Consider the following 57671-nt stretch of genomic DNA (forward strand, 5'->3'; position numbering starts at 1 on the left):
TCAATTGTTTATCACGCTCTAACTGTTGGCGTTTATTCTCTTCAACCGCCGCTTTTACTTCGCGTGCTTGAACGCGTGATTTTTTAGAGCCTTTCTTCGCTTTCTTTAGTTTCTTTTCATTAACTAAGCCAGCTTTCAGCATTTGTTCTTGAAGGGTAAGTTTTGCCATGTTTCATCCAGTTAGTGCGCAATTTTGTGCATTTTAGCGAGTCCTTATCAGCAAGGAAAGGGCGATGATGACACGTCGGAGAAATTATCGGACTCAAGCAAACGCAATGCGTCCCAAAGCATCACTTGGTTGGAGCTTAGTACAGGAATACCAAAGCGGCTTGAGAAATAAGGCAGTAGATGCATGACTCGCATGTTCGTGCATGAAATAAATACCGCGTCCACAGTGCAATCAATCGACTCAAGCAGCTGCGCTAAGGCATTTTCTACGTCTTGTCCTCCGATGGTTGGGATATGGGGATCGTAGTCGAGATTGAAATACCCAAAGGCCAGAACGTCAATGCCATGTTCGGTCATGGACTCATAAAGTGGGTGATTGACGTCATTGGTATACGGCGTCAGCATAACGATTCTTTGAGCTTGATGGTGTTCAAGCGCTCTCAGTGCGGCTTGCCAAGGGTTAGTTATTATGGCTTCGGGTCTCTCTTGACGAATTAAATCAGTGATTTGATCGGAGCCAATGAGCACACTAGCTGACGTACAGCCAAACGCCATGACGTTGATTGGCCACATTGGCACGATGGTGCGTACACACTCGCGGATACTGTTTTGCATGTCTGTTAAGTGCAGAGGATCGACAGTACCTGTGGTGAGAAAGCGTGAAGTGTATAAGCGAACATCTGCGGGTAAATGCTCGCGCCATTCGTTTTCTAGCACATAGTCGGTCGCGAGTTGAATGAGTCCGATTGAACGTTGATAAGCGGATACATCCGCCGAAAACTCAAACTGAGTGGTTAAAGATTGAAACGTACAGAGCTCTGGCATGTTACGGCCCTCAAAAAGTGCGGTGGTTGCCCACCGCCAAAGTCACAGGGAATAAGTTACATCGTGGATTGAATGCTGGTGAGTTGTTGAGCGGTATAGTCAGCGATTGCGGTGTCTTGAACGCCAGTCCCTGTTAAATCACATACCGAAACATCGTCAACACGCCTCGAGTAGGGGTGTTTGCCGCAAATGATGTCGCCAAGTTCGACTAGGCTACGGGTGAGCGGTTTGTCTACACTGCGTAATTCGCCAAGTGATTCTGACTGACTGATTCGATCAACCACCAGATGCTCAGCATTTAGGATGACTGAGGTGGCAAGCTCACGTTTATGAGGACTGTCTGAACCCATAGCGATCACGTGTGCTCCTGATGGGATATCTTCCCAATTCAGCAAAGGTTCTTTTGATGGCGTTGTCGTGACAATAATGTCGGCTTCTTGGCATGCTTGCTGGATAGAGGAGTGTACAGATACGGATAGATCGTATCGTTGCTCCATGCGTTGTTTGTAAGCCTGCGATTTTGTGTTGTCTCTTGCCCAGATGTTCACTTGGGAGATTGGCCTAACTAATTTTATCGCAGCGACTTGGAGTTCTGCTTGAAGCCCACTGCCAATAACCGTAATTTTGGATGCTTCTGAGTTCGACAGGTATTTCGCGGAGATAGCGCCGGCGAGAGCAGTACGAATGTCGGTTAGATACCCTTCGTCAAACAATACGCTATCAACCAGCCCTGTTTTCGCGCTAAAGAGCACCATCAAACCATTTAGGCTGGGTAGTCCCAGTTTTGGGTTATCAAAAAATCCTGGGCTGATTTTTATCGCGAAGCGCTCATTACCTTTGATATGCGCCGTTTTTACATCCACTTCGCCGTTATGCTCTTCGATTGCCATACTAAGAACCGGAGGCATGGTGACGTTGCCTTGCCCAAGCGCTTTGAAGCCATTTTCCACGGCCGCTAACGCATTAAGATCTAACTGAGTTACTTGCTCTATCTGAGATTTATTATAGATTTTCATTCGCACGACCTCGGTTATTTTTTGACTTGGCGGCCGATTTTTAATGCCGTCTCAAAAGTGTCTGAAGAGACGTTTTTTCCACTGAGCACCAAAACGACTTTCTTACCGCGTAAGTCCAGTTGATGCTGGTGAATGGCGGCAAGCCCCACTGCGGCCGCGCCTTCTACGGCAAATTTTTCTGCATCGAAAATATCTGCCATGCCTTTGGCGATGTTGTGTTCACTGACTAAAAACGCTTTATCCATGACTTCTTGCACGAGTTTGAAGGTATAGCGATTGTCTAAACCTATGCCGCCACCTAAGCTGTCAGCAAACGATTCGTGCTCTTCAACTTGTACTGGTTTTCCTGCTTTAATGCTTTCTACCATCGCTGCGCCTTTGTCCATGGAAACGCCATACACGTTCACTTTGCTGCTGTTTGATTTTGCGGCTAAGCCAATACCACCAATCAATCCGCCGCCAGATAGCCCGGCGAAAATGACGTCGACATCAGGAAGATCTTCAATGATTTCTAGTCCAATGGTCCCTTGTCCGGCGATGATGTCTGGGTGTTCGAATGGTGAGAGATAGGTCATCGACTCTTCTTCTGTTAGCCTCAATGCTTCTCGCTCCGCGTCGTCTTGAGCTTGCCCAACAATTCGAACTTCTGCGCCTAATGCTTTAATTGCGTCGACTTTGTTTTGTGGCACTAAATTGGACATACAAATCACGGTGCGGACTCCTAGTCGTTGCCCAGCATAAGCCACGGCACGGCCGTGATTACCAGTAGAGCAAGTGACGACGCCATGTTGTTTTTGTTCCTCACTCAGTTTGTTCATGGCATGAGTCGCTCCACGCAATTTAAAAGCACCAATAGGTTGTAGTGTTTCCAGTTTTAACCAAATTTCACATTTATATTGTTGCGATAACAGTGGTGAGTGAAGTAATGGTGTGCGACTGACTAATCCGTTAATCGCTTTCTTTGCGGCAAAGATTGCTTGTGTTTCCATGTAGTACGTCTCTTAGGACCGCCCCCTCTAATTTGGTCAGAGGGGGCGGTAATCATTGGTAGGTTTGTGAGTTGGTTAATTCGCGGCTATTTTGGCTGCCACTGTTTAGACGTGACGAGGTTATCCATCACTTTATTGACCGCTTGGTGCGCTTTGTCGACAATAGTGTCGATGTCATTACGGTTCGCGATAAGCGGTGGAGCAAAGCCGAGGATGTCACCATGTGGCATGGCACGAGCGATTAAGCCTTGCTCTAAACAGGCTGCCGCGATTTGCGGACCCACTTTCAAGTTTGGATCAAAGTGTGCTCGGCGGAGTTTGTCTGAAGAAAACTCCAACGCATGCAACAAGCCAACGCCACGAGTATCACCGACCAATGGATGATCGTTAAACGTCTCCGCCATACGTTGCTGCAAGTAAGCGCCGACTTCGGCTGCGTTTTGCACCAGGCCTTCACGTTCAATGATATCGAGGTTGCAGTTCGCGGCTGCCGCTCCCATTGGGTGACCGGAGTAGGTATAACCGTGTCCGATAGCACCCCATTGGTCGGTGCCGTTTTCTAGCACACTCCAAACTCGTTCACCGACGATCACGCCAGATAGCGGTTGATACGCAGAGGTTAACCCTTTCGCTACCGTGATGAGATCCGGTTTCATGTCGTAGTGCAGCGAACCAAAATCGGAGCCGAGGCGGCCAAAGCCACAGACCACTTCATCCGCAATCAAGAGTACATCGTATTTGTCGAGTACTTTGCGAATCGCCTGCCAGTATCCTTCTGGTGGTGGCACAATACCACCAGTACCGAGCACTGGTTCTGCAATCATCGCTGCCACCGTTTCAGGGCCTTCTTCCAAGATCATCGCTTCGAGTTGATCCGCACAATATTGAGAGAATTCAAGCTCAGACATGCTCTCGTCTTCACGGCGATAGTAATACGGCGCCATGGTGTGCTTGATGCGCTCAAGCGGTAAATCAAAATGTGCGTGGAACAGAGGCAACCCTGTCATTGAACCCGAAGCGATACTTGAACCATGGTAGCCGCGATCACGGGAGATAATTTTTTTCTTCTCTGGTAGACCACGAGCATTGTTGTAATACCAGACCAACTTAAGTTGAGTTTCGTTCGCATCACTGCCTGACATGCCGTAGTAGACTTTACTCATGCCTTCAGGCGCCATTTTGATGATGCGATCTGACAGTGTCACTAGTGCTTCGTTGGTATGACCGACGTAAGTATGGTAGTACGCCAGCTCTTTGGCTTGTTCATAAATGGCATCGGCCATTTCAGTCCTACCATAGCCAATGTTCACACAATACAACCCGGCAAAGCCGTCTATCAGCTCGATGCCTTCTGAATCGGTGATGCGTATTCCGCTTCCGCTCGAGATAATTCTTCCCGAAAGCTCCCCAGCCGCATACTGCTTCAGGTGGGTTGAGGCATGAAATACTCTCTGACGGTCGATCTCTAAAAGTTGTTGGGTTTTGTTGCTCATGATCCTTCTCCTCGAATAATTGGATATCCATATTTCGTGCCTTAACTGCCACTGACGGTTGGTAAAGCGCCTAAGCAGCAGTATTTGATTTCACTGTATTCTTCAAAGCCGTGGCGACTGCCTTCTCGTCCAAGCCCTGACTGTTTCACGCCGCCGAATGGGATAGGGTGGCCAGTCATCTTGACGGAGTTCACGCTCACCATGCCAAATTCCAAACCACGCATGCAGCGCCAAATTTGGTGAATATCGTGGCCATAAACATAGGCAGCTAAGCCGTACTCAGTGTCGTTGCTCATTTCAATCACGGTATCTAAGTCTTGGTAAGGCAACACGCCTGCCACAGGACAAAAATTCTCTTCGCGATACACCGCCATATCAGGGGTGACATCGGCTAGCAATGTCGGCGCGAAGAAGTTTTCGCCTGGTACGGGCTGGTGGTATCCCGCTACCAATCGCGCGCCTTTGTCGAGTGCGTCACGCACCAAATCATGCGCTTTATCCACCGCAGTGCGATTGATCAGCGGCCCCATGGTGGTTTTTTCATCTAAACCATTGCCTAAAACGATGTGGCTCATTTCTTTGGCAAACGCTTCCAAAAACGCTTCGTACTTATCTTCGGGGACGAAAATACGGTTTGCGGCCAAGCAGTCTTGTCCTGCAGTTTGAAACTTTGCATCCACGGCGGCTTTGGCTGCTTGCTCGACATCCATATCTGGCAGCACGATGAAAGGGGCATTACCGCCGAGCTCCATACTGCACTTCTTCACGGTTTGTGCCGCGTCGCGCAGCAGCAACTTACCCACTCGAGTTGAACCTGTGAACGAGAGTGCTTTGACTTTATCGGAGTGACACAAGGTTTGTGACACCATCACCGCATCGCCAGTGATCACGTTAAATACACCAGGTGGAAAGCCAGCTCGGTCTGCTAATTCTGCCAAGGCCAATGCGGAGAAAGGCGTTTCACTGGCAGGTTTGATGAGCACCGGACAGCCTATAGCTAATGCTGCGGCGGCTTTACGGGTGACCATTGCATTAGGAAAATTCCATGGTGTAATCAGAGCTGCGACACCAATCGGCTCGCGTACCGTCGATAGCTGCGCATTCGGAATATGACTTGGGATGGTTTCTCCATAACTGCGGCGTGCTTCCTCTGCAAACCAGCGAACAAAGGATGCGCCGTAGTCGATTTCACCCAAAGCATCACCTAATATTTTGCCTTGCTCCATAACCATCAAACGAGCAAGATCTTGTTTTGATTCTAAAATCAGATCGTGCCAACGCATGAGAATTTCAGCCCGTTCTTCTGCTTGCATTTTTCGCCATTGACGAAAGGCTTGGTCGGCTTCATCAATCGCTTGATAGAGTTGTTGCTGAGATAGCTTGGTGATGTAGCCGATGACCGTACCATCTGCTGGATTATCCACCGGATGAAATTGGTCACCACTTACCCATTTGCCATTTATGTACGCTAAACCTCTCACCAAACGTACGTCTTTCATTATCGCCATCATGTCGTGCGAGGCTTTTAATTCCTCAGCATGTAAGCTGTGCAGTGCTGTCATGAGTCCTTCTCCCAGCGTCGTTGTCCATAGTTAAACTGTAATGGAGAAGTGACCGAAATAATTTCTGATGCCGAGGTTTAAACCATCAAAACTTTCTTTTCCACACCGTTAGATATGGTGATTTTTCTGGTCGTCTTTTAAGCGTATTTTCCCTTTTAGAACAAGGCGTTTTGGTTCACTTCTAATGTGCCTGCATCACGTTTGATTGTTTTCGTCACGATGTAAGTAAAGTAGCGCTCAATGCCCACCTCTGACTCTAACCAGTTGTCGATAAGCCGCTGATATTGATCAATATCTTCCGACTGAATTTTGAGTATGTAATCGACACCGCCGCCTGTGGCATAACAATCAGTGACTTCTGGTGAGTGTTGAACCAGTTGCTCGAAACGTTTGAATGCTTGGGCGCTGTGCTCTTTGAGCGTAACTTCAACCATGACCGACGTTCGTTTGAACAAAACATCGGTATTTACTTTTGCCCCGTAGCCTTCAATGATGCCTGCTTCTTCCAGTTTTTTGACACGCTCCCAGCAAGGGCTCACGGATAGGTTAATGGCCTCGGCAAGGTGAGATTTGGTAATACGGCCATTGTCATGAAGTATTTGTAGAATTTTTACGTCGTAGCGATCGAGGCGCATAATTGGTCTCCCTGTAAAATACCAATCAGTTCAGAATAGTTGATGACTGGTCAACCGCTATAAGGTGGCCCGAAGGCCACTCCTTTTTCTGTTATTGATTGAACTCTTGTTCCAGTGAGCTCAGCACTGCTTTACCGCTGTCGCCTGTAAGCTCGATGTATTTGTCCCGCATTGGCATAGAGGCTTGTTTAAATGCTGCACGTTCGTCACTGTCGAGTTTGATCATCTGCATATCTGGTTTTGCTTGCTTAATTTGATCAAGACGTTTTTGGTTAAACTCATCCTGTTTTTCAAATATAAAGTCAGTCATACCAGCGATGACTTTATTGACCTGATCTTGGCGGTCTTGTGGGAGGGTTTCGAACCAGCTGTTGTTGGTAATGACAGTAGTAGTAAATTGTTGTTGTCCTGCCCAGATCATGTAGTCATTCACTTCGTAGAACTTCATTTCTTCGATAGCAAAAACGGGGTTTACTTGACCATCGATCATTTTAAGTTGCAGAGCGCCATAGACTTCTGAGTAGGGTAAAGGCGTAGGGTCGGCTCCAAACGATTTATAAGCCTCAACCAGCATTGGCGATGCCATCACGCGTATTTTGAAGTTATCAAAATCTTTTGGAGAACGAATCTCACGGTTGGTCGTCCACACCATTTCACCTTCTGGATACATAGTGAGAAGTTTGAGGTTTTTCTGTTCTAGCTTTCCGCCGAGTGTGTCATAGATAGTAGGGCTTGAACTCAGCACTTTTTTATTCACATCATTGTCTTGCGAAAGGAGGTAAGGGATGGAGAAAACCTGCATTTCGGGCACGAATGAACCAAAAATACCTGGCGATGCGTTGGTAAATTGGATAATACCGTTCGCAGTAAGCTCGGTAAGATCTTCTGACTGACCTAATGTGCCGTATGGATAGACTTCCACTGTGACGTCGCCATCGGTTGCATTTTCGATGCGCTTTTTAAACTCTTGCGCATAAGCATCTTGCACCGAGCCTTTGACTTCTTCTAGAGCGAATTTCCACGTCTCTGCATAAACATTGCTGGTGGCAAAGCTGGCAGCGATCAGTACGGCACTCGTTAGGTAGCTGTGTTTCATCGGATTCATCCATTTCTTCCTTAATCAGTTTGTGAGTCAATTCACCAACGGCAGGTGATACACCAGACCCGATGTTGTGTCGTGTTTAGGGCGTGTTGACCTTTCGAGCTGATTTTTGCAGCGATTTGTGGGTGGCCTGCATAAAAAGCCGATAACGCAGTAGAAATGAACCACAAAGGCTGCCCGAAGGGTTCGAGCTAGGCGCCCCCGCAAAAATCGTTTTATGCTTTGTTGAAGACCATTTGCTTAGAATGACTAGGCTGCATAGTCTTCGCCGCGCCTAAAACGATTTTACCTCGAACAAAATTTAACCGCGAAAGGTCAATACGCCCTAGTAAGAGTTAGTTTAATTCGCCACAGTCTTCGGCAATTACGGCGACCGTGTCACCAATGTTGACCATGGCAGGGAAACGACGTGCAGCAAAAATCCCACTGCGCTGCGCTTTGTATTCGATTGGGTCGCTCCCTGTACGCTCGGTTGAATAGATTCTTGCCAGTACATCGTCTTGTTTGATGGTATCGCCAAGCTCAAATAAGTATTCGGTGATACCGTTGTGCTGGCTTTGCACGTAGCAACTTGCATCGGGCATATCAAGCAACCTAGTTGGCAGGGTTGGTTTTTCGTAATCACCTGATAAGTTGCCCGAAAAACGCAAGAAGTTACGAATACCACGGTCGGCATAAGCGATGGTTTCTGGAGTGCTGGTTCCGCCACCTCTGAGCTCTGTGGTGACGAAGATTTTGCCTTGAGATTCCACTGCGGTGTCGTACAGGCTGGTGGCGTCCATTTCGAGCAAGATCATGGTGTAAGGTGCGCCAAACAGTTTCGCACCTAAGATGCATGCTTCTTCTTGATCGAGGTTGTCGAGACGATGGGCTGCGGCGAAAGGCACGATGTCTAACGTTTTTCCACCTGAATGAATGTCTAACGCAAAATCGCACATGGGTACTAAGTAACGAGTAAAGTAATCCGCGATTTTTTCGGTCACTGAGCCTACAGGGTTTCCGGGAAAGCTGCGATTTAAATTCCCTTTATCGATAGACGATGTGCGCGAGGCATTTTGTACCGCAGGTAAGTTCATCATTGGCACAATAATGACGCGACCTTGGATTTGCTCTGCTTGAAGCGAGTTTGCCAATTTAAGCAGGCTGGTAATACCTTCGTATTCATCACCATGATTACCGCCAGTAAGCAGCGCCGTTGGCCCGTGACTATTTTTGATCACGGTGATAGGTATCATGATGCTTCCCCAAGCGGAGTCATCATGGGAATAGGGCAGCGCTAAAAAGCCGTGCTGCACGCCTTCTCGGTCAAAGTCTACGGTGGCTGTGATCGAGCTCTTTTGCATATCGAGTCCTTTTTGTTCTTAAGCCTAGTTCAACAGAACTTACGGTTTGAAAAATTAGTGTTTAACAAATAAGTGGCGTGGAAAATCACACAGTGTTTTTGCACCATCACGGGTGATCACAATGCTTTCGGTGGTTTCTAACCCCCAATCTTCAAACCATAGCCCCGGCATAAAGTGGAATGTCATGCCTTCTTTTAATACGGTTTTATCGGTGTCTCGCAAGCTCATGGTTCGTTCGCCCCAGTCAGGAGGGTAGCTCAGACCAATTGGGTAACCACAGCGAGCGCCTTCACGTGAGAATCCTGCTTTATCGAGAACCTGGTTCAATGCGTTGGCGATGTCGGCGCAAGTATTGCCTGGTCTTGCGACTTCTAAGCCTGCTTCGAGACCTAAAGTTAATGCTTCATCTGCACGTTTGAATTTGTCGTCCGGTTCCCCAAGAAAAATAGTGCGAGAGAGTGGGCAATGGTAACGGCGATGCGCGCCAGCGATTTCGAAAAAAGTACCTTCGCCTTTTTTGAAAGGCCTATCATCCCACGTTAGGTGAGGTGCAGAAGCATCAGAACCAGATGGCAAAAGCGGTACGATCGCGGTGTAATCGCCAAAGTGATCTTCATGCCCAAGTACTGCCTGGCGGTTAATCTCGGCGACAAGGTGATGTTTCGGCAATCCTGGCTCGATCATATCGAACGCGACACGATGCATGTTTTCAACAATGCGAGCTGCGCGGTACATATAAGCCAGTTCTTGATCAGATTTAACGGCGCGACACCAATTGACTAGCCCGGTTGCATCGAGAAGTTGAGCATTCGGTAAGTGCGTGGTGAGTGACTCGTAAGCAGTGGCACTAAAGTAATAGTTATCTTTTTCCACCCCGATACGGCCGCGATCCCAAAGACGCGGGGCGAGTACCGCTTCTACCAGAAAATCCATTGGGTGTAATGGTGGGTTCATTACATAATGGTCTGGGTAGTAGGTGATATTTTCTGCCGACATATACGCAGTTCTGTATGCCCCATTGGCATCTTGGCAGCGCCCAAACCAAACAGGCTCGCCAGATGATCCTACAACGACACATTGTGGGACATAAAAAGACCAACCGTCATAACCTGTCAGCCATGCCATGTTAGAAGGATCGTGAATGATAAGGACATCCAACTCTCGTTCTTCCATCGACTGCCGAACTTTTGTTAATCGGTCCTGGAATTCATCCAGTGTAAAATGCAAAGCAACGCCTCTCATATTTTCTCCTTGTTAAAAATCCGACGCCTTATGGGCCTTCGGAGACGTTGAGGTATTTCTACCTTCCACCAGGTCAGCCAGACCTGCGTTTAAAAACTATTGCAACTCACCACTGCGGCTGGGTTTGGATTAAACGATGCCATTTAATATGTTTGTTGAATCTATATTTCTCATGTCAATCATTACAATTGTGGCTCATTTTTGTGCATTACACCGCATTTGATGGCTAAAAACTCGCCATTTGTTAAATTGAAGTTACAATGAGCATTAAAAATGAATCAATTAAAATATTGTGTCATGACAATTTCTTTGAACCCGATCATTCGCCCAGGCACCGCTAAGTACATCTCCATTGGCAATTATCTTGTCGAATGTGTCCGCAGTGGTTACCTAAAACCCGGTACTCGACTACCCACACATCGTGAGTTTGCGGAGCAAATTGGCGTGAGCGTACAAACAGTCAGTCATGCATATGGTTATGCAGAGAAAAAAGGTGCGCTCGAGTCTTGGGTGGGAAACGGTACGTTTGTAAAATCAGGCTTTGTGGATGAAAGCACGGACACGGAGTTCATGCTGACGCAAGAGATGAAAGAAACGCCGGATGAAATTGATATGTCGATCGCTCATCCGGTAGTAACTGATCGCCACATTACGCTTTTTAATCAGGCGTTAATGGAAATTGCTGGGCAAACAAACAATCGCAGTTTGATCAGTAAAGCAAAGCCAGTAACAGGTCAGCCTCATCATATTGAGTCCGGAGCGCGATTTCTCAGTAGCCAAGGGTTAGACGTTGGTACCGATCAAATATTACTCACAAATGGTGCATGCCATGGCTTGACCTTGGCTTTAAGCACTGTTGTTGAACACGGTGATTTAGTCGCTTGTGGTCACTTAGTCGATCATGGCTTGATCTCTCGCTCAAGAATGCTTGGATTTAAGTTGCAGCCGCTTGAGATGGATGAGTTTGGTATCACGCCGGATGCATTTGAATGGGCATGTAAACACAAACCAATCAAGGCGCTGTGTTGCACACCGAGCATGGCCAATCCGAATAGTGCGCATATGGACATTTCGCGCCGAGAGGCGATAGCAAATATTGCGAAGCAGTATGAGATCTACGTGATTGAAGATGACGTGTATGGGGCACTAGAGCCCAATCGTGTCCCACCTCTCGCCGCACTGTTACCCGAGCAGGCTTTTTATGTCACCAGTTTAACCAAAGTCGTAGCGCCAGGTATGCGTACGGGCTATTTAACGGTCCCACGTCATTTTTTGCAGCATGCGATTGGCCGTTTAGCTGCGACGAGTTGGTCTGCGACCCCGTTACCGTTTGAAGTCGCTCATTTGTGGATCGAAAACGGTACATTAAATCGACTTGTTCGATTTCAAGTCAATGAATTTGCCAAGCGCCAGCGAATAGCAAAAGCCACCTTAGAAGGGCATGTTTATAGCTCACACCCTAATGGTCAGCACATTTGGTTGAGGTTACCCGAGCAGTGGAGCAGTGATGATCTGGTCGCTTCGGCTAAGCGTTCTGGGGTGCAGATCACGGGGTATAAACCTTTTGTTCTCGATACTAATCAGCCAATGCCTTACGTGCGAATCAGTTTGGGAGCAGAGACTAATCGAGGTTACATTAAGCATGGGTTATCTGTGATTGCAGAAATTCTCGATACAAACCCTCCAACCTCTCACTTTTTGGTCTGAGCAGTATGCTCTGACCAATTTTTTCTGCGAAAGCGCCAAGTTCAGAAAATCTTTCTTATTCACCTGATTGACTTGATTGTCATGAAAAAGATAACGTTTCATTAACATTTTTGTTGATCAGGAGCAGCGCGGATGAAAGGGATTTTTCAGTGGCTAGATAAATATATACAGAAAGCGGAGGCGGCACTGCTCATTGGCTCGGTGCTTCTTATTGCGTTGAACTCAATTGCTAACGTGTTAGGGCGCTACCTCTTTAGCCAAAGCATCTACTTTTCAGAAGAACTCAATTATTTCCTCATTATTGCCGTCACGTTTATTGGTTGCAGTTATGCTGCCCGCCAATCTCGCCATATCCGTATGACGGCATTTACCGATATGCTTCCAAAGCGTATACAAACTTTAGCCAACGGCATTATTTATTTACTCACCGCCGCATTGGTGGCGGTGCTAACTTGGTATTCGTGGCAATACATTGGCAAGGTGAGCCAAATGGGGCGTCTTTCTCCTGCAATGCAAGTACCTTTGAGTTGGGTGTACTTAATCGCACCGATTGGCCTTTTCTTTAGCACGGTTCAGTTCGCGCGTGTGGGTAGTCGCCATATCAAACGTTTCATAATGCTGACAAAGCTTTCACGCTCATCTCGACCAGATGGCATCGGCTCTGCCACTAAGCAGGAGAAAGCGCTATGACGACCGCTCTTGTAGCAACGATGATCACGTTGTTGGCTTTTGGATTTCCGATGTTGGTACCGCTATTAGCGGCGACCATGTTGGGATTTATTGTTTTTCTTGGTCTGGGGCCAGATTTCATGATCCAGCAAATGCTTGCTGGCATCAAACCCGCTGCGTTGATCGCAGTACCGATGTTTATTCTCGCGGCAGAAATTATTACCCGAGGCGTGGCAGCAACGCGCTTGCTAGATGTCGCAATGGCGTTTGTTGGGCACGTTCGTGGCGGTCTGGCGATCACCTCATCGCTTAGCTGTGCGATGTTTGGTGCGGTATCTGGGTCTACACAAGCCACCGTTGTTTCTGTTGGCTCTATTATGCGACCGAAAATGTTGGAGTATGGTTACAAAGACAGCTTTGCTCTGGCTTTGATTATTAACGCCTCTGACTTAGCGCTCCTTATTCCACCGAGTATCGGTATGATCATCTATGGTGTGGTGTCTGGAACATCGGTTGCTGAGCTGTTTATTGCTGGTATTGGACCGGCGATCGTGATTTTATTGATGTTTTCTGCCTACTGTTATTTTTATGCAGGCAAAAGCTCTGTAGAAAATGCCCCGCGAGCAAGCTGGAAAGAACGTTGGACCACAATACGTAAAGCGGTTTTACCATTTGGTTTTCCGATCATTACTGTTGGCGGTATTTATGCTGGAGTATTTAGCCCTACCGAAGCGGCGTCGGTTTCGGTGTTGTACGCTGTGTTATTAGAAATGGTTATCTTCCGTAAAGTGAAATGGAAGGAGCTTGGCGAAATCGCGCTTTCTACGGGCATGGTTACCGCGGTGGTATTTATCTTAGTCGCAGCAGGGGCTGCTTTTTCTTGGGTAATTTCATTTGCCCAGATCCCGCAAGAATTGTTGGGTATGATCGGGATTAATGATCTTTCGCAGACCGAGTTACTGGTCGTTATTTCAATTGCGTTCTTTATTGGTTGTATGTTCGTTGATCCAATCGTAGTGATGCTGATTTTGATCCCTATCTTTGCACCTGTGATTAAGTCCTCTGGCATTGACCCGGTACTGGTCGGCACCATCGTGACCTTGCAAGCTGCGATAGGTTCTGCAACACCACCATTTGGCTGCGACATCTTTACCGCAATTGCCGTGTTTAAACGCCCTTATGTAGAAGTGATTCGCGGCACACCACCGTTTGTGTTCATCTTGCTTTTGGTCTCTGTGATGCTGATTTTCTTCCCTTCGATTTCACTTTTCTTACGTGATTTAGCGTTTCGATAGTATCGACGAAACGCTCAAAGCCGCTGAATATCGGCGGCTTTTTAATCTATGCTCTCAAACTGGTTCAACTTATTCTGTTCTCCAGTCTCCATTGGCTGGGCGACTTTCCTGTCCAACTGCGAAAGTGGCGGCTGAACACCGCAGTTTCTGCATAGCCCAGTTGCAAAGCGATATCGGTTATACTCTGAATATTTTCACTTAAACGCTGCTCGGCAAAATCCTGTCGTACTTGTTGTAACAGCTGTCGATAACTCGTGCTCTGCTGCTTTAGCTTGCTTTGCAGCATTCTCGGATGCAGGTCTAATGCTCTTGCAACGCGCTCCACGCAGCATTCTCCCGTCGACAACAAACGACCAATCATATTCGCTGCTTGATCACTCAGATTGTTAGGATAGCGGGTTTGTAAATACTTGAGGTGCTGTTGAAAGTGGCGATCCAGTGCGTCTTCGTCTTGGTGATTCTTAGCGTTGAGCAGGTTGGCTTTGAGCAATACTCCGTCAAACTTATCACCAAAACGCAGTTTGTTCTGCTGAGCAAACTTGCTTTGCTCTACTTCCAAGGTTGCGTGTTGAGTCAGATGTAGCGCGAAGTGGCTTGCTTCAATATCGAGCAAACTGGCGATAAACATGGCTAAGTGTGACACACTGAGCTGCATCAACTGCGCAATACCGCGGTCACTATTCACATCAATATTGAGCGACAATCGTACCCAATCATCTTGTGGCGTCATGTTGAGAGTAACGCCTGACGAATGCAAATAGAGATAATCATTCACCCGCGCCAATGCATCACCGACCGTTTCAGCACGAGAAACCAGCATCGGCAAATCGCCTAAACTTTGCAGGTTTTGGCGCTCGGCGAGTAACGCACCAAACAACGGTTGCTTACAACGAGCAGCCGCTTCCTCCAGCAATTCAGCCAATCTTGGATAAGCGAGATACGTATCGGGATCGCGAAACTGCGCGGCAGACAGGCCAACAGCGGCCATTATCTCTTGCGGATTCTGACCTAATTCTGAAACCAAGCTATCAAATTTATCGGCAGCGCCACTTCGTACGATATACATGTCTCGATTTTAAAATGTTAACAGGTTGTAAATCGTAATATATCAAATTTACTTCGTAAAAGGTCAAGTGAGTGCCAGTGAGTTGATCTAAGTTACATTTCGATAACAACAACGCATGGATGAGAAGCTGTATGGAACTTATCAATAAAACTGCCATCGTGACTGGCGCTGCGGGTGGAATTGGGCAAGCTATTATTGCAAAGCTAAGAGAGCAAGGAGCCAAAGTGCTTGCTGTCGATATTTCAGAGCAATCACTGCAAATGTACGCAAGTTTTGGCTCTAAGCAGTTGGAAACCTTTGTTGCGGACGTCACCGATTACCAACAAGTCGAAGCCATGGTGAAGTACGCGGTCGAACAATTTGGCTCACTTGACATCATGGTCAACAATGCAGGCATCGGCGCACCGAAACCTCTGCTTGAACATGATCCTATCGCCGACTTTGAGCCTATCTCTAAAGTCAACCAAAACGGCGTTTACTATGGAATTCTCGCCGCTGGACGACAATTCCAAGCGCAAGGGACACCGGGCGTGATCCTCAATACCTCTTCCGTTTACGCCCAAATGGCCTCCGAGATGACGTTTACCTACAACGTCAGCAAAGCCGCAGTCGATATGATGACCAAATGTGCCGCTCTAGAGTTGGCGCCTCTGGATATTCGTGTGTGCGCGGTCGCTCCGGGACGCGTTGATACTCCGATGTTAAGGCAATACGAAGAGATTGGCTTGTGGAACCACATCCGCAAAGAACAGATGCGCCAAAACTTCACGCAACCAGAAGAGATTGCCAACGTGGTAGCGTTTCTTGTCAGCGAAAAAGCAAACTGTATCAACGGCTGCACCATTAGCGCATCTGACGGTTTCGAGAATTTTAAGTACCCACTCATGGGATAGATGGAATAGGCGAGCACGCCAAATTACAGCAATAGTGAGGATGTAAGTTATGTCATTACCAGAAGTTATTCAGCATCAAGATTTCCTATTAACTCTTAATACGAATGAAGAGTCGATCATCAAAGACGCGCTACCGGGTGTTGATGTTTACCCGCTGTTTCTTGACCCAGAAAACGGTACGTGGGTGATTCGCGCCAAGTTCAAACCGGGCGTGACTCTACCTAAGCACTTCCACACTGGTGTGGTGCACTTCTATACCCTAAGCGGTGCTTGGCACTACATTGAATACCCAGACCAAGTTCAAACCGCAGGTAGCTATTTATATGAGCCAGGTGGTTCGATTCATACCTTCCATTGTCCAGAAGAGTCGGGGGGTGCAGATGGCTTTATGGTGATCCAAGGTGCGAACATTAACTTTGACGAAGAGGGTAACTTCCTCAACATCATGGACGCAGGTTGGATTGAGCAAGTGGTGGTTGCCGCCGCCAAAGCGCAAGGTTTTACTGCACGCTACATCAAGCCGGGTGCGATTGCTGGCCTGAGTGATGATCTTGCGGAGTAATCTCATGCAACAGATGAACAGTATCGTAATGCTAGATGGCCGTGTCCGCCTGCAGCAAGTCGAAATACCCCAGCCCGCAGCAGGACAAGTGTTGGTTCGCAGCCTTGCTTGTGGGATTTGTGGCTCCGACCTTCACATTACTCGACACGTGGATGAGGTGTTTGATGTATTCCACCAACTCGGGTTGATGCCTGATGAAGTAGGTGAGCACGCTCAAGTGATGTTGGGACATGAATTCTGTGCGGAAATTGCCGAATACGGTGCCGATACGCAGCAAACGTTGCCCGTTGGTAGCCGAGTCACGTCTGTGCCGATGTTGCTCAGCCAAAATGGCGCAGGCGTTGGTGTCACTCCGGGTACTTACGGCGCTTACTCTGAGTATTGCCTACTTGATGAAGCGCTCCTACTGCCAGTGCCCGACGAAATGCCGTCTGAAGCGGCAGCGTTAACCGAACCACTGGCGGTCGGTTTGCACGCGGTCAATCGCAGTGAAATCGAAACGGAAGAAACAGCGCTGGTTGTCGGTTGCGGTCCTATAGGGCTAGCTGTGATTGCTGCACTGAAACAACGTGGCGTCAGCAATATTCTTGCGGTCGATCTTCAGGAAGAGAAACTGCAACTTGCCAGCGAGTTTGGCGCAAATCGATTGATCAACCCGACCAAGGAAGACGAGATCGCCGTCGGGGCACAGTACGCAATGAATTCACGTTTGGTCATTTATGAGTGTGTTGGCAAACATACTTTAATTGATGATTTCATGCGCCGTGCTCCTGCTCGAGCACGAATCGTTGTATCAGGCATTCATACGACTCCAGCGACCATTAACTACGCTTACGCGACGGTAAAAGAGCTCGATTTAAGATTCTCTTACTACTACCAACCGCACGAGTTTGAGCAATGCCTACAAGCGATTGCCGAACACAAGTTGCCTTGGCAGAAAATGCTTACCGCCAAAGTAGGAATCGATGGTGTGGAAGATGCGTTTAGACAGCTAATGACGCCAAATGATCACATCAAAGTCGTTATCGAACCTTGGCGCAGCGGCGCGTTAGAAGTGATTTAACTCTTAGCCAGATTAAGCTAGCTAAAACCAAGTTTAGTTTGGTGACAGCCCCAACCGTAGCAGCTAGGTTGGGGCTTTTTTTTGTTAGGCCTGTTCTGTGCATTCCTGTTGCAGAGCAGGGTAATCGGTGTAGCCTCGTTCGTTTCCGCCAAACAACGTTGAGCCATCGAGTTCTGCCAACGGATGGTGATGCTGCAAGCGAGAGACTAAGTCTGGGTTTGCTACGAATGGCCGTCCGAATGCGACAAGATCCGCGTAGCCTTTCTCTAATACTTCGTTTGCTCGTTGAGGATCGTAGCGACCTGCGACAATGATAGCGTTGCGAAAGCGCTTTCTAAGTTCGATTCGAAACGTCTCGGGAATCGTTGGTGCATCGGCCCAATCGGCCTCGGACAAGTGCAAGTAGGCAATGTCGCGCTCCTGTAGTTGCTTTGATGCTTCCAAGATTGTTGGCACGATATCTGGGCAGTCCATATCTTTAAACGTAATGAACGGTGCCAATCTCACTCCAACTCTATGCGCACCAACAGCGGCGATAACTGCATCCACTACTTCGATAAGAAAACGGATACGATTTTCTCGTGAACCACCGTAGTTGTCTGTTCGATGGTTTGAGTTGGTTCTTAAGAACTGATCGATCAGATACCCATTCCCGCCGTGGATTTCTACACCATCAAAACCCGATTCAATGGCGCGTTTGGCTGCGTTCGCGAAATCACTGACAACTCGGTTGATATCCGCTTGTGTCATGGCGCGAGGCTCAACACAACCGACCATATTGCCGTTGCCCTGTTCATCTGCAATCCAAACTTGCGTCTCTACCGGAGCGAGCGCAGATGGCGCGATAGGCTGTTCACCATTTTGGAATGTTGGGTGAGACACTCTGCCCACATGCCATAGCTGACAAAACATCGCTGCACCTTGTGATTTGACCGCTTGGGTCACTCCTTGCCAGCCCGCCACTTGCGCATCGGTGTAAACGCCAGGGGTGAACGAGTAGCCTTGAGAATCGTCCGAAATTTGTGTGGCTTCGGAAATGATCAGCCCGGCAGAAGCGCGCTGTTGATAATACGTTGCCATCATCTCATTCGGGATGTTGCCCGGCTGAGTGGTGCGTGCGCGAGTCATTGGTGCCATGACAATACGGTTTTGTAGTGACAACGCTTTCAGTTGAGCTGGTTCAAACAGCTTATTTGTTCTTTGTTTCATGTTGCGCTCCTCAGATAAGTACTGGCACGTTGGTCGCTTTACGAGCGGTTGCCATCCAGTGAAGTACGGCTGGATCCCATTGCACTTCGGGTGCACTGAAAAAACCGCGTAGAATGGAGAACATAATGGCTTGATCAACTAGTGACGTTTGCTTTTCTGAACTTAGGTTGAGCAAGGGTTTGGTTTGTTCTATCAGAGTGGCAACTTCTTTCGCAATCGCAGGTGTATCGTTCATCAAGGCTTCAAAATTTAACGCTTCGGTTTCTTTTTTTGCACGCCATGCTTGTTTCGCGGTTTCTGTTGCAAATTCCGGTAACGTCATGTTTGACCAACGCGGATACCCGACTTTTTGTAGCGGTAAAAACGCTTGTTTTTGCCAGTCTAAAACCGGTGTTGAGGGTTGGCTGCTTTCATTGGAAGATGCCAATTCAAGGAAGTAGTTGATGATGTCTAAGCTTTCCGCCATGGCTTCACCATCGTCTTTGATCAAAAGAGGAACTTGTTTTGCGCCGATGATGTTTGTGGTGGTGCTCTCGTCGTCATACGTGATGTTGATGACGTCGAGCTGAATATTCAGCATGCCTGCAACAAAACGGACGCGGGCGCTGAAGGGGCAATGTTCATAAATGTACAGTTTCATTTTTTGTTTCCTATCTCTTGGCTGGGCAGGGCGTGTTGTTGTGCGTTGAACAGCGTTACGGCGTTTAACTTTTCCCTGTCACATAACGTTCTGGGTCTAAACAATGTCGATAGGGTCAGTATATGGATTCGACTTAATTTGATAATTGGGTAATATCTGAATTGATTATTCAGTTTTTCCAAATAATAAGGGTGCGAAGATGGATAAGTTTTCGGATATGACGTTGTTTGTCAGCATCGTTAAACATCAAGGTCTGGCGGCGGCGGGAAGGGAGTTAGGTTTATCTCCGGCGACGGTAACGGCAAGGTTGCAAGCGATAGAAGAACGCTATGGCGTAAAGCTGCTCAACCGAAGCACACGCCATGTATCACTCACGGACGCAGGGGCAATGTACCATCAAGCTTGTCTGAACATCATTGATAGCGTGAAAGAGACGGAAAACTTACTGCAAACGGGTATTTCGCAAGTGCGCGGAACGTTGAAAATTTCAGCTCCACGAGATATTGGCAAACAAATTATTTCGCCGATGGTGTCGGCTTTTTCTGAGCAATATCCGGATGTGACGCCTTATCTTTATCTTAATGACAATTTGTCGAACTTGGCTGAATCGGGGCTCGATTTGGTGATTCGTTACGGCGAGTTAGCGGACAGCAATCTCATTTCGCGCAAGCTGGCGTCGAGTCAACGCGTGCTGTGCGCGTCACCTGATTACTTGGCGAAGCAAGGTGTCCCAAACTGTCCACAAGATCTCGCGGATCATCGCTGCTTAGCCATGGTGCGCAGCAATGAAGAATTAAAAACGTGGCACTTTAAAGATGAAGAGTCTCACCAAACGATCACGGTCACGCCAAAGCGCTTTTCTGATGATGGTGAAGTGATTCGACAATGGGCGTTGGACGGTGCGGGGATTGCGTTGAAATCGATTTTAGATATTCAGCAAGACCTAAAACAACAACGTTTAGTAACGGTTTTGGATGGGTATATGAAAAACTTCAGCGCCTTTTCGCAAGGCGCTGAAGCGGATCTGCATGTCATTTATCAAAGCCGCCAATATCAACCGAAAAGAGTTCGCCTTTTTTTGGACTTTCTAGTTGAGCAATTTAGCGCGCTGAGTGATACCAGCAATCAGATCTAGATGCGATTCAGAAGTTTCTCGGCGGTGGCGATAAATCCCGACGGTGCCAGGGTTTGGTTCGTTTTCCATGGTTAAGCATCGTAAGCCAAAGGATTCCAAATACGGTTTCAGGTGGCCGGTATAAGACATCACCGCGACGCTTTCTTTCAGTACATCAATACTGGCGAGCAGAGAATCCACTTCGTAAGTCGGTCTATCATCCAGTTGCTGCCTTTCGCGTTCATTTTGTTTCGGGATTGGGTTATCGATGACGTGAGCGAATTTCTTAGCGTCATAAGTGACCGAAAGAGCAGGGTATTCGTGCAGCATCTCTTCGGTGACGGTTTTACCTAGCAGTGGATGGTTTGGGGAAACAAAATAGGCATCAACCGTTTGAAATAGCGGAATAAACGTAACATCGCATTTAGACGACAAGCCGACAATCTCGTGGCCGATGAAGAATTCAATCTGTTCGTTGATTAATGAATCCATCAAGCCTAAGTGGTTGCCAAATTCGACGTGCGTAGATGCCGATGGCTGCTTGGTCAGATGTTCATTGAGAGCTTGTTTGACGAACAGCGGCCACCACGCATCGCCAGTACCCATTTTAATTTTTCCGACTTGGTACTGTTTCCGTTCATCAATGCTTTGCATCATTTGGTTGTATTCATGCTGCATCGCGTTGCTATGGCGATAGAGGATGCGTCCGTATTCGGTCAACACCATGCCATTAGGATGACGTTCAAACAGCGTCACGCCGAGATTCTCTTCTAGCTTCTTTAAATTGCTTGTTACCGTTGGCTGGCTTAACCCTGCCATTCTTGCCGCAGCACTGATGCTTTGGCAGCGTGCAACCAGTAAAAATTGCTGCAGAGATTTGTCCATTTTCTTTCCCCTCTAATAACGAGGGGTATTTTGCACAATTTCATTTATAAATCACAAATCTGTAATCTCATTTGATTGAAATTATGCGCATTTCATAGATCTACATCACTGTTGGGGTTTGACGTATAGATGTTATCTATAGCTCGCTCCTGACTTCCTATTTTCCCCTCAAAAGGGTGTTCTTTAGACTGTCGCTAAAACAACAATCTAAGGGATGAACATGAAACCGAGTTTTATTGCGCTTGCTGTCGCGTCTTGTATTGGTCTTGCTGGGTGTGGGTCAGATTCCTCTGATGCGCCTGTGCAGGTCGACAAACCAATTATTTCAGCCGACTTATATTTACGTGGTTTAAATGGGGATTGGGGCACGGCAGAGCATGCCAAGCTAAACTATTTGGGTAATAACGAGTACGAAACCGTACTGCGCGTCGCTCGAGGTAGCAATCAGTTCAAGATTGCTGATCCGGGTTGGCAGATCCAATACACCTATTTTGAGGAGCCCGCGGCGTTCGATAAAGCTCAGGAGTACCTGCCAAAACCAGACACAAATGAAGCGTGTATGAACGATGATTGCAACTCTGAGATCACGTTTGAAGACAAAGGGTATTACAAGTTTTCTGTGAGCTTTGCCGATGAAAGTCGCGCGACAATGACTGTGACAAAAGCAACGCAAGAAGAAGCGGAAAAATACTACTCTGATGCGATTCTCGACCCTGCAATGGTGCATGAAGGGCATCAGAGTAAAGAAGTGAAACTGTTCGCCAATTACGATGACTCGAGTGATACCGTGATTTTCTCGGTGAAAGACCCAAAAGCCAAGCAGCGTGAATTTGGTATTTCAACGACGACAGAATTGCGTGATGCGCTCGACCAAGGCTTAGTGATTAATGAACAAACAGGGCCGCGAGTGGTGTCGGGTGATGTCGCGTTTGACGCGTTGTTTGCGTTGACGATGAAAGAGCTAGACCAGCTTGCTGTTTCTGAAATCAAAGATGGCAATTACAACTACAACAACCCAATCAAAGCGGAAGTTTTTGAGACGGGCGCGAAATGGCATTACGTGTGGACGCGTGATTTGGCGTACGCAGCAGATCTTTCGCTTGCTTTGATGAATCCAACTCGCGTGCAAAATGGTCTTAACTTTAAATTGTCTGCTTTCCGCGACACGACTGATCAGCAATATGATGGCGAGCAGATTGTGCAAGACACGGGCACTGGCGGCAGCTGGCCAATCAGTACCGACCGCACGACTTGGGCGCTTGGTGCAGAACGCTTACTTTCGGCATTGGATGGAGAAGAGTACAACCAGTTTGCTGAGCGCGCATATAAAGCCATCAGTAATACACTTGAAGCCGATCGCCTGGCGGCTTTTGATGCGAAATCTGGTTTATACACTGGTGAGCAATCATTCCTCGATTGGCGTGAGCAAACGTATTCAACGTGGACGCCAAACGATGTCAATGCGATTGGTAGCAGCAAAGCGTTATCGACAAACGTGGTTCACTACCGCGCGATTCAGCTCGCGGCTAAGTTGGCAGAGAAGTACGATTCAACCAACGCGGTCAAATACACCGATTGGGCTGAGCAGTTAAAAACCGCTATCAACGAGCAGTTTTGGAATGCCGAACGCGGTATGTACGTAAGCTATTTGTTTGATAATGGCAAAGACATCGCGGTCGACAAATACGACATGTTGGGCGAAGCACTTGCGATCATCAGTGGCGTGGCAAGTGATGCGCAGGCGAAACAAATCATGGCCAATTACCCACACAGTGAGTTTGGCGTGCCGGTTTATTTCCCTCAACAACCGGATGTGCCTGTGTACCATAACCGCGCAATTTGGCCATTTGTTACCGCGTACAGCTTGCGCGCCGCGCATCAAACACAAAACGTGGCTGCGGCGAACAATGCCATTCAATCGTTGGTTCGTGGTACAGCGACCAATTTATCCAACATGGAAAACTTAGAGTGGCTTTCTGGTAAGTCATTCATCATCCATAGTGATCATGGCGAAGATCCGAGCTTGGATGGCCCAGTGATTAACTCTCAGCGTCAGCTTTGGTCTGTGGGTGGCTACTTGAACATGGTGGTAGAGACCCTATTTGGCATCCATACCGAAACAGGTAAGTTGGAAGTGAAGCCATTTATCACAAGTTGGGTGCGCAATAACTTGTTGGCTCAGTCTGAACAAATCACGTTGGAAAACTTTGCCTTCAAAGGAAAGAACTACTCGGTAACGATTGACTTGCCTGAAGTAAGCAAAGATGAAACAGGCTACTACCCAGTTGAAAATGTCACGATGGACGAAGAGGGGCATTTCCACGTGACACTGGGCGCGCTTGTGAATGTAGATAGCAGCATTACTTTAGTTTCTGGTGTGAAACCGTATGTGAGTGAAGACAGCCGCGTTTATTCTCCGCAAGAGCCAAAACTGGTAGTAAAAAGCGTTGATAATTCGGTTTCGATTGACGTGACGAGCAAGTACAACGTGAACTTGTATCGCAATGGCGAGCTGATTCAAAAGAACGTGATTGCTCAATCTTATTCCGATACGCCAACAGGTTTTGCTTGTTATTTGGCTGAAAGCATTAACGATAAAGGCTTCCGTTCTAACCCAAGCCAACCAGTTTGTGTCGGTGAAGAGAGCCGCATCAAACTTGCTGGCGAATATCAGCCACTCAAAGACAATGTCTCAGTGGTTACGGTGAGCAAAAACAGTGGCATCGTAAAGGGTGCAGAGTCGTTTACAGCTCCTGTAACGGGCACTTACCAGTTCGATGCTTGGTACAACAATAACCTAGGGCAACTTAATACTGGCATTACGAACACCGTGAAATTGTTAGAGGTATTGGATGATGCAGGTAAAGTGGTTGGTCAAGGTTACTTGCAGATGGGCCATATTGGTGAAAACCAAGGTATGCGTTACTCAACGCCAATTGAAGTGGCGTTGGAGCAGGGGAAAACCTATCAGATCGCGCTGAAGGACCACTTCAATATGAGTTACCTCACATCGAATGAAACCTACATCTACGCTGGTGGTATTGAGGGTGAAAAGAACGAAGCTCAAATCGCAGATATTCGAATCACACCTTTAATGTAGGCTGTTTTAACAAAGCTGCGTTCTAAAAACTGTGTTCTAAGAAAAACAAAGCCGCTGAGATTATCAGCGGCTTTGTTGTATTTGCTATCGGAGGCCGTTTACAGGTTAGTTTGCAGTTTGCGGACGAGGCTTACGGCGCTGACCTGACGGTTTGTTTCCTGCAGGCTTAGCATTGTTTGGCTTGCGGTTACCTGACGGTTTACCAGCGTTGCCACTCTTACTACCGTTTGGTTTATTTCCATTCGGTTTATTGCCATTTGGCTTGTTGCCGTTAGGTTTACGGTCATCTGGTTTACTGTGTGCACGACCTTGGCCTTCACGGTTACCTTTAGGCTTGCCCGCACCACCTTGATTGGTGCTGTTTTTGTTGCCGTTGTTACCACCGTTGAAGCGACGTTTAGGTTTGTTTGCACCATTGCCTGCTTTCTTTTCGGTTGCTGGAGCGTTTTCACCCGCAGCATTTGGCGCTTTTGGTTTTTTCGGCTTCTTAGGTTTTTTCGGTTTGATTGGGCGAGTATCCAGTTTAGATTCTGGTACCACATTGGTTGGCGCAAAATCTTCCAACTCTTTACGTGGTAGCACTTCTTTAATCAAACGTTCAATCGCAAACAACTCAGATGCTTCTAGCGCACATACCAGTGAAATAGCTTTACCTACTTCGCCCGCGCGGCCAGTACGACCAATACGGTGAACGTAGTCTTCTGCCACTTTAGGTAGCTCAAAGTTCACCACTTGTGGTAATTGAGGAATATCGATACCGCGCGCAGCAATGTCCGTCGCGACCAACACACGAATTTCACCCGATTTAAAATCCGCCAGTGCTTTGGTACGCGCGCCTTGGCTCTTGTTGCCGTGGATGGCAGCAGCCGGTAGGTTTTGTTCGATAAGGAACTTCGCCAGACGGTTTGCGCCGTGTTTCGTTTTCGTAAACACCAGCACTTGCTTCCAATCGCCGTCTTTGATCAATTTAACCAACATCGGTGCTTTCTTCTTCACGTCTGCTGGGTAGATGCTTTGCTCAACCGTTCTCGCTGTCGAGTTCGCCGGGTTCACTGAAATCTCAACCGGATTGTTCACCAAGCCTTTCGCAAGGTCGCGGATTTCATCCGAGAAAGTCGCCGAGAAAAGTAGGTTCTGACGTTGTTTTGGTAGCAGAGCTAGGATCTTACGAATGTCACGGATAAAGCCCATATCCAGCATGCGGTCTGCTTCGTCCAGTACTAGCACTTCCAGTTGGTCAAACTTGACCGCATTTTGGTTGTACAAATCCATCAGGCGGCCTGGTGTCGCGACCAGCACATCCGCACCTTTGCGAAGACGCTGCATTTGCGGGTTGATCTTCACACCACCAAAAACAACCGCACTGCTTAGTGGAAGGTGACGGCTGTACATAAACACGTTTTCTTGCACCTGAGCTGCAAGCTCACGTGTTGGCGTTAGGATAAGTGCACGGACTTGGTTAGCACGAACGTGAGGGCCGTTCGATAAACGCTCAAGAATCGGTAGCGTAAAGCCTGCAGTTTTACCTGTACCAGTCTGCGCTGCTGCCATTACGTCTTTCCCTTCCAAAATAGCAGGAATTGCTTTTGCCTGAATTGGCGAAGGGGTGTCGTAGCCTTTTTCTTGAATAGCTTTAAGGATTGGAGCAGATAGACCTAAAGAGGTAAAACCCATATGTATGATTCTCAATTGTAGAGTTAGATAACAACGCGCCGAAAACAAATCGGTACGAAAAGTGCGACATTCTGAGGCTTTTACGCGCTGGCTTCAACTAATTCTGTTGTGGATAAATATTTGAACTGGATCTCATTTCTTTTTTGAACAAAAAAGAGCATAGAAAAGTGACGTAGATTCATTCTGTAGTTTGAATGTGTTACGTGTTCTTTCGGAAAAAACAGCGAGACAAATGGTGATTATTAATCACTCAAACGGCTTAAAAATACTTGTTTGATAAATAATCAGAATGATTGAATGTTATTCAGTGTTTTGCCACTCAATTTTAATGGAAATTAGTTAGTAAAGTATTATCAAGTCTCAGATTTGATACATGTCGGTATGGTTAAATGCTGAGCAGAAAGGAATCGACTGATATAAAACAATGAGCTTGATGTGAATGCAAGGATCTCATTCTGCATCAAATCGCACTATTATCCCAGCTTGCTAACAAAAGGTTGTACTATGCGCTTTGCTATCCGATTTCTCTACTCACGGCCCCCTTCACACTTTATTCAGAGATCTTTCTGCTTTTACTGCCTGAGTTAAAGCTCTCTAAATATTTGTTCTATTGTTGTATTTAACGGTGGCAAGGCTTGTCTACCTAGAGTGCTTTGTTACTGCAAGTTCTATATTTCTGATGTTATGAATTAATTTTGTGGTTGTGAGAACTAATAAAATGTCGTCAATAAATAACAATTTCTACTGGGTTGGTGAACAGCCTGTCAGTGAGTTAGCTGAAGATATGGTTTTGGTTAATCATATTGATGAGGTGGCAACGGGACTCGGTGGCATGGTGTGTATTGCTTATCAAGATCCACACCAAATAGATACTGCTCTGAAAGCGTTTTATCAGGAGAAAGGGCGTTGGTCTTGGGCGGTTTATGTCTCCGTGGAAACCCCTTATTCTCGATGCGTTACCGACGGTGTATTTGAAGTTAGAGAATCAATAAAAATTTGGCGATCTATTCAAAATAAGCTCGATGCCATTGATGAACCGGAAGTGTTAGACCCTTTGATTGGTTGGCTTGGGGTCAATCGTCAGCGAAGAGTGACTGCTTTAAAAAGCTTAGAGTCTATGTCGGTTTATTCGTACCCAATCATCGATATGTTCTTTCCTGATATTTATTCGACTTATCGATACGTGCTCTCAGAGCAAGGTCGCGGAGTATTAGAAGCGGAAGTACTGATCGACAGAATTCGTGTTTGTTCTCAATGTAATAGCGGGCACTTGAATTATGTAGAGGTGTGCCCGGATTGCAGCAGCATCGATATCGACTCTCAAAGCTCTTTGCACTGCTTCACTTGTGGCCATGTTGGTGAACAACACAGCTTTCAGCGCCGTGGAAAGCTCGAGTGCCCCAAATGTTTGACTCAGCTGCGCCATATCGGCGTTGATTATGATCGCCCGCTTGAAAACCACGTTTGTAATAGTTGCTCCAGTTTATTTGTTGAAGCGGCGACGATCAGTCAATGTTTAAGTTGTGACTCAAAGATCAAAGTCGAAGAGCTTGTTGTCCGGAAAATTTACCAATATCGACTTGGTGAAGTGGGTGAATACATTTTCCAACACGGCAAGTCCATTCAAGCTCCTGAGCTCTCGATCAAAGGCAAAGTGGAAGTCAGCTTTTTCCAAAATTTGCTTGCATGGTTAAATAAAGTCGCGCTGAGACACAAAGAACAGCACCTTCTACTTGGACTGCATTTACCGACGATCGATGAATACGGTAAGCAATATGGCGATGCAAAATTGTTCTCATTGATGGATCAACTGACGCGTCGTCTTAGCGGCTTGTTTAGAGATACCGATATCTGTTGTCAGTACAAACAGGATGTATTGCTTGTCCTAATGCCAAATACGACCAACGCGAGCCTGTCCATTTTACAGCAAAAATTATCGGATCTGGGTGAGCTTGTTGAAGACGGAGAGTTTGAGTTGGATGTCTTTGCTTGGGACCTGCCCGATCCGATCATCGAAGACGGTGTTTCTGTTTGGATGGAATCGCTGATGGGTGAGATTTATGCTGCAAGATAGTCTCGTTCTGCTCGACTATCTTCGAGGTATGCTACTTCACAACGAAGAGTTATGGCTATTGCTGTTTCCCGTCATGATCATTATCGAGCTACCTCTATATTTGCTGGTGCTAACAGGGATATTTCGTTGGTCATATGCGCAAGAAGATCCAGAATTAAAACAGTTCCCTTCAGTGAGTTTCGTTATTACTTGTTATGGTGAAGGTGACGCGATTGGGATCACTATCGATACGTTAGTTGAGCAAGTTTACCCAGGTCATATCGAAGTACTTGCTGTGGTTGATGGGGCGGTACAAAACCAAGATACCTATCAAGCCGCGTTAAATGGTGAGAAAAGGCATGCAGGCGTTCGTAATCGTAAAGTGCGCGTGCTGCCAAAATGGCAACGAGGAGGTCGGGTTTCAACACTGAATGCCGGCTTATCAATGGCTAGTGGTGAAATCGTCATTAACGTGGATGGAGATACGTCATTCGATAACGACATGGTCTTCACCATGATGAAACAGTTTGCGGATAAAAATGTGATTGCGAGCGGTGGTGCGTTAAGAGTTCGCAACCATAACGCCAACTTGTTGACCAAAATGCAATCCTTGGAGTACATGCTGTCGATGCAAGCCGGTAAAACGGGGATGGCGACATGGGGTGTTCTCAATAACATTTCTGGCGCATTCGGAGCGTTTCGGAAGAACCTGCTTAAGCAAGTGGGGGGCTGGGATACGCATACTGCAGAAGATCTCGACTTAACCATGCGCTTGAAGCAATACAAACGTCGTTATCCTGATAATAAGTTGGCCTTTTCGACGCACTCCATCGGCCATACTGATGTACCAGATACGTTGAAAGGTTTGGTATTGCAGCGGTTGCGTTGGGATGGCGATTTATTGTTTTTGTTTTTGCGTAAACACAATGAAGGGTTGTCTCCACGGTTACTTGGTTGGGGAAACTTCTTATTCACTTTGGCTTATGGCGTGATTCAAAACGTTTTATTGCCGCTGCTTGTGGTGATATTTAGCGTGTACATGGTGATTGTCTATCCACTTAAATTTGTATTGGCGTTGATGCTAATGCTCTATTTTGTCTACCTCTTTTTATCTGCTCTGATTTTTGTTGTCTACATTGGGCTTGTATCAGAGAGAAAAAAAGAGGATTTGAAGTCAGCGAAATGGTTATTTCTTTACCCTGTCTACCAGTTTTTCATGCGTCTGATTACCGCTTTCTCAATGGTTAATGAAGTTGTGAGGAGAAGTCATGAAGAGTCGAGTATGGCACCTTGGTGGGTATTGAAGCGAGGTAAAAAGTTTTAGTATGAAAGTTAACTTTCACTTAGATAAGAAAAACAAACCGCAGTCTGAGAACGGGATGAAAGTCGTCTACGGACAGGCAAAGCGTGGCGGTTATCGTCTCCGTTGGTACTTGATTTTAGCGATTGTAATCAGTCCGCTTTTGTTTATGGCTTATTACTTGTTTAGAACGCAAGTATTAGTGACGGCACCTGCCATTATCACGTCACATCCACTTACGGTGACGGCAACTCGCTCTGCCATTGTTGGGCCAGTGCCTGTGAATGTCGGTACGGAAGTGACTCAGGATCAAGCGCTGCTGTTGTTAAAAGATAATGCGTTGAATAAAGAGATTGATTTCATTAAAGATGAGCTGGTGAAACTGTCTAAAAATCAGGTGCAAAGTACTGATGAGCTATACAAAAGTGCTATTGAAAGCTCAGCAGAAGGCTTGAAGAAGGTCCGTGATATTCAGAAAAAATACGACCTTTACAGAAAGAAAGGGCAAGTGTCTGAGGTGGATTACGCGGCTATTGTGAGTGTGAATAACTCACTGAGCAATCAGTTAAGCAGTCAGAAAATTGCTTATGTGGATGCGATGCGTAACTTGGAAGAGTTAGAGTTGGCTGGTCCAGTGACACAAGAGTATCGTTCTTTAATGCGTGAGCTGGTAGTAAAGCGTGCTCAACAAGAAGATCTCACCTTCCGTTCTCCTATGAACGGTCGTGTACTCGATATTCATGTGCATGAGGGACAAAATGTATCGGAAAATACGCCATTGCTCACGATTGCTCGCAACGTGACACCTGAAGTTACGGCTTTTCTAAATCCTAAATACCTCGAATACAGTAATATAGAAACCAAAGCAAAAGTCGTATTTCCTGATGGTCGAAAGTTTAATGCGACGGTATCGAAGCCAGTTGAGGTTGTGAACAAATTGCCTTCAGAACTTCAAAGCCCATTTGAAGGGCAGCCGGCCTATTTAAAAGTCACACTGAGCTTTGATGAGCCGTTGGAAAAAAGTCGATGGATTGAAGGGGTCGAAGTGGAAGTTCGCTTTTAACGTTGGTTGATTGAGTAGGAAAGGAGCGAAAAGCTCCTTTTCTTTTGGTTGTTAACGCGCCTTTAGTCGCCTTTAGCATGCATTAAAAACGCGCTCGTCAGTCGCTGAAAGAGTGAATCTACCGACGGACGGTCGGATATATGATGGAAGAGCGGTGTGTGGACATCGCCACGAATATCATCGCTGTGACCACAAAGCTGATTACACATTCGTACTGGTTCGACAATCTTCTCGACGTCGGCATCAATCAGAATGCATGCTTGTGACAATACCACTTGTCCGCCGCCTTTTTTAAGTAAAACACGCTGCGCGGTTCCCACGACTTTTTGCCCGCCAATGTTGAGGTTGTACTCGCCATCGCAGTAGGAATAAGGCGTAGCATGAACATCCACTTTCACGCCGAGCTGTTTAAAGAAAACCGTTAATATCGCACACAAATCGAGATACGCTTTCTTGATGTCGTAAGGCTCACCGTCTGGCCAGTGATAGATGTGGGATAGATTAATAATACCCGGTACTTGAGGGACGGGGGCACCACCAGTTTTACGGGAAAAGAGTTTCCAGCCAGACGCATTTAACGCATGTTCTAACTCGTTAGAAATAGGCCACTTTTTACCTGCGGGAAGCACGAGCGTCTGGCTTTTTACTTGCCAAAGTAATAGCACTTGCGAGAGTTGGTTGGACTGAACTTGTTTAATGAGCTCATCTTCTTTTTCAAATGCATCAGCGACTTCCGTAGCCGTATAGCGAATTAGCTTATTTTTAGAAACCAAACTCTATCCCTCATCCGTATATTATCGCTACTGTTTTATCTTAGATGCCATGTGATTACTAGCGGTATACGCTGCCTTTAGAGTTTTCTTCGCTTCCATTATTTCTATTTAAAGGGGCGATAGAAATATTTTGTTGGTCATCACATAAGCAATTCATAAAATCCGCCATCTAAATAATTTTTAGGCGATATGACTATGAAAAAGCGAGTGATGTGTCTTGCGTTAGCGGCATCATTGACGGGATGTGTGACGTTCCCGACCCAAGAATCTGAGCAAGTCCAAGTGCTTTGGGGCAACGTGAATGCGATTGAAAACTGCGAGCTAATGGGAACGGTAATTGGCTCGGAAGGGCACTTTTATGATTATTGGCTGCACGCAGATAAAGACATGGTCTGGGGTACGTTAAACCAAATGCGCATCAAAGCGGCAGATTTAGGCGCAGATACATTGTATTTATATGAGCCGTTGGACTTCTCCACATCGGTTACCATGTTTGCCAATGCTTATAAGTGCAAACAGCCATAATTTTACTTTTCCGAAAGCAAAGACAGGCGAAATGTGCCTGTCTTTGAGCTTGCTGCCAAACAACAAGTTTACGTCTGTGCGCGTTATGATGAGCGCTTTTCAGTTAATTTACGTTCGCTGTAGCCACTGCCGTCGTGTCAGAAAACGACAGAGTGAAGTCCTGTTCGGTATTTAATACTTTTGCCGGGAACTCCAAGCTTAACTGTGTGTGTGGTGCGACTTCTGAAGCGATACTGGTGACGAATTTTCGGGTTTCACCCGGAGAGATTGACAAGTTATTTCCCCCTCGTGATGAGAGCTCTGCGATCCCCATGGTTTCAAGCGTGTTACCCGCAGTATCTGCTAAGTTCAACAAAGACTCCGATTTATACACTAGCTCTCCGCTTTCGGTGCGATAGGCATTAAACGTGTTGAAGTTTGGCTGTAATGAACCTTGTGAACCGACGTTAGTGACGGAAAACGTCACATTAGAGCCATCAAAATTCTCGACTTTCACCAACACGTTACCGTCTTGGTAACGTGCTGCTGCGGCAGCACTGGCTTGCTGTTTCTGTCTCTGTTGTTCTTTCTCGATGTTGCTTAACTGTTCCTGCTCGCTAGCAATTCTATTTTCTGCCATGGCGTAAGATTGATCCACCATTGCTAACAAAGCGGGGATTGAATACAACGTGAGACCTTCCAAATGGTCAAAGTCGATTTTGGCATGCTGAGTAAGTTCGTGGTTCGAGAACTGGCAGTAACCATCAATCAAGCTAACAAATGCGACTTCAAAAGTACCTTGTAATCGGCTCACTTCCTGTGCGGCTTTTTCTAAATCTGAGCGTACTTTTCTGATCTCTTCCAATGTCTTTTGTGGCAAACGTCCATTGGGTGACACGTCGTTGGAAACCGAGACCAGTGCTTCGGTCACAAATGGATTGTTTTCGGCTGGAATCACCGTGGTGATGCGGTTGGATTTAGTGATGTCTTCGCCCAGTAAAACCATCATTTTTTGCGATACGGCAGTTGTGTTGCCCGCTAAAACATCACTACAGTTTGGAGACGTATTCGCATACGCGGCGAATGCGGTAAAAAGTGAAAAGATAACGGACCAGCCAGTGGCGACGAGTCCTGTCGTGGTTCGAGTGTTCATCCTGATAACCCCTCTGTCATTTGGTGCGATTCACTGACGTAATTGCCAATCAAAAGATTGGCTCGCGACATTCAGAATGGTTCTGGTCAATCCTTCGTAGTGGGTATGCCCGCAGATGCTTTCTAGTCGTTTTCTCAATCGCTAAGCCACGACTGAGTAAAGTGTCTGAAATTGAGAACATTAATGCTGCGAAGTTGATGTCTTTTGTTTGAAAGATAGACGTAACTTTTCTAACCATCAAATACGTGATTAGGTTCTCATTTTTATATGAGTGAGAGGATCAAGAGAAAACAGGCACTTACTGTAGAGAGTTGATTTGAGAGAAAAATATAAATTTTTTTGGGGAACTTTTTTGATGCTGCCTTTGAGACTTTTTCGAATCTCAAAGGCAGATTCTAACGCATGCGCTTAATTACAAAGCGTTGAGTACATCCGCAAGTCGAGTGACAGCAGTCGTCAGTTCTTCTGGTGTGGCATTGGTAAAGTTAAGACGCAGAGCGGCTTTTACCTTTGAACCTTCCGGATAAAATACCGGGCTTGGCACTACAGCAACCCAGTTTGCGAGAAGGGTCTTCGCAAGTTCGAACGTGTCACATTCTGGAATTTCTACCCAGACAAACATACCACCATCGACAGGTTTGAGTACGCAACTTTCCGGCAGCTGTTTTTGCAGCTCAGTAAACATGACATCGTAACGCGATTTGTAAAGCGCACAGATGGTTGAAATGTGCGTTTCGAAGTTGTCATGTTGCAGTAGACCATGCAGCAAAGCTTGCATTGGAATACTAGAGTGCAGATCGGCACCTTGTTTGATTTTGATGAGTGGCTCAAGGTAACTGCGTTTGCCCGTTACCACACCAATACGCAAGCCTGGTGAGGCGATTTTGGAGAATGAACGCAATACGATGGAGTGCTGCGGGCAGAACTCCGAAACCAGCGGCAGTGCTTCACCAGAAAAACGCAGCTCGCGGTATGGTGCGTCTTCAATGAATGCAACGTCGTATTGGATACAAAGCTCGGCAACTTTTTGGCGAGTCTCTAGCGCCCAGCATACGCCCGTTGGGTTGTGAAAATCGGGCACGGCGTAGAACATTTTTGGTTGCTGCGTGGCAAAGCATTGCTCGAGTTCTTCAAGGTTTGGGCCGCACTCGGTTTGCGAAACGGTCACGATGTTGGCTTGCACTAAACCGAATACTTGCATAGCACCAAGGTAGCTTGGTGCTTCCATCACCACTTTATCGCCCGGATTCACGTACGCACGCGCAATCAAATCTAGACCTTGCTGAGAACCCGTTGTGATCATCGCCAAATGAGATTCTGGTAGCTGGTAATAATCGGTCAAAAAGTTAAGTAGCGGTGCGTAGCCTGCTGTTGCGCCGTATTGAAACACCTCTGGCATGTTCGCGAGGTTTTCGAGCGTCGGTTTCATTAAGTCGATCGGGAAGGTTTTTTCGTCCGGTAAGCCACCCGCAAGAGAAATGACGTTCTTATCGCTCGCTGCTGCGAGGATCTCTCGAATGTAGGATGACTTAGTTTGTTGTAATGACTGTGCTATTTCCATGTGCTGTGCTTCTCGTAATTGTCTTTTTTTATGTCAGAAATAGTATAGGTAAATTGCCAAGCTTGGTGTGTCCATTTATGCTGTTAAATATGTCCATTTATGCTATTTGAGCGAAAGTTTACTCCGTGAGCCATCAACAAGTTTCCAGAATCAATGACGTGTTGTTTTACATTCATCAGGACATTAGCAGAGAGTTATCGGCTAAAGAGCTAGCAGATGTAGCAGCCTATTCTGAACAACACTTCCATCGTATTTTTAAAAATGTGGTAGGGGAGTCTGTCCATCAATATATCCGCCGCACAAGAATGGAATACGCCGCCAATCAACTGATGTTTGATACCAGCTCATCGGTGTTAGACATTGCTAACAAGTGCGGATTTAGCTCAGTATCTTCTTTTAGCCGAGCGTTTAAAGCGACGTTCGCTATGTCACCTGGTGCGTGGAGAAAGCATGATTTACAAGTCGCAGAAAAACCGTATTTGAAGGATCCGGAAGTAGCAGCGGGTTATCATCGTGTTGCTAAACGCGAGTTGCCAGAACCTAAAATTATGGAGGTTCCACAACGCTTTGCGGCGTATGTACGGCATGAGGGTTATAGCCGTTCCATTCGCAACGCGTGGCTGATTTTGAAAGCGTGGGCAAGTTCTGAGAATCGGGACTTTTCGGTTCAATACGGCTTGCATCACTCCAATCCTGCTTGGGTCGAACTCGACAAGTGTCGTTATGTGGCTTGTATGGCGATTGATACGCCGCTCAAAGTGCGTGGCGTCGTGAATCAAATGACGATTCCGGGTGGTTTGCATGCCGTCTTTCGCTTAACGGGAGTATATGGTGAGCTTCTTCCTCAACTGAGTATGGTATTAGAGAAGTGGTTGCCTAACTCTGGCTTTAAACAGCGTTCTACGCCCGCTTATGTCCATTATCATAAAAATCACTTTCTCAGCTATGATGAGGCGTTTGAGCTGGATTTCTATCTGCCCATTAGCTTCTTCTAAGGATGAAAATGAACGTATTATCTTGTGAGTCGGTTTATGGTGAGCAAAGAACTGACCAAGAGCGCCATGAAGAAAAGGCAGAGCTTGTGCTGGCTCTGCCATTTCTAGGGGATCTTAAAAGTTTGCGTCTGTATCAGTACCAACGGATACGTTAAGTCCGCTAGTTGATTGATAAATGCTGAAAGTTTCGCCAGCGACAATACCTTCTTCAGAATCGTCATTTGCCGTACAGGTATAACCGACCGAGTAAGTACCAGGTTCTACAAAACCGAATTCGTACTCGTAATTTGCATCATCAACGTCTTGAACCACGTTCGCTGCTGCGATTGGCATTGCTTGGCCTTCTGCGCCGGCAAATGGCCCCATGTTTTCTTCGGCGATATTTCCTTGATATAAGTAGACCGCGTGCGAATATCCATTTGCACTTGGGGTATCCGTTTCGCAGCTTTGATAGGTCAATGTTGCGACATCACCCTGAATCTCCCCCGTTGTAACCGTGTTAATTAAAGTGACGGAGGTGCGTTGAATGCTGTAGCCTTCGTTTTGGCCTGTTCCGTCTTTTAAGCCACGGCGCAGATCAAATTCAACTACGAACTCATTATTGTCAGGGTTGACTGCAAAGGTGTTGTTAAAGAACAGTACTCCAGAGTCAGGATCCTTTCCGACACCTTGTGGGCAAGCCCCATCACCTTTGACGGTCAGTGGGATTTGATTTCCTGTCGCTTCGTCAATCACATACGATGGGTAGTTTGGATGATCGCCATCATTAGCAAACACGCAGAGTTTATAATTACCAGTTGGTATCAGTTCATCATCCACCAATTCCTGCGCGTCACTGCCTTGGAAATTGAGTAAGTTAACACTTAGTGGGAGTGGATCTTCACCTTCGGGAAGGGGGTTACCATCTTCGTCGACCAAATTGCCTTCTTCGTCTGTTTTATACACATCGAATACTTGTGGTGTGCCACCATCCAGAGGAAGAAATGCAACTTTGTTATATGTGATCACCACTTCTGATACGTCATCAATAGGGGCATCTGATACGGACAAAGTAACAGGAGTCATTGTACTGACAGAGTCACTGTCTGAATTACAGCCAATAAGTGCAACGGCTATTGATGCACTGATTAGGCCAATTTTCATGCTGTTCATTAGATGTACCTTTTTATGAGAAGTGTATTAAATGTAGCCGATTATTGACAAAGTACAGAATAACAACGAGCGGAGTTACCGGGCCGAAAACAGCGACGAACCATCATTAAGACGTTCAGTAAAAGTGTGCTCAAATCGACGATATTGTGCTCAATGAAGTGCTATGGTTAAGAATGTGTCGCTCAAAAAATGAGCGGAGATATACATCAATAACTCTAGCCAAGAGGTCTCTATGTTAGGTGAAAATCACTCATTAACTCATGAATTCCCAGAACATTTGGATACCATTACTCAGCTTGCCGAAAACGATGCATCATTTGCTGAAACCGTTAAAAACTACAATGCTTTAGATAAGGAAATCCGCGTACTAGAACTGCAAGGAAGCCCGATTGATGATCACGAAATGAACGTGTTAAAACATAATCGAGCTGAGCTCAAAGATTGGCTCCACTCGAGAATTATGGGCTCTTAGCGACGCAATGATCATCGGCTCGTAATCTACGAGCCGATTTTAGTTTCAAGGGACGATGCCAAGTATTCCAACATTAGGGTTGCTGAGCAGGAGCTTGGAGTGGCAGGTGGCCTGTTTTTACCCAAATGATCGTTTCTTGCTCTACAAAAGGAAAGTGCTCACTCATATGTGGACTGCGTATCCAAGAGTAGGGAGGATAGGTTCCTAGCTCGTCTTTAAACTCCCCCGATAACACAAAAATTTCTTCACCACCAAAGTGACGGTGTGGTTGAAACTTCTCGTCTTTCGGCCATTTAACCAATGCGACATGTTCATTCTCAAAATCATGCAATGGCATGACTTTCAGCCCACCAATGCCAGGTAACCAATTCGCTTCGTTCGTGTTGATGCGAACTGTTTCAAGATCATCAGAATTGAATTGATTTAGTTTAACTAAAATCACACAGCCTTCTTTGCTATAGGGCGCATGCTGACTTCCAGGAGGGTTACGCAAGTAGGTTCCAGCAGGGTAGTCACCATCTTCGTCAGAGAACACTCCTTCGAGCACTAATATTTCTTCTCCGTGAGGATGAGGATGAGTCGAAAAGTGCGAGTTTGGCTCATACTTCACTACGCTGGTGGTGTGCCCTGATTCTTTGGCTTCTCTTTCCAAAGGTTTACGCCACACGCCTTTGGAAGGGCTGGCGATCCACTCCTGTTCCCCTGTTTCTATCACGATTCTTTTCGAGAAATCCATATTCAACATACTGAAATTCCGTTACTTATCTAATGATTGACTCTCAATAGTATACGTATAAAAAACATCAATTGATTCACTTGTTGATAGTCAAAATCAGGGATTGAATACGAGCTAGCAGTCGGAACCGAGTTAAATTTCTGCTTGTGTAATGATAATTGTTATATTATAACATCGCAAAGTTAAATGTTATAACATAACAAAAGGAAAGAAGTAGTGAATAAGAAATTGGTTTCTCTCGCGATCGGTAGCATTTTTGCGTCCCCTGTTTTTGCCGATACATTATCGAACCCACAGATTGGTGTTGTTGTTGATGGCTACTACCAAGATGGTCAACGTCATAATTCTGAGCGCGAAGAAGGCTTTGGCCTAGGCCATACGGAATTGAACTTATCATCAAATATTGACGATAAGTTTCACGGTGCGTTGACCGCTGTTCTTGAAAGTCATGGCGATGAGACAGAATTAGAGCTTGAAGAAGCATTCATCGAAACTTTGGCATTGCCATACGGTGTAAACGTGCGCGCAGGCCGATTCCTATCTGACTTCGGTTACCTCAACAATCAACATATGCACACTGACAGTTTCGTTGAACGCCCAATTGCTTACCGTACTTTCCTTGGTTCGCATTACTATGATGACGGTGTACGCGCAAACATCGTTCTGCCAACCGATCTTTACGTGAAGCTTGGTGTAGAAGCATTAAGCGGCAACAAGATGTCTTCTGTTGAAGATGGCTCTATAGTTGGTGTTTACACGACAACGATGAAGCTTGGTAATGATTTCTCTGAATCTTCAAGTTGGCAGTTTGGTTTAAGTTACCTGCGTAACGAAAATGGCAAAGTTAAAGAATTCGAAGATCACGACCATGGTCATGGTCACGAAGAAGAACATGACCACAGCCACGCTGCGGCTGTAACGGGTGCGAACCTATACGGCGCAGATTTTGTGTGGAAGTGGGCACCAGATGGTAACTACAAGTACAGCAACTTCACGCTATCTGCGGAATACATGTTGTTAGACGGTGTAGTAGACAGCAAATACAAGAACGAAGCAGAGTCACCAGACAACTTAAGCGCATACTATGTTTCGGGCGTTTATCGCTTCAACCCAAGCTGGTCTGCAGGCCTACGTTACGGCGAAGCAGAAAGCTATGATGGCCACGCACACGGCGATCATATGCATTTCACAGCACTGAATGATAAAGAGATGGATGCGATGATCGCATGGGATTCTTCTCATTTCGGTACGATCCGTGCGCAATACACTCGCATTGATAACCAAGACAGCGAAACAGACAACGTGTTTACTCTGCAATACGTGATGACATTTGGAGCGCACGGTGCACATGCGTTCTAAACTTGCGATAAGTAAATGCAGTTTAGTGATGATGGCGGCGGGATCTGCCATCATCTCTTCGCCTGCTTTGGCTCTCAACATTTTCGTTTGTGAGCCTGAATGGAAAGCTTTTCTTGAAAGTCATGCCCCAAACGCCACCATTTACTCAGCAACCACGGCTAAGCAAGATCCCCATTATGTTCAAGCTCGTCCGTCTTTGATTGCCAAGATGCGCCAAGCTGACATGGCGATGTGCTCTGGCGCTGAGTTGGAGGTAGGTTGGTTGCCGATGCTTCAAAATCGAAGTGGCAATAGTGCCGTTCAAAATGGTGCTCAAAGCATGATTTATGCGACCGATTTCGTGCGTATGTTGGACTCTCATGATCATGTTGACCGCAGCATGGGGGACATTCATGCGCACGGAAACCCACATGTTCAATTTGCGGCAAATGACATGATTCCGTTGTCTCGCAAAGTAACGGAGCGCTTAAAAGCGATTGATCCCGACAACGCACAAAGTTACCAAGTTAATGGTATGAAGTTTCGCGCGAAGTGGCAAAAAAAGCTCAATGAATGGAATGAGAAAGGCGCGGCTTTAAAGGGTAAGCAAGTTGTCGGTTATCACGCGACGTATCGTTATTTGTACGATTGGCTCGGAATGAAGCAGATTGCCGATCTCGAACCTAAACCGGGCATTTCACCGACCACATCTCACCTGCAATCACTTACCAAGTTAGATGCCGACAGTTTTGATGTGATTGTTTACTCCTCTCATCAGGATCAGCGTCCAGCGAACTGGTTGCAGGAGCATACTGACAAACCTGTGATTCAACTGCCATTGACCGTTTCTGAGGGTGAAAGCTTGGATGAGATGTACGATCAGGTCATTGATGATTTACTGGATGTGTTAGTGCCACCCGTTCCAGTGAAGATCTAAGTCATGGCAGATTATGCATGGCTTTTACCTGCGGTTTTGTGTGGCTTAATTGCGTTAGTTGGCAACATCGTTCTGGGGCAACAAGTTCTTAATCGTCAGATCATCTTTATAGATTTGGCGGTGGCGCAAGTTGCGGCATTGGGGGCAGCACTAAGCCACTACTGGTTGAGCCAATACGCGCTGTTCTCAGGCTCATTCTTTGGTGAAATGATTGGCCCTTGGGTTATGTCTTTGATGCTTTGCGGTTTGATTGCCTTAATGGAGAAACGATACCAGCAACATTTAGAGCCCATGATTGGCAGCTTGTTTGTGGTGTCTGCATCGCTGGCGATCCTGCTGGTGAGCAAAGACCCACACGGCGGAGACTTTATTCAAGGCATTCTTAATGGGCAACTGTTATGGGCGACTTGGGCAGACGTTTGGCCTTTGGCACTCATTACCGCTGCGATGTTGCTATTGGTTTGGTTAAAACCTGCGTTTATGTGTGGTAGTGGTTTTTATCTGATCTTTGCTATCCTGATGCCCATTACGGTCAAGTTAACCGGCATTTATTTAGAATTTGCTTTGTTGGTTATTCCGGCTTTATGTGCGGCAGCATTGAAGGGAACTCGATTCTATGTCGCCAGTATCAGCATCGGTATTGTTGGGATTTTATCGGGTATTGCCGCATCGGCTCGCTACGACTTACCAAGTGGTGCGAGTATTGTGATCACCCTGTTTATTACTGGAATGTTGTTTAATCTTTTGCTTCAACCTTTTCTGGTGAAAATAACAAAACCAGCTTTTGTAAGAGATTAAGAGACAAGTAATATTGGTCTGATGAAGTAGTATTTGAGTCATCAGATCAATACTTTTCTATCCAAGTCCTCCAATCGTGTAACTTTGCTCCTTCCAACACACTTTCTTAAGTTGATCTTGCCATAGTCATCAAGTTGCCTTGATTAGTTCACATCCGACTCCCAGACTGTTTCTATAGTTTTTATAAGATATAAAAGACCCTGCGTATGAGAAGCGCAGCTGTAGCGCGACTAGGCATAAAAACAAAAAACGCTAGGGATACAAGCGAATTTGTACTCTCAACATTTAAGGAAGACCAAGATGAAAGACGAAAAAGTCGCCGTCGTTACAGGAGCTGCTCGCGGTATAGGGCAGGCCATTTGCGAGCAATTACTCGAAGATGGATTCCACGTCGTGGGACTAGATATCTCGCCTGTGGAGTGGAGTCAGTCGCCAAACCTTTCAAGTTATCAAGTGAATCTCTGTGAGGCCGCAGCGGTAAGTGAAGTGGTCGACCGCATCGTCGCGAAACATCAACGCATTGATGTTCTGGTCAACAACGCCGGGATAACGAGAGATGCACTGCTGCCAGACATGTTAGAGCAAGACTGGGACAGCGTTATCGACGTGAACCTAAAAGCGGTGTTTTTACTCACCCAGCGCGTTGCACCTGTCATGCTAGAGCAAGGCGCAGGCAGTATTGTCAGTATTTCGTCTATCGTGGGAACGGATGGCAATATTGGTCAAAGTAATTATGGCGCGAGTAAAGGTGGCGTGATAGCGATGAGCAAAGGCTGGGCGAAAGAGTTAGCAAGAAAAGGCGCTCAAATCCGAGTCAACTGTGTTGCTCCAGGTTTTATCGCTACCGACATGACAAAGAGCTTGCCTGAAAAAGTCATTCAAATGATGGAAAGTAAAACGCCTCTGGGACGCATGGGCTCGGCGCAAGACATTGCCAATGGCGTTGCGTTTCTAGCGTCTGATAAAAGTGCGTTTATAACCGGACAAGTGCTCAAGATTGATGGTGGGTTGGTGTTATAGCTCGCTAATCAAAATCTCAAATAACAAACGCCCTTTACTTATGTGAAGGGCGTTTTTGTTGGGTAACGCTATTCGGGCTTTTGACACGTTCACTTTATTCGTTTCGCACTGCCGGATTTGTATGATTAAGTATAGAGTTAGAACACGTAATTCATTCTGGCATCGTTCTCTGTTATTAACCTAGCAATGTAGCTAATCAAAAATATTAACTTCGAAATAGAATAACTATTGAGGTATTAAAGTATGATTTTATTGCCCATGATATTGTTTTAAATGATAATGCCACTAAATAATTAACTTTGAATACTCACTATGTACTTAAAAACTGTACTGTTTAGCGCGTCAACTCTTCTTATTTTGGGCTGTAACTCCGAATCAACTAACCCATCTACTGAAGAAAGCGGATGGATAGTTGTAAGCTCTCACTCCGAGCCAAGAAAACATCAGGTAATTTACGAAAAACATAGCAGGAAAGGTCTAAGTCTTGCCACTAACGTTCCGGATCTTGACCTGCCTTTAACTTACCAATTGGCGAACCAAATTATTGAGGTCAAAGAAGAGCTTACATTTGGTGAAAATATTGATGGGAACCGCCTAACTTGGAAAGCTATTGGCAATTCTAAACTTAGAGAAAACCAAGTCCACTACGGAGTTAATAAAGATTACTCAGCTTCTAATGAAGGTATTGCTATCGGCTATGTTAACTTTGAGTCGAGGTTTGAGGCTGAAGGAAAGCTTGGAATCGAAAAGTTATTCATTGCGATGTATGACGATGTCAAGAGTGTCAAATTTTACTCTGGATGGGATAGTTCTAAAATATCTTGTTACCAAAATACGTTTGATGAAGACTTAGCTTGTTACGGTGAAATTTTAATTAACGACGATATAGTTCATGTTTTTGATAAATATCTGCCGTATGAATATGTAAACATGGTTTACGACACCGTTATGTCCAAAGGTCGAGAAGAGATAATTGAGGCAGATTTTCATCATCAAATTAAATACTTACTAGTCGCCAAAGAGAATAACGTTGAGATGCATTAGACTACATTAGCTTGATTACTTTTTGGTAATGAGTGGCTTTTCGAAACCGATGTGACCATGAGCAAGATTATTGGATTTTACAAAACTCATTTATGTTCAAAAAATGAGTTTTGTAGATATTAAAATGCATGGAGCCAATGCTCTCACTGATTCTATGAAGTTTTTTGTGCGCTCTAACCACAAGACAATCTATAAAAGACGTTGAGCCAACGTCTCTGCCACAATGCCACCTGTTAATAAGGCTGAATTTCAATGCCTGTTTCTCATTACCATTCAAATGTGCGCTGGTTAATGATTTTTCTGTAAGTAACACAATTGAACGTGATAGAAGTAACAAAATTGCTTCCTTGCGGTAACGTTCCCGAAAATTTTATATATTATCGCCCCATTGATACAAGTGATAGAGACGCTCTGTATCTGAGCGCTCTGAAATTCAGGCTTTAGATGGACATTTAAAGTCACCATATGTTTGCAATTTTTCTTGGGAACGTTTGCAAAACCCTGAGTGTAAATTTACGTGAGACTATGGAAATGAAACTACACACTTTGACGATGGCAGTAGCGCTTGGGCTGGTTACTGCACCTGCATTCGCAACAACAGATGTTGCCGCTCTTGAAAAGCGAATTAATGAATTAGAACAGAGGCTTGAACAGACAGAAAAAGTATCCACAGAAGCAAATGAGAAAGCCTCAAGCTTTGAGTTTCATGGCTACGCTCGTTCCGGGCTACTGATTAATGACGATCTGAATGGTGCAGTGGGTACTGGTCCTTACATGACGGCAGCTGGTGCTATTGGCGCTCCAGTTGGGCGATTAGGGGTAGAGGATGATCATTATGTGGAAGCAAACCTTATTCACAAACGCTTTGCAGATGATGGTTCCAGCGCTTTGTTCCGAATCATGTTGGCAGATAGTACGGAAACCAATAACGAATGGACGGCGAGCGAGAGTCAATTAAACGTTCGTCAGGTATATGCTGAGCTAAACAAGTTGAGCATGTTCTCTGAATCAAGAGCTTTTGCAGACGCGACGTTTTGGGCTGGTAAACGATTTGACCGTGATAACTTTGACATTCACTTCTTTGACTCGGATATTGTTTTCTTATCTGGCACTGGTGCTGGTGTGTATGACGTCCAAATGAGCGATTCATGGAAAGCAAACTTCTCGATCTATGGTCGTGATTTTGGTGAGATTGATAGCTCGTCAACGGATGTTGAAAACTATATCGCGACAATGAACAACCGCTTTGGTAATTGGCAATTGATGCTGAGCGGCATGACGTCTGCTGATAACAATGATCGCGCAGAAGGTGCAGCGGACAAAGGTTTACATGCGATGTTTGCCTACCATGGCGATAACTTCTTTGGCATGAGTGAAGGCTTCTCTAAAACTGGTATTTTGATGGGTGATGGACTGGGTGCAGAACTTAAAGGCATTGGTTCAAACGGTGATTTGCTAGAAGACGCAAAAGCCGTACGCTTGTTCAGCTATGGTGTAACACGCATCGGCGACAATTGGCGTGTAGCACCTGCGTTGTTAGCAGAACACAGCCAAGATCGCTTTGCTAAAAATGATGAATTTACGTGGGCATCGTTCAACATCCGCTTAGCGCAAGAGTTTACACAAAACTTTGAGATGGTTTATGAAGGCTCATACCAATACATGGACCTAGACAATGCGATTGATAAAGCAAGTGGCAGTTTTTACAAAGCGACAATTGCACCAACGCTTAAGATGTCTACCGCAGCAGGTTTCTTTGACCGTCCGGAGCTACGTTTTGCTGCTAGCTACGTAGATTGGAGCGAAGACTTGAATGGCTACTCGATTAGCCAGGATGCGGGCGCTGCAACGATGGGTGATGGTGGTGAAGTTCTGTTTGCACTGCAAATGGAAACTTGGTTCTAAAGGGATCTAACCGACAAAGAGTAATAAGAAAAGCGCCAACTGATTTCAGTTGGCGCTTTTTCATTAACAGGACTGACGCTCAATTGCTTTGAAGGTTAGTACCATCTTACTCATTTCAAAACTTCTGTTGGCAATTCTATCTAGTAACAGTTTCGCACCATTTTCACCTGCTTTATCAAATGCATAGTTAAATGTTGATAAGGTCGGGGTGCACACTGATGCGAGCTCATCATCACCAACTCCTAGCACTAAAACGTCTTTACCCGGTGTTAACCCAAGCTCTTGAATCGCTCTCATCGCACCAATAGCAATACGGTCTGTCGCACAGAACAAGCCATCTAACTTAGGGGTCTTTGTTAAGTGTTGTTTTGCCAATGAATAGCCAGAATCGATGGTAAAGTCACCACGAGCATGAAAGGCGAGCTCAAAACCATGGTGTTGCAGCGCTTGAACAAATCCTTCAGAGCGCTGTTTATCTACCGCGATATCGTCACCTTGTACGCCAATAAACCCCATAGTTTGGCAACCTTTTGCAACTAGTCTATTTCCCGCTTCAAACCCCACTCGTGCGTCATCATGAATGATGCTTGGAATATTAAACATGGAACCATCTTGACCGACGAGCACAACTGGGACCGCTGAGTTTTGAATTGCTTTTACCAGCTTGGAATCGAGGTGGGTGGCGTAAAGAATGATCCCTTCAACCCGTTTTTGGTTAAAGATCTGAATGTATTCCAGTTCTTTTTCGTGGACTTGGTGAGTGCTAGCAAGTAAGACATGTTTCCCCGCTTTTTCAAGGACATCGGTTAATCCATCGACACCTTGGGATGTGGCATGAGAGGAAACCCGAGGAACAATGACACCAACCAGATTGGTCTTTTGAGATTTTAGATCTTTAGCGACTTGGTTCGGCACATAGCCACACTCCGCTACTGCTTGGCGGACCTTCTGTTTTGTCGCTTCTTTTACGCCATACTCATCGTTTATAACCCGTGACACTGTTGATTTTGATACGCCAGCCAGACGGGCGACATCATGCAGACTCGCCATTGTTCCTATCCATTCTGTTTTTCGTTTTTGGGATTGTTTGCAAAGAGAAGATGAAAAGCTCTTTGATAAGTAGCGATTCTAACCTCCTATACTGCTCTTAGGGAGAGAATTTGACGATCATTCTCACATTCTCTCTGCTTTATCTTTGATCATTTGGTTTTATTGAGCAAAAATCTGTTTCGCAAACGTTCCCGAAAATTTCGCAAGCTCAGATAATAATCCAATGGGGTATGAAATGAATTATCCGGCAGTAGCAAAAGAGTTGTTAACTCTATTAGGTGGTAAAAGCAACATCACCGCACTTGCACATTGTGCGACACGCTTACGCCTTGCCGTTGCAGATGAGCAAAAAATAGATGAACAAGCGATTGATAACCTTGAAGGGGTAAAAGGGCAGTTCAAAGTTGCGGGTCAGTACCAAATCATTTTTGGATCAGGCATCGTAAACCAAGTTTATGCAGAAATGGCGAAGTTGACGGGGATGAGTGAAATGTCCACCAACGACGTTGCGTCTGCTGGCGCAGAGAAACAAAACATCGTTCAGCGCGCGGTGAAAGGGCTGTCTGATATTTTCGTCCCAATCATTCCAGCAATCGTCGCTGGCGGTTTGTTGATGGGTATTTACAACCTACTGACTGCCCAAGGCTTGTTTATTGATGGCAAATCCTTGATTGAGGCCAATCCAGGACTGACTGACTTGGCGAACATGATCAACACGTTTGCAAACGCGCCGTTTGTTTACCTGCCTATCCTGTTGGCATTTTCAGCCAGCAAGAAGTTTGGCGGCAACCCATATTTAGGGGCAGCGCTAGGTATGTTGATGGTTCACCCTGACTTGCTGAATGGTTGGGGATTCGGCGGCGCATCTGTGTCTGGAAACATTCCGGTTTGGAATATTCTTGGTTTTGAAATCCAAAAAGTGGGTTACCAAGGTTCAGTGTTACCAGTTTTGGTATCGGCATTCATTCTTGCGAAGGTTGAGCTAGGCTTACGTAAAGTCATACCTTCTGTTTTAGACAACCTTTTAACGCCATTACTGGCGATTTTCATAGCGGGTTTATTGACGTTTACTGTCGTCGGTCCGTTCACGCGTGATATCGGTTTCCTATTGGGTGATGGTCTGAACTGGCTATACAACACAGCTGGCTTTGTTGGTGGTGCGGTATTTGGTCTTATCTATGCTCCGTTTGTTATTACTGGTATGCATCACAGCTTCATTGCGATTGAAACGCAACTTCTTGCGGATATTGCGACAACAGGCGGCACCTTTATCTTTCCTATTGCGGCTATGTCTAACGTTTCTCAAGGTGCTGCAGCGTTGGCGGTGGGCGTGATGAGTAAAGATAAGAAGATGAAAGGTATTGCGATTCCATCGGGTGTCACGGGTTTGCTGGGTATTACAGAACCAGCCATGTTTGGTGTTAACTTAAAACTACGTTACCCATTTATTGCGGCAGTTTGCGCTGCGGCGTTATCAAGTGCGTTCATCACAATGTTTAATGTGAAAGCTCAGGCATTAGGGGCAGCTGGTCTTCCAGGCATCATTTCCATCACGCCGGATAAGATTGGTTACTACATCGCGGGTATGGTGATCGCGTTCTTGACCGCCTTTGTTCTCACCATTGTTCTTGGTATGCGTGACCGCGCTAAAGTCGGTAAAAAAGCAACGGCTTAATCTGAACTCCTTAAGGGTGGAGTCCCCCAAAATCCACTTCTTTTCCTAAATGTTTGGGGTGCTAGCCAAGCACTAATGGCTTGGCTAGCCTTTTTCAATTTTTACTTGGTAGTGAAGGTGTTCAACACGTTGGACTATCAGGGCTTTAATTTTAAGGTAAGCAAGATGAATCAAGTGTGGGTAACTGGTGATGCTGTTGTCGATCTAATACCGGAATCTGAGACTTCTTTACTCAAATGTCCCGGAGGTGCACCAGCGAATGTCGCCGTAGCAATTGCTCGTCTATCTGGTAAGAGTGCGTTTTTTGGACGTGTGGGTGATGACCCATTTGGTCGCTTCATGCAATCAACGCTCTATCAAGAGGGCGTGAGCACGGAGTTTCTCGTTAAAGACCCTGAGCAAAGAACATCAACAGTGGTGGTGGATTTAGACGAACAAGGTGAACGCAGCTTTACATTTATGGTAAAACCGAGCGCTGATCAGTTTATGTCTGTTGAAGACATCCCAAACTTTAAGCAAGGTGACTGGCTACATGTTTGCTCGATTTCACTGGCAAATGAGCCAAGTCGAAGCAGCACATTTGAGGCGATCAAAAGAGCAAAAGCCGCTGGTGGTTTCATTAGCTTTGACCCTAACTTGCGTGATGAAGTGTGGCAAGATCAATCAGAAATCCAAGCTGTCGTGATGAAGGCTGTAGCGATGGCTGACGTGGTTAAGTTCTCTGAAGAAGAGCTTTTGTTCTTAACTGACTCAACATCGATGGCACAAGGTTTACAACAAATAGCCGCTTTGAATATTGCTTTGGTCTTGGTGACACAAGGTGCGAAAGGCGTTTGGCGAGTCTTTGAAAGCCAGAGTGAGCTGATCACTGGTCAAGTCGTTAGTCCGGTTGATACTACAGGGGCTGGTGATGCTTTTGTCGGAGGGCTACTGGCATGTCTGTCTCAACATGACGATTGGAAAAATCATCTTATTGTTAGCTCTGCGATTCAATGGGCAAATGGCTGTGGTGCATTAGCGACGACGCAAAAAGGCGCAATGACTGCGCTTCCGACCCAGACAGAATTGCTGCGATTTATTGGGCAATGATCTTCAGATCCAATTTCAGTTGAGAAAAATTATGAGCTTAAACAACCGTTGGACTGTAGAGCAAAGATATCGCCGACTTGAGCAAATCCCTCAGTGTGATATCGAAGAAATGACACTTTCACGTCAGCAAGATAAAGGCTTTCCTAGTTTTCATATCGCCCCTAAATTTGGGCTGTTAAATGACCCAAATGGGCTGTGCTATTTCAATGGTGAGCACCACATCTTTTACCAGTGGACGCCTGTGGGACCAGTCCATGGAATGAAGTATTGGTATCACCTTTCTACTAAAGACTTCATCCATTTTACTGATCATGGCGTGGGTCTTCATCCTGACCAAGACTACGATTCACATGGTGTCTATTCGGGCGGCGCTTTGGTGGAAAACAACCAGGTTTTGCTATTTTTTACTGGCAACAAGCGTGACCAAAACTGGAATCGAATCCCAACACAGTGTTTTGCCACCATGGATTCAGACGGCAGCATTGAAAAGCACGGTGTAGTCATTGAGAACGAACATTACACGGAGCACTTTCGTGACCCAAAAGTTTGGAAGAAAGGCGACGACTATTTGATGGTGGTGGGTGCTCAAACCAAAACCGAGCATGGCTCAATGGCGCTCTATCAAAGCAAAGATTTGAAAACGTGGCAGCATAAAGGTCCTATCAAGACCAAGTTTTCTGACCTTGGGTACATGTGGGAGTGTCCTGATTTCTTTGAGATTAATGGTCAGTCGGTGATGTTGTTTTCGCCACAGGGCGTGAGCAGTAGTAATCCTTATGATTTCAAAAACATCTATTCTGTCGCGTATATCGTGGGTGATCAGTTGAACCTAGAGTCGATGACTTTAGAAAACCACCAAGATATTTTACAGCCAGATTATGGGTTTGATTTCTACGCCCCACAAACCTATTTAGATGAGAGTGGGCGTCGCATTCTTATTGCATGGATAGGGTTGCCAGAAATCGACACGCCATCGGTCACACACCAGTGGGCAGGAATGTTGTCTCTTCCTAGAGAACTAACGTTGAAAGATGGTTTTCTTGTTCAAACTCCACTCCCTGAGCTGAAGAGTTTGAGAAAAGAAGAGGTGGTCTTTGCACAATCCCATACACTGGAAAGCACCAATTGTTTGATCCAATTAGACCTTGAGGGCGATGGCTTTGAACTTGAGCTGAGTAACCTCAAAGGTGACAACATCGTCTTTAGTGCGACAGAGCACGAGTTTATGCTGGACCGTCGTTACATGTCTCATTTGTACGCAGAAGAATTTGGTGGCATTCGAAAAGCACCAAGATTGGACGCTAAGCAGACGATTGATATATATATCGACAACTCTGTCATCGAGATTTTTATTAATGGTGGCAAACACACGATGACCAGTCGTTTCTTTATTGATGACCTCAATAAGGTAACGTTGAAAGGGTTGGAGCAAGCAAGGCTTTTCCCTTTGAAAGGCATCACTGGTTTGTTTGAATCAGCTAAGTAACGGTTTCGATTACAAAGATATTAAAACGCCCTTCATTGATTCAGTGAAGGGCGTTTTCTTTTAAACTATCTAGCCTAACTATTTTTCACGCACGTAAGTGGTTTGAACTAAGGTATCCAAAACAACTTCACTCTTGGTGACTTTGAAGTTCAATGGTTGTGCTAAATCCCCAAATAGTGGCGCGCCACCGCCAAGTAGGATAGGGAAACGCGTGATCATTATTTCATCAATAAGGTCTTCTTTGAGGAAGTTCTGAATTGTCACCCCGCCATCGATGTAAAAGTCGTTAAAGCCTTTTGCATTCAGGTCAGTAAGCACATCTTTTAGCTCACCTTTTACTAAAAAGATTTTGTCTTCGTAGCCCTGCGGTACTTTTGTCATGGTATTGCTGAGTACGAACACAGGTTTGCTGTATGGCCAATCGCAATCAAAGCTCAGCACGACATCTAGGGTGTTGCGTCCCATTACCAAGCCATCAATACGCTCCATCAGTGAGAGGAAGACAGTATCAATGTTGTCTGGATTTGGTACTGAATTTAGCCAGTCGAGTTTGCCCTGCTTATCTGCAATGTAACCGTCCAGACTGGTTGCAATAAATACGATATTTGCCATGAGTACCTCATCAAAAGGGTGATGCTTGAGCCAAGCTAAAGTATGGTTTAAAATTAATTCTACAATGTAGAATAATTCTGAATTTATAAGGAAGATCAAATGTCTGTCAACGAAAAGAAACGCGGGAGACCAGCCGCCAAGCTGTCGCAGTTAAGCGCAGAAAGCATCCTAGATTCGTCTAAGTCGTTGATGAAAAAGGATGGCAAGGTACCAAGCATTCGCTCGTTAGCGACGCAACTAAATGTGGATCCTATGGCGATCTATCACTACTTCAAAAACAAGAATGCCTTGCTTGAAGCGTTAACCACATCGCTGGTGGAAGAAATTTATCAACCGAAAGTGAATGAAGATTGGCAAGGCGAACTCAAGAACTTGTGTGTTAGCTATATTGAACTGCTGCGTGAGTACAATGGGTTATTGCAAACCATGCTGAACATGACATCTCATGGCCCTGCCCAAGTGTTTACCGAGCGTTATCAAATCATTGTTCAACCTTTGGCGTTGTCTCCGCAAGTGGAGAGAGACAGTTTGGATCTATTGGCAGATTACCTACACGGGTTCGCGCTTTCGATCAGTTGTTGCCACGATACGAGCTTGATTAAGACGGAGATGATGGATGGACCGTTGAATCTGATCTGTTCTTCGTTATTGGCATCTCGAACCTAGTTCACATTACCGCGACGTTTTTCCTTATAGCGTGAAAGAAAATCCCATAACCAAAGGTTCTAATTAAGTGAAAGGTCAGGGCTTTTATTTGAAGATTCCGGCCTAATATCTTGGGTATGCCCATTTATCGAATGCGGTGGGTTACTTCATCATGCTTGCTGGCGTACTGAGTTTGCCAGTTTGATAATGCATTCAAACACAATAAGGGATAACAATGGCTAACGAATACATTCCACCAAAAGTTTGGACAAACGATAACGAAAACGGTGGCCAGTGGGCGAGCATTAACCGCCCGGACTCAGGCGCTCGTCATGAGCAAGAATTGCCTGTTGGAGAACACCCATTCCAACTTTATTCCATGGGGACTCCAAACGGCCAGAAAGTAACGATCATGTTTGAAGAGCTTCTGGCGGCAGGCGTAAAAGAAGCAGAATATGATGCATACCTGATCAAGATTGGTGACGGCGACCAGTTTGGTTCTGGTTTTGTTGCTGTGAACCCGAACTCGAAAATTCCGGCACTGGTTGACCGTTCAGGTTCTGAGCCAGTGAACGTGTTTGAATCAGGTAACATCCTGTTCTACCTAGCAGAGAAGTTTGGTCACTTTCTACCAAAAGAAGGCGCTAAGCGTGCTGAGGTAATGAACTGGTTATTCTGGCTGCAAGGTTCTGCGCCATACCTAGGCGGTGGTTTTGGTCACTTCTACGCGTACGCACCAGAGAAGTTCGAGTACCCAATCAACCGTTTTACAATGGAAGCAAAACGTCAGTTAGATGTATTAGACAAGCGCCTCGCAAACAATGAATTCCTAGGAGGCGATGAGTACAGTATCGCAGACATCGCTACTTGGCCATGGTACGGCAATTTGGTACTGGGTCGCGCGTATGATGCTGCGGAGTTCTTAGATGCGGAGAGTTACAAAAACGTTGTACGTTGGGCGAAAGCGATTGATGAGCGAGAAGCTGTCCAGCGTGGTCGTATTGTGAATCGCTCATGGGGAGAAGAGTGGGAGCAGTTACCTGAACGTCACAGCGCAGAAGATATTGATAAGGTATTGAAGCTTAAACCATAAGCAAACTTGGTTCAGTCACTTCAAGTAAGTTTGTTTTCATCCGAACTCATACTCCAAAACTGATCAAATCCATAGCGCATCTTACTAGATGCGCTACTTTTATTTGAATTGTAACCCCGTTGAAGGTTATTCAACCTATAGATAGTTCTTTGCTTCTATTTGTCGTTTTCATATTCAACAAGCCCTCTGCATTTTTATTAACTATTAGCTGATGACATTCTAAAAATTTATACTTTAGATAACCTTAAATTTATAACTTAATTTTATATCTAATATAAATAAACTTAATGATAATTAATCTTTGACATAACCTTTTATTTTGTGTGGAATGTAAGGGTTAATCTATTTAAATCAAAATTTATAGATAAATAAAATTTAAATAATTTACTGAATTCTACATCTAGCTTTGAGCAATGTTTATAACAACTGCTTATACCATGAAAGAGGATATGTATAATGTCGTCGTTTGAGTCGTACTGGGTTGGGGTACGTGAAAGAATTGCTATACAAACTGAAGGTAACCGAAATTTAAAGTCTTTAGTGATAAAAAAGCAGAGAGTGAACTTAAATAACAGTGGCTTATCTTTTCGCGCTAAAGCCGGATGCCTTATCCCTCATTGTTACACTCAGTTTACTGATGACGATACAAATTCAAAGGCATCGAAAAAAGCCTCCCTTAGTTTTAAGAAAGGGAAATTATACTTTTCTCCTGTCTAGTAATAGATAATATTTAGGTTATATATAAATTAAATTTTTATTTTTATCTGAAATTCTGACAATAAATTATTATGTTGTTATGACCGAGATGAAGTATTGGTTAGTAAATTATTAGTTCGGATTATTAATTGAATTGTAGATTTTCTTAGTTGCCCCTAGTTAGATAGTGATAAAATTTTTAGCTATCTTTTCCCGTACAAGCTTAGTTTTAGATCTGGCTTGTACGGTTTTTTCTCTGAACACTAATTACATAGCACAACGGCATGATTTCTCGCCTCTTGTCTCATCTTTCTAGACGAAAGCTCTACTTACTTCTCATTATTCTCGACAAACATTGAGTAAAAGTAACTAATCGTAACAAGGTGGCTGTAACTGAGCGCCGTTTCAATATACTCGCTCTTTACCTAGGTAACCCTGCGCTTTGAATTCATTCGGGTACCGTTTGTAAGCCTTAAATGCTACTAAGATAAGATGTCATGATGAGAAAAAGTACTATATTAAACACAGTGTTAATTACAGGGTTCGCTGCTGTATCTTCGTTGGCTTATGCAGCACCAACGGTTGTGCCAAATGCACCGGAACTCAGTTCTCGTGGCTATGTTTTGATGGACTTTCACACTGGGAAAGTGCTGGTTGAACGTGATGCACATAAACGGCTAAATCCTGCGAGCTTAACGAAGTTAATGACGGCTTATGTGGCTGGTCAAGAAATTAACGCAGGTAATATTACTTTGGATGATGAGGTCGTCATTAGCCGAAATGCTTGGGCAAAAAACTTCCCAGATTCCTCAAAGATGTTTATTGAAGTCAATACTTCCGTTTCTTTATCTGACTTATACCGTGGCTTGGTTGTTCAATCAGGTAATGATGCTAGTGTGGCCATTGCTGAACATGTCGCAGGTAGTGAGTCAGGGTTTGTAAGCTTGATGAATAGTTGGGCTGCTAAGCTTGAATTAAATAACACGGCTTTCACCAACCCTCATGGTCTAGACAGTGACGGTTTATATTCGACACCTTATGACATTGCCAAGTTGGGTCAAGCTATTATTCGTGACTTACCTGATATCTACCCACTGTATAGCGAAACCTCGTTTACCTACAACGGCATTACGCAATATAACCGCAATGGCTTGCTTCGTGATCGCAGTATGAATGTCGATGGTATGAAAACTGGTTATACAAGCGGTGCTGGTTACAGTCTAGCGACTTCAGCGACTCAAGGTGACATGCGTTTAATTGCTGTTGTGATGGGAGCAAAAAGTGAGAATATCCGTGAATCCGAAAGCAAACAACTGCTAAGTTATGGCTTCCGCTTTTACGATACGGTAATGCCAACCGAGGCAGGAACGGAAGTTGCGAACGCTCGAGTTTGGATGGGCGAACAAGATGAGCTTAAAGTAGGCGTGGCCAATGACGTTTATCTCACTTTACCAAAAGGGGATGTGAAAAAGCTACAAGCTGAAGTTGAATATAATGGCGATTTGGTAGCGCCAATTTCTGAGCAACAAGTGGTTGGTAAAGTGCTTTACAAAGTCGAAGGTAAAGTTGTGAATGAAGCCGAACTTGTAGCGTTGGAATCGGTGGAAGAAGGCAGCTTATTCAAGCGAGTTTTAGACTGGTTTAAGCAATTGGTCGCGAGCTGGCTCTAAAAAACAGCTAACTTCTGCCATTATCACTCTATCTTGTTATTGTTCTATTAAATCAATTTACTAAGGCGGCCAACGTGGTCGCCTTACTTTTTTGAAATACTCGTTGCGCTAAAACATCGAATCTTCTCGTGTGGGTCTATTTTCGCCTAATTAGAAGCGTTTTTGTGTTTTTGAGTGCGAGAGAAAAGAAACTAGAACAAAAATGGGGTGACACGTGCACAAGATTTTATCTTTGACATTGATTTTATCGCTCATGGGCTGCGCTATGCCTTACCAGCAGCAGGTCGATAGTGGCCAATGTGTTGGAGTAATGACCTCTCAGGATGCGTATGGTTATTTAAACCCAAACCATTACACGATGCAGGTACTCGCGCTAAAGCAAGAAAAAGATGTGAAAGATTACATTCGTTATATCGATCCTAAGCATCCGGTTTGGGTTAACTGGAAAAACAGCCGAGGCACGCGTTGGTATACGGTAACCGTTGGCGATTTTAAAACGAAACAGGATGCCTACAATGCGCTTTCTTCACTGCCGAGCCGCGTAAAGCAGTCATCCCCATTTGTGCTGACTTTTGCGGAAATGCAGCGTAAGCAACAAACGAGTGTTGTGAGAATGCGTTAGCCCTTTAACTCTTCTAGGCCCCCTTCAACATCATCTCATAGAGTAGGGGGCTTCGTTTAAGGGTCTTATTTTTTAGAATGCAATCACATAATTTTCAACTTTAGGTATAAATTAAGTCAATAGTTGAATAAGCACCTACACTCTCTAGGAACACTTATTTATGCATGTGAGTGCAATTGAAATCCAGCATGCATTTTATCTCTGTTTCAATAAACTTAGAGGGAGGGGTGAGTATGTTGAACAGATGGGTATTTTTAATCAGCTCATTAATCACTTGCATACCAACGTATGCAATCGTTGTTGAAAGCTCTTATACCGTACCAACTCAAGATGAGTACGAATCTCAATTTTCCTTCATGGCATCTGTAAGGGCTAGTATCTTCGCTGAAGATCACTCTTGTGGTGGTACTATAATCAGCAGTCGCTGGGTGCTGACAGCTGCTCATTGTCTAGTTGCTTCGGATGCAAGCTATGAAGACAGTAACGAAAATAAAGATGTCTTCACTAATTTTGATGTGGCAAAACCAAAGGAAATATCGGTGACTGTTGGGAAGTCTGACTTGGCGAAAGTTGAACTACCAGATATTTATAAAGTTACTCATGTTGTTATTCATCCCGAGTACTATCCTATTAACTCAGTGACCACTGACGAATCAGGTTTGACGGTAGTTGATTCGACCGCTTTTCAAAATGATTTAGCACTGCTATATGTAGAGAGGGAGTTTCCAGATGAAATGGTCAGTTCCTTATTATTAGGCAACTCTGATAGTGATCAGATGCTGTTAGATTTGGTAAATCCTGAGAGTGATTGGGACTCTGGAGAGCCAGAGCCGAACCTCAAGGTCGCGGGGTGGGGGACTGGAGGAGATAACGACCCTGATATAGGTGGAAGTAATACAGAATTTAGAGAAACGGATGTTTCTTATTACCCAGTTTCTCTTTGCTATAACCGTTTAGAGTCTGCGGAAGATCTACCTATCTACATTGAATCCCCGGTTGATCCCACCAAGTTATGTTCATTGCCTACGAAAAGCATTACGAGAGGGGACAATATCTATGGAAATGGAGCATGTGAGGGGGACACAGGAGGTCCATTGTTAATATATAGCATCGATGATAATAGCTTTTATCAAGTTGGGATTATTAGTGCTAGTCCCATAATAAACACGGTTTGTAGTTCAATAACTCTGCCTACTTGGTATACCAATGTTTCTCACTTTAGAGATTGGATAGAGTCATTTACTACGTCTATAGAACCTCCAGAGGATATAGTTACCAAGCCTGATTTTTTATTAAGCCCTGATGATGAAGATCAAGGAGATGAAGATAGTGACAGTCCAAGTGATGAGGAGGAAGTAACTGACACTAGCCAATGTGATAATCCGAGTCAGATCAATATTGGAGGAGAAGAAACAGAATTTGGTTGTAATGATGAAAGCAATAGTGGAGGAGCCACTGAGCAGGCTTACTTGTTCGCTGTGTTGCTGATAATGTGGATTCGAAGAAAACAGTGAGAAACATTAAAAGATGAACGCCCCACTAGCTTGTGGGGCGATAGTTATTCTTAGCTTAAAGCGCCGCTAAAATCGTTTCTGCTTTGCTTGCTTCAAACTCTTTTGGTTCTTCAACGTTAAGTTTGGTCACAATGCCGTTTTCAATGATCATGGCGTAGCGTTGTGAGCGAATACCACCAAAGCCGCCGGTATCCATTTCAAGACCTAATGCTTTAGTAAAGCTTGCGTCGCCATCACCCAACATCAGGATTTCTGAAGCGTTTTGAGCTTCGCCCCAAGCTTGCATCACAAATGCATCGTTTACAGAAACACAAGCTATTAATTCAACACCTTTTGCCTTCAACTCGTCGGCTAATACCACATAGCCTGGTAGGTGAGCTTCCGAGCACGTTGGGGTGAATGCGCCAGGTACAGCGAAGAGTACGACTTTCTTGTTTGCAAACAGCTCAGTAACGTCGTGGTT

At 45.4% G+C, this 57671-nt stretch carries 51 protein-coding genes (2 of these 51 only partly in view); 28 read left to right on the top strand and 23 right to left on the bottom strand.

The window, feature by feature from the left end; translation table 11 throughout:
• The 10 genes from CBX98_RS07880 to doeA all read right to left on the bottom strand — a co-directional run.
• Nucleotides 1–169: the 5' portion of a DUF2058 domain-containing protein gene (locus tag CBX98_RS07880; RefSeq protein WP_006741387.1), read on the bottom strand. The gene continues 353 nt to the left of window position 1, outside the view; the window shows 169 of its 522 coding nt (coding positions 1–169); it begins with the start codon at nucleotides 167–169; the stop codon falls past the left edge of the window.
• A 47-nt stretch (nucleotides 170–216) separates the two neighbouring features.
• Nucleotides 217–993 carry an Asp/Glu racemase gene (locus CBX98_RS07885; RefSeq protein WP_109168913.1) on the bottom strand — a complete coding sequence of 259 codons (777 nt, stop codon included), beginning with the start codon at nucleotides 991–993 and terminating at the stop codon, nucleotides 217–219.
• 56 nt (nucleotides 994–1049) lie between these two features.
• Complete coding sequence (locus CBX98_RS07890) at nucleotides 1050–2009, bottom strand: cyclodeaminase (RefSeq protein ID WP_109168914.1); 960 nt, start codon at nucleotides 2007–2009, stop codon at nucleotides 1050–1052.
• Nucleotides 2010–2023: 14 nt separating this feature from the next.
• Complete coding sequence (eutB, locus tag CBX98_RS07895; protein ID WP_109168915.1) at nucleotides 2024–2998, bottom strand: hydroxyectoine utilization dehydratase EutB; 975 nt, start codon at nucleotides 2996–2998, stop codon at nucleotides 2024–2026.
• Nucleotides 2999–3084: 86 nt separating this feature from the next.
• Complete coding sequence (locus CBX98_RS07900) at nucleotides 3085–4491, bottom strand: aspartate aminotransferase family protein (RefSeq protein WP_053808062.1); 1407 nt, start codon at nucleotides 4489–4491, stop codon at nucleotides 3085–3087.
• A gap of 41 nt (nucleotides 4492–4532) precedes the next feature.
• Nucleotides 4533–6053 carry an NAD-dependent succinate-semialdehyde dehydrogenase gene (locus CBX98_RS07905; RefSeq protein WP_109168916.1) on the bottom strand — a complete coding sequence of 507 codons (1521 nt, stop codon included), beginning with the start codon at nucleotides 6051–6053 and terminating at the stop codon, nucleotides 4533–4535.
• A gap of 155 nt (nucleotides 6054–6208) precedes the next feature.
• Nucleotides 6209–6688, bottom strand: coding sequence for an Lrp/AsnC family transcriptional regulator (locus CBX98_RS07910; RefSeq protein WP_006741393.1), 480 nt, complete (start codon nucleotides 6686–6688; stop codon nucleotides 6209–6211).
• 91 nt (nucleotides 6689–6779) lie between these two features.
• Complete coding sequence (gene dctP / locus CBX98_RS07915; protein WP_053084244.1) at nucleotides 6780–7793, bottom strand: TRAP transporter substrate-binding protein DctP; 1014 nt, start codon at nucleotides 7791–7793, stop codon at nucleotides 6780–6782.
• Between the two features lie 332 nt (nucleotides 7794–8125).
• Nucleotides 8126–9133, bottom strand: a complete 1008-nt coding sequence (gene doeB / locus CBX98_RS07920) for a N(2)-acetyl-L-2,4-diaminobutanoate deacetylase DoeB (protein ID WP_109168917.1) — start codon at nucleotides 9131–9133, stop codon at nucleotides 8126–8128.
• Nucleotides 9134–9187: 54 nt separating this feature from the next.
• Entirely contained in the window at nucleotides 9188–10375 is a 1188-nt protein-coding gene (gene doeA, locus CBX98_RS07925; protein ID WP_005392731.1) for an ectoine hydrolase DoeA, read from the bottom strand.
• Nucleotides 10376–10648: 273 nt separating this feature from the next.
• On the opposite strand from doeA, the gene CBX98_RS07930 reads away from it, so the two are divergent.
• The 3 genes from CBX98_RS07930 (at nucleotide 10649) to CBX98_RS07940 (ending at nucleotide 14046) form a co-directional block, all read left to right on the top strand.
• Complete coding sequence (locus tag CBX98_RS07930; RefSeq protein WP_080936811.1) at nucleotides 10649–12082, top strand: PLP-dependent aminotransferase family protein; 1434 nt, start codon at nucleotides 10649–10651, stop codon at nucleotides 12080–12082.
• A 132-nt stretch (nucleotides 12083–12214) separates the two neighbouring features.
• Nucleotides 12215–12772, top strand: a complete 558-nt coding sequence (locus tag CBX98_RS07935) for a TRAP transporter small permease (protein WP_006741397.1) — start codon at nucleotides 12215–12217, stop codon at nucleotides 12770–12772.
• Nucleotides 12769–14046 carry a TRAP transporter large permease gene (locus tag CBX98_RS07940; protein ID WP_005392736.1) on the top strand — a complete coding sequence of 426 codons (1278 nt, stop codon included), beginning with the start codon at nucleotides 12769–12771 and terminating at the stop codon, nucleotides 14044–14046. Before CBX98_RS07935 ends, CBX98_RS07940 begins: the two co-directional genes overlap by 4 nt.
• A 64-nt stretch (nucleotides 14047–14110) precedes the next feature.
• Here the strand turns inward: CBX98_RS07940 and CBX98_RS07945 are convergent, their stop codons facing one another.
• Complete coding sequence (locus tag CBX98_RS07945; protein ID WP_109168918.1) at nucleotides 14111–15112, bottom strand: AraC family transcriptional regulator; 1002 nt, start codon at nucleotides 15110–15112, stop codon at nucleotides 14111–14113.
• Nucleotides 15113–15243: 131 nt separating this feature from the next.
• On the opposite strand from CBX98_RS07945, the gene CBX98_RS07950 reads away from it, so the two are divergent.
• From CBX98_RS07950 to CBX98_RS07960, 3 genes are read left to right on the top strand one after another with little or no spacing between them, the layout of a single operon-like run.
• Entirely contained in the window at nucleotides 15244–16005 is a 762-nt protein-coding gene (locus CBX98_RS07950) for an SDR family oxidoreductase (RefSeq protein WP_005392740.1), read from the top strand.
• A 49-nt stretch (nucleotides 16006–16054) separates the two neighbouring features.
• Nucleotides 16055–16567 carry a 2,4'-dihydroxyacetophenone dioxygenase family protein gene (locus CBX98_RS07955; RefSeq protein WP_005498134.1) on the top strand — a complete coding sequence of 171 codons (513 nt, stop codon included), beginning with the start codon at nucleotides 16055–16057 and terminating at the stop codon, nucleotides 16565–16567.
• Nucleotides 16568–16571: 4 nt separating this feature from the next.
• A complete protein-coding gene (locus CBX98_RS07960; RefSeq protein ID WP_109168919.1) occupies nucleotides 16572–17630 on the top strand; it encodes a zinc-binding dehydrogenase in 1059 nt (352 codons plus the stop codon).
• 84 nt (nucleotides 17631–17714) lie between these two features.
• Here the strand turns inward: CBX98_RS07960 and CBX98_RS07965 are convergent, their stop codons facing one another.
• Together CBX98_RS07965 and grxB are read right to left on the bottom strand one after the other, a co-directional pair.
• Nucleotides 17715–18839, bottom strand: a complete 1125-nt coding sequence (locus tag CBX98_RS07965; RefSeq protein ID WP_109168920.1) for an alkene reductase — start codon at nucleotides 18837–18839, stop codon at nucleotides 17715–17717.
• Between the two features lie 10 nt (nucleotides 18840–18849).
• Nucleotides 18850–19479: a glutaredoxin 2 gene (gene grxB / locus CBX98_RS07970; RefSeq protein ID WP_109168921.1), complete on the bottom strand. Its 630-nt coding sequence runs from the start codon at nucleotides 19477–19479 to the stop codon at nucleotides 18850–18852.
• Between the two features lie 199 nt (nucleotides 19480–19678).
• Between grxB and CBX98_RS07975 the strand changes: the two genes are divergently transcribed.
• The gene (locus CBX98_RS07975) at nucleotides 19679–20614 is read left to right on the top strand and encodes a LysR family transcriptional regulator (protein WP_005392751.1); all 936 of its coding nucleotides are present in this window, start codon (nucleotides 19679–19681) and stop codon (nucleotides 20612–20614) included.
• Here the strand turns inward: CBX98_RS07975 and CBX98_RS07980 are convergent.
• Nucleotides 20567–21478, bottom strand: a complete 912-nt coding sequence (locus CBX98_RS07980) for a LysR family transcriptional regulator (RefSeq protein WP_005392753.1) — start codon at nucleotides 21476–21478, stop codon at nucleotides 20567–20569. The two genes, CBX98_RS07975 and CBX98_RS07980, sit on opposite strands and share 48 nt — an antisense overlap.
• 220 nt (nucleotides 21479–21698) lie before the next feature.
• On the opposite strand from CBX98_RS07980, the gene CBX98_RS07985 reads away from it, so the two are divergent.
• Nucleotides 21699–24578: a Six-hairpin glycosidase-like protein gene (locus tag CBX98_RS07985; RefSeq protein WP_109168922.1), complete on the top strand. Its 2880-nt coding sequence runs from the start codon at nucleotides 21699–21701 to the stop codon at nucleotides 24576–24578.
• Nucleotides 24579–24683: 105 nt separating this feature from the next.
• Here CBX98_RS07985 and CBX98_RS07990 read toward each other — a convergent pair whose 3' ends face one another.
• Nucleotides 24684–26252, bottom strand: coding sequence for a DEAD/DEAH box helicase (locus CBX98_RS07990; protein ID WP_109168923.1), 1569 nt, complete (start codon nucleotides 26250–26252; stop codon nucleotides 24684–24686).
• Nucleotides 26253–26970: 718 nt separating this feature from the next.
• Here CBX98_RS07990 and CBX98_RS07995 point away from each other — a divergent pair.
• From CBX98_RS07995 to CBX98_RS08005, 3 genes are read left to right on the top strand one after another with little or no spacing between them, the layout of a single operon-like run.
• A complete protein-coding gene (locus tag CBX98_RS07995) occupies nucleotides 26971–28326 on the top strand; it encodes a diguanylate cyclase (protein WP_172605940.1) in 1356 nt (451 codons plus the stop codon).
• The gene (locus tag CBX98_RS08000) at nucleotides 28313–29629 is read left to right on the top strand and encodes a glycosyltransferase (protein WP_172605941.1); all 1317 of its coding nucleotides are present in this window, start codon (nucleotides 28313–28315) and stop codon (nucleotides 29627–29629) included. The genes CBX98_RS07995 and CBX98_RS08000 overlap by 14 nt, the downstream gene beginning before the upstream one ends.
• 1 nt (nucleotide 29630) lies before the next feature.
• Entirely contained in the window at nucleotides 29631–30668 is a 1038-nt protein-coding gene (locus tag CBX98_RS08005) for an HlyD family efflux transporter periplasmic adaptor subunit (protein WP_109168926.1), read from the top strand.
• 62 nt (nucleotides 30669–30730) lie between these two features.
• On the opposite strand, the gene CBX98_RS08010 is transcribed toward CBX98_RS08005, so the two are convergent.
• Nucleotides 30731–31441 (bottom strand): lipoate--protein ligase, encoded by a 711-nt coding sequence (locus CBX98_RS08010; protein WP_109168927.1) that lies wholly within the window; start codon nucleotides 31439–31441, stop codon nucleotides 30731–30733.
• Nucleotides 31442–31636: 195 nt separating this feature from the next.
• Here CBX98_RS08010 and CBX98_RS08015 point away from each other — a divergent pair, with 195 nt between their 5' ends.
• Nucleotides 31637–31966 carry a DUF4156 domain-containing protein gene (locus CBX98_RS08015; RefSeq protein ID WP_109168928.1) on the top strand — a complete coding sequence of 110 codons (330 nt, stop codon included), beginning with the start codon at nucleotides 31637–31639 and terminating at the stop codon, nucleotides 31964–31966.
• Nucleotides 31967–32069: 103 nt separating this feature from the next.
• Here the strand turns inward: CBX98_RS08015 and CBX98_RS08020 are convergent, their stop codons facing one another.
• Entirely contained in the window at nucleotides 32070–33098 is a 1029-nt protein-coding gene (locus tag CBX98_RS08020; RefSeq protein WP_109168929.1) for a hypothetical protein, read from the bottom strand.
• A 412-nt stretch (nucleotides 33099–33510) separates the two neighbouring features.
• Nucleotides 33511–34659 (bottom strand): PLP-dependent aminotransferase family protein, encoded by a 1149-nt coding sequence (locus CBX98_RS08030; protein ID WP_005392764.1) that lies wholly within the window; start codon nucleotides 34657–34659, stop codon nucleotides 33511–33513.
• A 125-nt stretch (nucleotides 34660–34784) separates the two neighbouring features.
• Between CBX98_RS08030 and CBX98_RS08035 the strand changes: the two genes are divergently transcribed.
• A complete protein-coding gene (locus CBX98_RS08035) occupies nucleotides 34785–35654 on the top strand; it encodes a helix-turn-helix domain-containing protein (protein WP_109168930.1) in 870 nt (289 codons plus the stop codon).
• 114 nt (nucleotides 35655–35768) lie between these two features.
• On the opposite strand, the gene CBX98_RS08040 is transcribed toward CBX98_RS08035, so the two are convergent.
• On the bottom strand, nucleotides 35769–36806 hold the full coding sequence (locus CBX98_RS08040) for a DUF4382 domain-containing protein (protein ID WP_065645969.1): 1038 nt from the start codon (nucleotides 36804–36806) through the stop codon (nucleotides 35769–35771).
• Nucleotides 36807–37038: 232 nt separating this feature from the next.
• Here CBX98_RS08040 and CBX98_RS08045 point away from each other — a divergent pair, with 232 nt between their 5' ends.
• Nucleotides 37039–37278, top strand: coding sequence for a YdcH family protein (locus tag CBX98_RS08045; RefSeq protein WP_005392770.1), 240 nt, complete (start codon nucleotides 37039–37041; stop codon nucleotides 37276–37278).
• Between the two features lie 73 nt (nucleotides 37279–37351).
• Here CBX98_RS08045 and CBX98_RS08050 read toward each other — a convergent pair whose 3' ends face one another.
• Nucleotides 37352–38023 (bottom strand): cupin domain-containing protein, encoded by a 672-nt coding sequence (locus CBX98_RS08050; protein WP_109168931.1) that lies wholly within the window; start codon nucleotides 38021–38023, stop codon nucleotides 37352–37354.
• A gap of 207 nt (nucleotides 38024–38230) precedes the next feature.
• Here CBX98_RS08050 and CBX98_RS08055 point away from each other — a divergent pair, with 207 nt between their 5' ends.
• From CBX98_RS08055 to CBX98_RS08080, 6 genes are all read left to right on the top strand, one after another.
• Entirely contained in the window at nucleotides 38231–39373 is a 1143-nt protein-coding gene (locus CBX98_RS08055) for a hypothetical protein (protein ID WP_109168932.1), read from the top strand.
• Nucleotides 39363–40289 carry a zinc ABC transporter substrate-binding protein gene (locus CBX98_RS08060; RefSeq protein ID WP_109168933.1) on the top strand — a complete coding sequence of 309 codons (927 nt, stop codon included), beginning with the start codon at nucleotides 39363–39365 and terminating at the stop codon, nucleotides 40287–40289. Before CBX98_RS08055 ends, CBX98_RS08060 begins: the two co-directional genes overlap by 11 nt.
• A 3-nt stretch (nucleotides 40290–40292) precedes the next feature.
• Nucleotides 40293–41087, top strand: coding sequence for a metal ABC transporter permease (locus CBX98_RS08065; protein ID WP_109168934.1), 795 nt, complete (start codon nucleotides 40293–40295; stop codon nucleotides 41085–41087).
• Nucleotides 41088–41387: 300 nt separating this feature from the next.
• Nucleotides 41388–42107 carry a beta-ketoacyl-ACP reductase gene (locus CBX98_RS08070; RefSeq protein ID WP_046875840.1) on the top strand — a complete coding sequence of 240 codons (720 nt, stop codon included), beginning with the start codon at nucleotides 41388–41390 and terminating at the stop codon, nucleotides 42105–42107.
• Between the two features lie 312 nt (nucleotides 42108–42419).
• The gene (locus tag CBX98_RS08075; RefSeq protein ID WP_109168935.1) at nucleotides 42420–43151 is read left to right on the top strand and encodes a hypothetical protein; all 732 of its coding nucleotides are present in this window, start codon (nucleotides 42420–42422) and stop codon (nucleotides 43149–43151) included.
• Nucleotides 43152–43682: 531 nt separating this feature from the next.
• On the top strand, nucleotides 43683–45056 hold the full coding sequence (locus CBX98_RS08080) for a carbohydrate porin (RefSeq protein WP_109168936.1): 1374 nt from the start codon (nucleotides 43683–43685) through the stop codon (nucleotides 45054–45056).
• A 63-nt stretch (nucleotides 45057–45119) separates the two neighbouring features.
• On the opposite strand, the gene CBX98_RS08085 is transcribed toward CBX98_RS08080, so the two are convergent.
• Nucleotides 45120–46106, bottom strand: coding sequence for a LacI family DNA-binding transcriptional regulator (locus CBX98_RS08085; RefSeq protein ID WP_109168937.1), 987 nt, complete (start codon nucleotides 46104–46106; stop codon nucleotides 45120–45122).
• 235 nt (nucleotides 46107–46341) lie between these two features.
• Here CBX98_RS08085 and CBX98_RS08090 point away from each other — a divergent pair, with 235 nt between their 5' ends.
• The 3 genes from CBX98_RS08090 (at nucleotide 46342) to CBX98_RS08100 (ending at nucleotide 50356) form a co-directional block, all read left to right on the top strand.
• Nucleotides 46342–47781, top strand: coding sequence for a sucrose-specific PTS transporter subunit IIBC (locus CBX98_RS08090; protein WP_109168938.1), 1440 nt, complete (start codon nucleotides 46342–46344; stop codon nucleotides 47779–47781).
• Nucleotides 47782–47946: 165 nt separating this feature from the next.
• Nucleotides 47947–48870, top strand: coding sequence for an aminoimidazole riboside kinase (locus tag CBX98_RS08095; RefSeq protein ID WP_109168939.1), 924 nt, complete (start codon nucleotides 47947–47949; stop codon nucleotides 48868–48870).
• Between the two features lie 31 nt (nucleotides 48871–48901).
• Entirely contained in the window at nucleotides 48902–50356 is a 1455-nt protein-coding gene (locus tag CBX98_RS08100) for a sucrose-6-phosphate hydrolase (protein WP_109168940.1), read from the top strand.
• A gap of 78 nt (nucleotides 50357–50434) precedes the next feature.
• On the opposite strand, the gene CBX98_RS08105 is transcribed toward CBX98_RS08100, so the two are convergent.
• Nucleotides 50435–50968, bottom strand: a complete 534-nt coding sequence (locus tag CBX98_RS08105; protein WP_109168941.1) for a dihydrofolate reductase family protein — start codon at nucleotides 50966–50968, stop codon at nucleotides 50435–50437.
• A 99-nt stretch (nucleotides 50969–51067) separates the two neighbouring features.
• On the opposite strand from CBX98_RS08105, the gene CBX98_RS08110 reads away from it, so the two are divergent.
• The 5 genes from CBX98_RS08110 to CBX98_RS08135 all read left to right on the top strand — a co-directional run bounded on the left by CBX98_RS08110 (nucleotide 51068) and on the right by CBX98_RS08135 (nucleotide 57208).
• A complete protein-coding gene (locus CBX98_RS08110; protein WP_109168942.1) occupies nucleotides 51068–51634 on the top strand; it encodes a TetR family transcriptional regulator in 567 nt (188 codons plus the stop codon).
• Between the two features lie 214 nt (nucleotides 51635–51848).
• Nucleotides 51849–52706, top strand: coding sequence for a glutathione-dependent disulfide-bond oxidoreductase (yghU, locus tag CBX98_RS08115; protein ID WP_047008085.1), 858 nt, complete (start codon nucleotides 51849–51851; stop codon nucleotides 52704–52706).
• Between the two features lie 1196 nt (nucleotides 52707–53902).
• The gene (locus CBX98_RS08125) at nucleotides 53903–55072 is read left to right on the top strand and encodes a D-alanyl-D-alanine carboxypeptidase family protein (RefSeq protein ID WP_109168943.1); all 1170 of its coding nucleotides are present in this window, start codon (nucleotides 53903–53905) and stop codon (nucleotides 55070–55072) included.
• Between the two features lie 214 nt (nucleotides 55073–55286).
• A complete protein-coding gene (locus CBX98_RS08130; RefSeq protein ID WP_006741205.1) occupies nucleotides 55287–55694 on the top strand; it encodes an SPOR domain-containing protein in 408 nt (135 codons plus the stop codon).
• Nucleotides 55695–55927: 233 nt separating this feature from the next.
• Complete coding sequence (locus tag CBX98_RS08135) at nucleotides 55928–57208, top strand: serine protease (protein WP_109168944.1); 1281 nt, start codon at nucleotides 55928–55930, stop codon at nucleotides 57206–57208.
• 55 nt (nucleotides 57209–57263) lie between these two features.
• Here the strand turns inward: CBX98_RS08135 and CBX98_RS08140 are convergent, their stop codons facing one another.
• On the bottom strand, nucleotides 57264–57671 hold the 3' portion of the coding sequence (locus CBX98_RS08140; protein WP_109168945.1) for a peroxiredoxin. It continues 66 nt past the right edge of the window; only the last 408 of its 474 coding nucleotides appear in the window; the start codon falls outside the window, past its right edge — the gene reads right to left on this strand; its stop codon occupies nucleotides 57264–57266.

Source organism: Vibrio sp. T9 (assembly GCF_003123985.1).
Taxonomy (GTDB): domain Bacteria; phylum Pseudomonadota; class Gammaproteobacteria; order Enterobacterales; family Vibrionaceae; genus Vibrio; species Vibrio diabolicus.

Coding starts and splice junctions, on each gene's coding strand:
- doeA (WP_005392731.1), bottom strand. CDS start 10,375: ATGAGAGGCGTTGCTTTGCATTTTACACTGGATGAATTCCAGGACCGA.
- CBX98_RS08000 (WP_172605941.1), top strand. CDS start 28,313: ATGCTGCAAGATAGTCTCGTTCTGCTCGACTATCTTCGAGGTATGCTA.
- CBX98_RS07900 (WP_053808062.1), bottom strand. CDS start 4,491: ATGAGCAACAAAACCCAACAACTTTTAGAGATCGACCGTCAGAGAGTA.
- CBX98_RS08060 (WP_109168933.1), top strand. CDS start 39,363: ATGCGTTCTAAACTTGCGATAAGTAAATGCAGTTTAGTGATGATGGCG.
- eutB (WP_109168915.1), bottom strand. CDS start 2,998: ATGGAAACACAAGCAATCTTTGCCGCAAAGAAAGCGATTAACGGATTA.
- CBX98_RS07930 (WP_080936811.1), top strand. CDS start 10,649: ATGAATCAATTAAAATATTGTGTCATGACAATTTCTTTGAACCCGATC.
- dctP (WP_053084244.1), bottom strand. CDS start 7,793: ATGAATCCGATGAAACACAGCTACCTAACGAGTGCCGTACTGATCGCT.
- CBX98_RS07910 (WP_006741393.1), bottom strand. CDS start 6,688: ATGCGCCTCGATCGCTACGACGTAAAAATTCTACAAATACTTCATGAC.
- CBX98_RS08080 (WP_109168936.1), top strand. CDS start 43,683: ATGAAACTACACACTTTGACGATGGCAGTAGCGCTTGGGCTGGTTACT.
- CBX98_RS07885 (WP_109168913.1), bottom strand. CDS start 993: ATGCCAGAGCTCTGTACGTTTCAATCTTTAACCACTCAGTTTGAGTTT.
- CBX98_RS08105 (WP_109168941.1), bottom strand. CDS start 50,968: ATGGCAAATATCGTATTTATTGCAACCAGTCTGGACGGTTACATTGCA.
- yghU (WP_047008085.1), top strand. CDS start 51,849: ATGGCTAACGAATACATTCCACCAAAAGTTTGGACAAACGATAACGAA.
- CBX98_RS08110 (WP_109168942.1), top strand. CDS start 51,068: ATGTCTGTCAACGAAAAGAAACGCGGGAGACCAGCCGCCAAGCTGTCG.
- CBX98_RS07890 (WP_109168914.1), bottom strand. CDS start 2,009: ATGAAAATCTATAATAAATCTCAGATAGAGCAAGTAACTCAGTTAGAT.
- CBX98_RS07965 (WP_109168920.1), bottom strand. CDS start 18,839: ATGAAACAAAGAACAAATAAGCTGTTTGAACCAGCTCAACTGAAAGCG.
- doeB (WP_109168917.1), bottom strand. CDS start 9,133: ATGCAAAAGAGCTCGATCACAGCCACCGTAGACTTTGACCGAGAAGGC.
- CBX98_RS07985 (WP_109168922.1), top strand. CDS start 21,699: ATGAAACCGAGTTTTATTGCGCTTGCTGTCGCGTCTTGTATTGGTCTT.
- CBX98_RS07955 (WP_005498134.1), top strand. CDS start 16,055: ATGTCATTACCAGAAGTTATTCAGCATCAAGATTTCCTATTAACTCTT.
- CBX98_RS07945 (WP_109168918.1), bottom strand. CDS start 15,112: ATGTATATCGTACGAAGTGGCGCTGCCGATAAATTTGATAGCTTGGTT.
- CBX98_RS07905 (WP_109168916.1), bottom strand. CDS start 6,053: ATGACAGCACTGCACAGCTTACATGCTGAGGAATTAAAAGCCTCGCAC.
- CBX98_RS08045 (WP_005392770.1), top strand. CDS start 37,039: ATGTTAGGTGAAAATCACTCATTAACTCATGAATTCCCAGAACATTTG.
- CBX98_RS08125 (WP_109168943.1), top strand. CDS start 53,903: ATGAGAAAAAGTACTATATTAAACACAGTGTTAATTACAGGGTTCGCT.
- CBX98_RS08095 (WP_109168939.1), top strand. CDS start 47,947: ATGAATCAAGTGTGGGTAACTGGTGATGCTGTTGTCGATCTAATACCG.
- CBX98_RS08090 (WP_109168938.1), top strand. CDS start 46,342: ATGAATTATCCGGCAGTAGCAAAAGAGTTGTTAACTCTATTAGGTGGT.
- CBX98_RS08085 (WP_109168937.1), bottom strand. CDS start 46,106: ATGGCGAGTCTGCATGATGTCGCCCGTCTGGCTGGCGTATCAAAATCA.
- CBX98_RS07980 (WP_005392753.1), bottom strand. CDS start 21,478: ATGGACAAATCTCTGCAGCAATTTTTACTGGTTGCACGCTGCCAAAGC.
- CBX98_RS08075 (WP_109168935.1), top strand. CDS start 42,420: ATGTACTTAAAAACTGTACTGTTTAGCGCGTCAACTCTTCTTATTTTG.
- CBX98_RS07950 (WP_005392740.1), top strand. CDS start 15,244: ATGGAACTTATCAATAAAACTGCCATCGTGACTGGCGCTGCGGGTGGA.
- CBX98_RS08015 (WP_109168928.1), top strand. CDS start 31,637: ATGAAAAAGCGAGTGATGTGTCTTGCGTTAGCGGCATCATTGACGGGA.
- CBX98_RS08020 (WP_109168929.1), bottom strand. CDS start 33,098: ATGAACACTCGAACCACGACAGGACTCGTCGCCACTGGCTGGTCCGTT.
- CBX98_RS07940 (WP_005392736.1), top strand. CDS start 12,769: ATGACGACCGCTCTTGTAGCAACGATGATCACGTTGTTGGCTTTTGGA.
- CBX98_RS07990 (WP_109168923.1), bottom strand. CDS start 26,252: ATGGGTTTTACCTCTTTAGGTCTATCTGCTCCAATCCTTAAAGCTATT.
- CBX98_RS07995 (WP_172605940.1), top strand. CDS start 26,971: ATGTCGTCAATAAATAACAATTTCTACTGGGTTGGTGAACAGCCTGTC.
- CBX98_RS08070 (WP_046875840.1), top strand. CDS start 41,388: ATGAAAGACGAAAAAGTCGCCGTCGTTACAGGAGCTGCTCGCGGTATA.
- CBX98_RS07960 (WP_109168919.1), top strand. CDS start 16,572: ATGCAACAGATGAACAGTATCGTAATGCTAGATGGCCGTGTCCGCCTG.
- CBX98_RS07975 (WP_005392751.1), top strand. CDS start 19,679: ATGGATAAGTTTTCGGATATGACGTTGTTTGTCAGCATCGTTAAACAT.
- CBX98_RS08100 (WP_109168940.1), top strand. CDS start 48,902: ATGAGCTTAAACAACCGTTGGACTGTAGAGCAAAGATATCGCCGACTT.
- CBX98_RS08050 (WP_109168931.1), bottom strand. CDS start 38,023: ATGTTGAATATGGATTTCTCGAAAAGAATCGTGATAGAAACAGGGGAA.
- CBX98_RS08135 (WP_109168944.1), top strand. CDS start 55,928: ATGTTGAACAGATGGGTATTTTTAATCAGCTCATTAATCACTTGCATA.
- CBX98_RS08030 (WP_005392764.1), bottom strand. CDS start 34,659: ATGGAAATAGCACAGTCATTACAACAAACTAAGTCATCCTACATTCGA.
- CBX98_RS08065 (WP_109168934.1), top strand. CDS start 40,293: ATGGCAGATTATGCATGGCTTTTACCTGCGGTTTTGTGTGGCTTAATT.
- CBX98_RS08040 (WP_065645969.1), bottom strand. CDS start 36,806: ATGAACAGCATGAAAATTGGCCTAATCAGTGCATCAATAGCCGTTGCA.
- grxB (WP_109168921.1), bottom strand. CDS start 19,479: ATGAAACTGTACATTTATGAACATTGCCCCTTCAGCGCCCGCGTCCGT.
- CBX98_RS08005 (WP_109168926.1), top strand. CDS start 29,631: ATGAAAGTTAACTTTCACTTAGATAAGAAAAACAAACCGCAGTCTGAG.
- CBX98_RS07935 (WP_006741397.1), top strand. CDS start 12,215: ATGAAAGGGATTTTTCAGTGGCTAGATAAATATATACAGAAAGCGGAG.